The 56,648-nt window shown below is 53.1% G+C and carries 57 protein-coding genes, 1 other RNA gene and 2 pseudogenes (1 of these 60 running past the window's edge); 44 read left to right on the forward strand and 16 right to left on the reverse strand.

Going from position 1 to position 56,648, the window contains the following annotated elements; all coding sequences use genetic code 11:
• The 3 genes and pseudogenes from ACLJRH_RS22475 to ACLJRH_RS22485 all read left to right on the forward strand — a co-directional run.
• Positions 1-1,092, forward strand: a 1,092-nt coding sequence (locus ACLJRH_RS22475; protein ID WP_080187413.1) for a flagellin, incomplete at its 5' end; no start/stop codon positions are given.
• A gap of 67 nt (positions 1,093-1,159) precedes the next feature.
• Entirely contained in the window at positions 1,160-1,699 is a 540-nt protein-coding gene (gene fljA, locus ACLJRH_RS22480; protein WP_024147812.1) for a phase 1 flagellin gene repressor FljA, read from the forward strand.
• A 27-nt stretch (positions 1,700-1,726) separates the two neighbouring features.
• Positions 1,727-1,948, forward strand: a pseudogene (locus tag ACLJRH_RS22485) (helix-turn-helix domain-containing protein); the annotation flags it as partial.
• Positions 1,949-2,384: 436 nt separating this feature from the next.
• Here ACLJRH_RS22485 and ACLJRH_RS22490 read toward each other — a convergent pair.
• On the reverse strand, positions 2,385-3,410 hold the full coding sequence (locus ACLJRH_RS22490) for a site-specific integrase (protein ID WP_001536726.1): 1,026 nt from the start codon (positions 3,408-3,410) through the stop codon (positions 2,385-2,387).
• Positions 3,411-3,413: 3 nt separating this feature from the next.
• Positions 3,414-4,046, reverse strand: a complete 633-nt coding sequence (locus tag ACLJRH_RS22495) for a phage repressor protein CI (RefSeq protein ID WP_000616878.1) — start codon at positions 4,044-4,046, stop codon at positions 3,414-3,416.
• A 119-nt stretch (positions 4,047-4,165) separates the two neighbouring features.
• Between ACLJRH_RS22495 and ACLJRH_RS22500 the strand changes: the two genes are divergently transcribed.
• The 11 genes from ACLJRH_RS22500 (at position 4,166) to ACLJRH_RS22550 (ending at position 10,417) form a co-directional block, all read left to right on the forward strand.
• Positions 4,166-4,408, forward strand: a complete 243-nt coding sequence (locus ACLJRH_RS22500) for a Rha family transcriptional regulator (RefSeq protein ID WP_000102102.1) — start codon at positions 4,166-4,168, stop codon at positions 4,406-4,408.
• A gap of 32 nt (positions 4,409-4,440) precedes the next feature.
• Positions 4,441-4,950: a phage regulatory CII family protein gene (locus ACLJRH_RS22505; RefSeq protein ID WP_000460858.1), complete on the forward strand. Its 510-nt coding sequence runs from the start codon at positions 4,441-4,443 to the stop codon at positions 4,948-4,950.
• Between the two features lie 7 nt (positions 4,951-4,957).
• On the forward strand, positions 4,958-5,158 hold the full coding sequence (locus ACLJRH_RS22510) for a phage filamentation protein Fil family protein (protein WP_000956168.1): 201 nt from the start codon (positions 4,958-4,960) through the stop codon (positions 5,156-5,158).
• Positions 5,122-5,463 carry a DUF5347 family protein gene (locus ACLJRH_RS22515; RefSeq protein ID WP_000963480.1) on the forward strand — a complete coding sequence of 114 codons (342 nt, stop codon included), beginning with the start codon at positions 5,122-5,124 and terminating at the stop codon, positions 5,461-5,463. The genes ACLJRH_RS22510 and ACLJRH_RS22515 overlap by 37 nt, the downstream gene beginning before the upstream one ends.
• A 67-nt stretch (positions 5,464-5,530) precedes the next feature.
• Positions 5,531-5,764 (forward strand): DUF2732 family protein, encoded by a 234-nt coding sequence (locus tag ACLJRH_RS22520; protein ID WP_021293768.1) that lies wholly within the window; start codon positions 5,531-5,533, stop codon positions 5,762-5,764.
• Complete coding sequence (locus tag ACLJRH_RS22525; RefSeq protein WP_021293767.1) at positions 5,764-5,991, forward strand: TraR/DksA family transcriptional regulator; 228 nt, start codon at positions 5,764-5,766, stop codon at positions 5,989-5,991. The genes ACLJRH_RS22520 and ACLJRH_RS22525 overlap by 1 nt, the downstream gene beginning before the upstream one ends.
• Positions 5,988-6,572, forward strand: coding sequence for a 3'-5' exonuclease (locus ACLJRH_RS22530; RefSeq protein ID WP_023171084.1), 585 nt, complete (start codon positions 5,988-5,990; stop codon positions 6,570-6,572). Before ACLJRH_RS22525 ends, ACLJRH_RS22530 begins: the two co-directional genes overlap by 4 nt.
• Entirely contained in the window at positions 6,569-7,426 is an 858-nt protein-coding gene (locus ACLJRH_RS22535) for a DNA adenine methylase (protein ID WP_021293766.1), read from the forward strand. Before ACLJRH_RS22530 ends, ACLJRH_RS22535 begins: the two co-directional genes overlap by 4 nt.
• Complete coding sequence (locus tag ACLJRH_RS22540) at positions 7,417-9,828, forward strand: replication endonuclease (RefSeq protein WP_023171083.1); 2,412 nt, start codon at positions 7,417-7,419, stop codon at positions 9,826-9,828. The genes ACLJRH_RS22535 and ACLJRH_RS22540 overlap by 10 nt, the downstream gene beginning before the upstream one ends.
• A gap of 155 nt (positions 9,829-9,983) precedes the next feature.
• On the forward strand, positions 9,984-10,172 hold the full coding sequence (locus tag ACLJRH_RS22545; RefSeq protein ID WP_001154444.1) for a hypothetical protein: 189 nt from the start codon (positions 9,984-9,986) through the stop codon (positions 10,170-10,172).
• Between the two features lie 11 nt (positions 10,173-10,183).
• A complete protein-coding gene (locus tag ACLJRH_RS22550; protein WP_021293765.1) occupies positions 10,184-10,417 on the forward strand; it encodes a DinI-like family protein in 234 nt (77 codons plus the stop codon).
• A gap of 128 nt (positions 10,418-10,545) precedes the next feature.
• Here ACLJRH_RS22550 and ACLJRH_RS22555 read toward each other — a convergent pair whose 3' ends face one another.
• Positions 10,546-11,286 carry a DUF4145 domain-containing protein gene (locus ACLJRH_RS22555; RefSeq protein WP_021293764.1) on the reverse strand — a complete coding sequence of 247 codons (741 nt, stop codon included), beginning with the start codon at positions 11,284-11,286 and terminating at the stop codon, positions 10,546-10,548.
• Positions 11,287-11,684: 398 nt separating this feature from the next.
• On the opposite strand from ACLJRH_RS22555, the gene ACLJRH_RS22560 reads away from it, so the two are divergent.
• On the forward strand, positions 11,685-12,683 hold the full coding sequence (locus ACLJRH_RS22560; protein ID WP_234805472.1) for a hypothetical protein: 999 nt from the start codon (positions 11,685-11,687) through the stop codon (positions 12,681-12,683).
• 56 nt (positions 12,684-12,739) lie between these two features.
• On the opposite strand, the gene ACLJRH_RS22565 is transcribed toward ACLJRH_RS22560, so the two are convergent.
• The 3 genes from ACLJRH_RS22565 to ACLJRH_RS22575 form a co-directional block, all read right to left on the reverse strand.
• On the reverse strand, positions 12,740-13,699 hold the full coding sequence (locus tag ACLJRH_RS22565) for an HNH endonuclease (protein WP_023171081.1): 960 nt from the start codon (positions 13,697-13,699) through the stop codon (positions 12,740-12,742).
• Positions 13,700-13,770: 71 nt separating this feature from the next.
• Positions 13,771-14,805: a phage portal protein gene (locus ACLJRH_RS22570; protein ID WP_021293761.1), complete on the reverse strand. Its 1,035-nt coding sequence runs from the start codon at positions 14,803-14,805 to the stop codon at positions 13,771-13,773.
• Positions 14,805-16,571, reverse strand: a complete 1,767-nt coding sequence (locus ACLJRH_RS22575; protein ID WP_023171080.1) for a terminase ATPase subunit family protein — start codon at positions 16,569-16,571, stop codon at positions 14,805-14,807. The genes ACLJRH_RS22570 and ACLJRH_RS22575 overlap by 1 nt, the downstream gene beginning before the upstream one ends.
• A 142-nt stretch (positions 16,572-16,713) precedes the next feature.
• On the opposite strand from ACLJRH_RS22575, the gene ACLJRH_RS22580 reads away from it, so the two are divergent.
• The 12 genes from ACLJRH_RS22580 to ACLJRH_RS22635 all read left to right on the forward strand — a co-directional run bounded on the left by ACLJRH_RS22580 (position 16,714) and on the right by ACLJRH_RS22635 (position 22,528).
• Positions 16,714-17,547: a GPO family capsid scaffolding protein gene (locus ACLJRH_RS22580; RefSeq protein WP_023171079.1), complete on the forward strand. Its 834-nt coding sequence runs from the start codon at positions 16,714-16,716 to the stop codon at positions 17,545-17,547.
• A gap of 16 nt (positions 17,548-17,563) precedes the next feature.
• A complete protein-coding gene (locus ACLJRH_RS22585) occupies positions 17,564-18,628 on the forward strand; it encodes a phage major capsid protein, P2 family (protein WP_021293760.1) in 1,065 nt (354 codons plus the stop codon).
• Positions 18,629-18,631: 3 nt separating this feature from the next.
• Positions 18,632-19,282, forward strand: a complete 651-nt coding sequence (gpM, locus tag ACLJRH_RS22590; protein WP_000059172.1) for a phage terminase small subunit — start codon at positions 18,632-18,634, stop codon at positions 19,280-19,282.
• 93 nt (positions 19,283-19,375) lie between these two features.
• A complete protein-coding gene (locus ACLJRH_RS22595) occupies positions 19,376-19,840 on the forward strand; it encodes a head completion/stabilization protein (protein ID WP_021293758.1) in 465 nt (154 codons plus the stop codon).
• Positions 19,840-20,043 carry a tail protein X gene (locus ACLJRH_RS22600; protein ID WP_021293757.1) on the forward strand — a complete coding sequence of 68 codons (204 nt, stop codon included), beginning with the start codon at positions 19,840-19,842 and terminating at the stop codon, positions 20,041-20,043. Before ACLJRH_RS22595 ends, ACLJRH_RS22600 begins: the two co-directional genes overlap by 1 nt.
• A gap of 3 nt (positions 20,044-20,046) precedes the next feature.
• Positions 20,047-20,262: an HP1 family phage holin gene (locus tag ACLJRH_RS22605; RefSeq protein WP_000171565.1), complete on the forward strand. Its 216-nt coding sequence runs from the start codon at positions 20,047-20,049 to the stop codon at positions 20,260-20,262.
• Positions 20,243-20,752, forward strand: coding sequence for a lysozyme (locus ACLJRH_RS22610; protein WP_021293756.1), 510 nt, complete (start codon positions 20,243-20,245; stop codon positions 20,750-20,752). Before ACLJRH_RS22605 ends, ACLJRH_RS22610 begins: the two co-directional genes overlap by 20 nt.
• A gap of 4 nt (positions 20,753-20,756) precedes the next feature.
• Positions 20,757-21,134 carry a DNZ54_00345 family protein gene (locus tag ACLJRH_RS22615; protein WP_000731036.1) on the forward strand — a complete coding sequence of 126 codons (378 nt, stop codon included), beginning with the start codon at positions 20,757-20,759 and terminating at the stop codon, positions 21,132-21,134.
• Positions 21,131-21,559 carry an Rz-like lysis system protein LysB gene (lysB, locus tag ACLJRH_RS22620; protein ID WP_024143846.1) on the forward strand — a complete coding sequence of 143 codons (429 nt, stop codon included), beginning with the start codon at positions 21,131-21,133 and terminating at the stop codon, positions 21,557-21,559. The genes ACLJRH_RS22615 and lysB overlap by 4 nt, the downstream gene beginning before the upstream one ends.
• Entirely contained in the window at positions 21,444-21,692 is a 249-nt protein-coding gene (lysC, locus tag ACLJRH_RS22625; RefSeq protein ID WP_234300105.1) for an Rz1-like lysis system protein LysC, read from the forward strand. The genes lysB and lysC overlap by 116 nt, the downstream gene beginning before the upstream one ends.
• Positions 21,655-22,086, forward strand: a complete 432-nt coding sequence (locus tag ACLJRH_RS22630; protein WP_023171077.1) for a phage tail protein — start codon at positions 21,655-21,657, stop codon at positions 22,084-22,086. Before lysC ends, ACLJRH_RS22630 begins: the two co-directional genes overlap by 38 nt.
• Positions 22,079-22,528 carry a phage virion morphogenesis protein gene (locus ACLJRH_RS22635; protein WP_021293753.1) on the forward strand — a complete coding sequence of 150 codons (450 nt, stop codon included), beginning with the start codon at positions 22,079-22,081 and terminating at the stop codon, positions 22,526-22,528. The genes ACLJRH_RS22630 and ACLJRH_RS22635 overlap by 8 nt, the downstream gene beginning before the upstream one ends.
• A 14-nt stretch (positions 22,529-22,542) precedes the next feature.
• On the opposite strand, the gene ACLJRH_RS22640 is transcribed toward ACLJRH_RS22635, so the two are convergent.
• Positions 22,543-23,478 carry an FRG domain-containing protein gene (locus ACLJRH_RS22640; RefSeq protein ID WP_023171076.1) on the reverse strand — a complete coding sequence of 312 codons (936 nt, stop codon included), beginning with the start codon at positions 23,476-23,478 and terminating at the stop codon, positions 22,543-22,545.
• Positions 23,479-23,562: 84 nt separating this feature from the next.
• Here ACLJRH_RS22640 and ACLJRH_RS22645 point away from each other — a divergent pair, with 84 nt between their 5' ends.
• From ACLJRH_RS22645 to ACLJRH_RS22670, 6 genes are read left to right on the forward strand one after another with little or no spacing between them, the layout of a single operon-like run.
• Positions 23,563-24,141, forward strand: a complete 579-nt coding sequence (locus ACLJRH_RS22645; protein ID WP_021293752.1) for a phage baseplate assembly protein V — start codon at positions 23,563-23,565, stop codon at positions 24,139-24,141.
• On the forward strand, positions 24,138-24,497 hold the full coding sequence (locus ACLJRH_RS22650) for a GPW/gp25 family protein (protein WP_021293751.1): 360 nt from the start codon (positions 24,138-24,140) through the stop codon (positions 24,495-24,497). The genes ACLJRH_RS22645 and ACLJRH_RS22650 overlap by 4 nt, the downstream gene beginning before the upstream one ends.
• Complete coding sequence (locus tag ACLJRH_RS22655) at positions 24,484-25,392, forward strand: baseplate assembly protein (protein ID WP_023171075.1); 909 nt, start codon at positions 24,484-24,486, stop codon at positions 25,390-25,392. Before ACLJRH_RS22650 ends, ACLJRH_RS22655 begins: the two co-directional genes overlap by 14 nt.
• Complete coding sequence (locus tag ACLJRH_RS22660; RefSeq protein ID WP_021293749.1) at positions 25,385-25,990, forward strand: phage tail protein I; 606 nt, start codon at positions 25,385-25,387, stop codon at positions 25,988-25,990. The genes ACLJRH_RS22655 and ACLJRH_RS22660 overlap by 8 nt, the downstream gene beginning before the upstream one ends.
• The gene (locus ACLJRH_RS22665; RefSeq protein ID WP_031623795.1) at positions 25,987-27,642 is read left to right on the forward strand and encodes a phage tail protein; all 1,656 of its coding nucleotides are present in this window, start codon (positions 25,987-25,989) and stop codon (positions 27,640-27,642) included. Before ACLJRH_RS22660 ends, ACLJRH_RS22665 begins: the two co-directional genes overlap by 4 nt.
• A 2-nt stretch (positions 27,643-27,644) precedes the next feature.
• Positions 27,645-28,184 (forward strand): tail fiber assembly protein, encoded by a 540-nt coding sequence (locus ACLJRH_RS22670; RefSeq protein WP_023171104.1) that lies wholly within the window; start codon positions 27,645-27,647, stop codon positions 28,182-28,184.
• A 3-nt stretch (positions 28,185-28,187) separates the two neighbouring features.
• Here the strand turns inward: ACLJRH_RS22670 and ACLJRH_RS22675 are convergent, their stop codons facing one another.
• Both ACLJRH_RS22675 and ACLJRH_RS22680 read right to left on the reverse strand, forming a co-directional pair.
• Positions 28,188-28,805 (reverse strand): tail fiber assembly protein, encoded by a 618-nt coding sequence (locus tag ACLJRH_RS22675; protein ID WP_077915194.1) that lies wholly within the window; start codon positions 28,803-28,805, stop codon positions 28,188-28,190.
• Positions 28,775-29,728 (reverse strand): annotated as a pseudogene (locus tag ACLJRH_RS22680) (phage tail protein); the annotation flags it as partial. The pseudogene ACLJRH_RS22680 and the gene ACLJRH_RS22675, both read right to left, overlap by 31 nt.
• 65 nt (positions 29,729-29,793) lie before the next feature.
• Here ACLJRH_RS22680 and fin point away from each other — a divergent pair.
• The 9 genes from fin (at position 29,794) to ACLJRH_RS22725 (ending at position 37,308) form a co-directional block, all read left to right on the forward strand.
• Positions 29,794-30,351 carry a serine-type DNA invertase Fin gene (gene fin, locus ACLJRH_RS22685; RefSeq protein ID WP_021293543.1) on the forward strand — a complete coding sequence of 186 codons (558 nt, stop codon included), beginning with the start codon at positions 29,794-29,796 and terminating at the stop codon, positions 30,349-30,351.
• A 102-nt stretch (positions 30,352-30,453) separates the two neighbouring features.
• Positions 30,454-31,626: a phage tail sheath protein gene (locus tag ACLJRH_RS22690; protein ID WP_021293542.1), complete on the forward strand. Its 1,173-nt coding sequence runs from the start codon at positions 30,454-30,456 to the stop codon at positions 31,624-31,626.
• Positions 31,627-31,635: 9 nt separating this feature from the next.
• Positions 31,636-32,151 carry a phage major tail tube protein gene (locus ACLJRH_RS22695; RefSeq protein WP_001207647.1) on the forward strand — a complete coding sequence of 172 codons (516 nt, stop codon included), beginning with the start codon at positions 31,636-31,638 and terminating at the stop codon, positions 32,149-32,151.
• 54 nt (positions 32,152-32,205) lie between these two features.
• Positions 32,206-32,508 carry a phage tail assembly protein gene (locus ACLJRH_RS22700; protein ID WP_001280962.1) on the forward strand — a complete coding sequence of 101 codons (303 nt, stop codon included), beginning with the start codon at positions 32,206-32,208 and terminating at the stop codon, positions 32,506-32,508.
• 14 nt (positions 32,509-32,522) lie between these two features.
• Positions 32,523-32,642 (forward strand): GpE family phage tail protein, encoded by a 120-nt coding sequence (locus ACLJRH_RS22705; protein ID WP_000763316.1) that lies wholly within the window; start codon positions 32,523-32,525, stop codon positions 32,640-32,642.
• Positions 32,635-35,442, forward strand: a complete 2,808-nt coding sequence (locus ACLJRH_RS22710; protein ID WP_023223497.1) for a phage tail tape measure protein — start codon at positions 32,635-32,637, stop codon at positions 35,440-35,442. The genes ACLJRH_RS22705 and ACLJRH_RS22710 overlap by 8 nt, the downstream gene beginning before the upstream one ends.
• Entirely contained in the window at positions 35,439-35,924 is a 486-nt protein-coding gene (locus ACLJRH_RS22715; protein ID WP_023171106.1) for a phage tail protein, read from the forward strand. The genes ACLJRH_RS22710 and ACLJRH_RS22715 overlap by 4 nt, the downstream gene beginning before the upstream one ends.
• On the forward strand, positions 35,921-37,021 hold the full coding sequence (locus ACLJRH_RS22720) for a phage late control D family protein (protein ID WP_021293540.1): 1,101 nt from the start codon (positions 35,921-35,923) through the stop codon (positions 37,019-37,021). Before ACLJRH_RS22715 ends, ACLJRH_RS22720 begins: the two co-directional genes overlap by 4 nt.
• 68 nt (positions 37,022-37,089) lie before the next feature.
• Positions 37,090-37,308 carry an ogr/Delta-like zinc finger family protein gene (locus ACLJRH_RS22725; RefSeq protein WP_000980498.1) on the forward strand — a complete coding sequence of 73 codons (219 nt, stop codon included), beginning with the start codon at positions 37,090-37,092 and terminating at the stop codon, positions 37,306-37,308.
• 117 nt (positions 37,309-37,425) lie between these two features.
• On the opposite strand, the gene ssrA is transcribed toward ACLJRH_RS22725, so the two are convergent.
• From ssrA to smpB, 6 genes are all read right to left on the reverse strand, one after another.
• Positions 37,426-37,788: a transfer-messenger RNA gene (gene ssrA, locus ACLJRH_RS22730) on the reverse strand.
• A 71-nt stretch (positions 37,789-37,859) separates the two neighbouring features.
• Positions 37,860-39,023 (reverse strand): HlyD family type I secretion periplasmic adaptor subunit, encoded by a 1,164-nt coding sequence (locus tag ACLJRH_RS22735; protein WP_000342601.1) that lies wholly within the window; start codon positions 39,021-39,023, stop codon positions 37,860-37,862.
• Positions 39,024-39,030: 7 nt separating this feature from the next.
• On the reverse strand, positions 39,031-41,211 hold the full coding sequence (locus ACLJRH_RS22740; RefSeq protein WP_000196155.1) for a type I secretion system permease/ATPase: 2,181 nt from the start codon (positions 41,209-41,211) through the stop codon (positions 39,031-39,033).
• Positions 41,208-42,617, reverse strand: a complete 1,410-nt coding sequence (locus tag ACLJRH_RS22745; RefSeq protein ID WP_001528538.1) for a TolC family outer membrane protein — start codon at positions 42,615-42,617, stop codon at positions 41,208-41,210. The genes ACLJRH_RS22740 and ACLJRH_RS22745 overlap by 4 nt, the downstream gene beginning before the upstream one ends.
• Positions 42,618-42,681: 64 nt before the next feature.
• Positions 42,682-54,156: a biofilm-associated protein BapA gene (bapA, locus tag ACLJRH_RS22750; RefSeq protein ID WP_023136474.1), complete on the reverse strand. Its 11,475-nt coding sequence runs from the start codon at positions 54,154-54,156 to the stop codon at positions 42,682-42,684.
• A gap of 614 nt (positions 54,157-54,770) precedes the next feature.
• Positions 54,771-55,253 (reverse strand): SsrA-binding protein SmpB, encoded by a 483-nt coding sequence (gene smpB, locus ACLJRH_RS22755; protein WP_001518569.1) that lies wholly within the window; start codon positions 55,251-55,253, stop codon positions 54,771-54,773.
• 188 nt (positions 55,254-55,441) lie between these two features.
• On the opposite strand from smpB, the gene ACLJRH_RS22760 reads away from it, so the two are divergent.
• Complete coding sequence (locus ACLJRH_RS22760; protein WP_001543334.1) at positions 55,442-55,879, forward strand: type II toxin-antitoxin system RatA family toxin; 438 nt, start codon at positions 55,442-55,444, stop codon at positions 55,877-55,879.
• Entirely contained in the window at positions 55,869-56,159 is a 291-nt protein-coding gene (locus ACLJRH_RS22765; protein WP_001112990.1) for an RnfH family protein, read from the forward strand. The genes ACLJRH_RS22760 and ACLJRH_RS22765 overlap by 11 nt, the downstream gene beginning before the upstream one ends.
• A 160-nt stretch (positions 56,160-56,319) precedes the next feature.
• Here the strand turns inward: ACLJRH_RS22765 and bamE are convergent, their stop codons facing one another.
• Positions 56,320-56,648 carry the 3' portion of an outer membrane protein assembly factor BamE gene (bamE, locus tag ACLJRH_RS22770; RefSeq protein WP_001203445.1) on the reverse strand. 10 nt of this gene lie beyond the right edge of the window, so the window shows 329 of its 339 coding nt (coding positions 11-339); its start codon lies beyond the right edge, outside the window; its stop codon occupies positions 56,320-56,322.

The following is a 56,648-nucleotide window of genomic DNA, read 5'->3' on the forward strand; positions in this document are numbered from 1 at the left end:
CTGACCATCCAGGTTGGTGCCAACGACGGTGAAACTATCGATATCGATCTGAAGCAGATCAACTCTCAGACCCTGGGCCTGGATTCACTGAACGTGCAGAAAGCGTATGATGTGAAAGATACAGCAGTAACCACGAAAACTTATGCCAATAATGGTACTACACTGGATGTATCGGGTCTTGATGATGCAGCCATCAAAGCGGCCATAGGTGGTACGACTGGTACGCCTGCTGTAACGGGCGGTACAGTTAAATTTGACGCAGATAATAATAAGTATTTTGTTTCTATTGGTGGCTATACTGGTGCTGATGCATCCAAAAATGGCGATTATGAAGTTAACGTTGCTGCTGACGGTAAAGTTACACTTGCTACAGGTGCAACTAAAACCACAATACCGGCAGGTGCGACAACTAAAACAGAAGTACAGGAGTTAAAAGATACACCAACAGTTGTTTCAGCAGATGCGAAAAATGCCTTAATCGCTGGCGGCGTGGATGCTACCGATGCTAATGGCGCTGAGTTGGTCAAAATGTCTTATACCGATAAAAATGGTAAGACAATTGAAGGCGGTTATGCGCTTAAAGCTGGCGATAAGTATTACGCCGCAGATTACGATGAAGCGACAGGAGCAATTAAAGCTAAAACCACAAGTTATACCGCTGCTGACGGCGCTACCAAAACAGCGGCTAACCAACTGGGTGGCGTAGACGGTAAAACCGAAGTCGTTACTATCGACGGTAAAACCTACAATGCCAGCAAAGCCGCTGGTCATGATTTCAAAGCACAACCAGAGCTGGCTGAAGCAGCCGCTAAAACCACCGAAAACCCGCTGCAGAAAATTGATGCCGCGCTGGCGCAGGTGGATGCGCTGCGTTCTGACCTGGGTGCGGTACAGAACCGTTTTAACTCCGCTATCACCAACCTGGGCAATACCGTAAACAACCTGTCTGAAGCGCGTAGCCGTATCGAAGATTCTGACTATGCGACCGAAGTTTCCAACATGTCTCGCGCGCAGATCCTGCAGCAGGCCGGTACTTCCGTTCTGGCACAGGCTAACCAGGTCCCGCAGAACGTGCTGTCTCTGTTACGTTAATTTATTTCGTTTTATTCAGCCCCGTGAATTCGGGGCTTTTTCATTCAGCATAGATGAATATATCTTTATGGAATGTATAGCTGTAAATGATATTTCCTACGGGCGAGAGGCTGAAATATGGCCGCGGGATTATTCTATGCTTGCTCGTCGAGTTCAATTTCTACGTTTTAATGATATCCCTGTTCGATTGGTGAGTAATAATGCCCGGATAATCACAGGCTACATTGCGAAGTTTAATCCGAGGGAAAATTTGATTCTGGCTTCGGATAAACCTAAAGGAAATAAGCGCATTGAAGTTAAATTAGAGTCTCTGGCAATTCTTGAAGAATTATCAGGTAATGACGCTTTTAATCTTTCGCTGGTGCCGGCTGACGAATTTAATCTTCAGCAAGATACTCCATCAAGAAGAGATTATTTCTCGATTTGCAATAAGTGCTATAAACAGGGAGTCGGTATCAAAATCTATATGAAGTATGGACAGGTTTTGACTGGCAAAACGACAGGCGTAAATGCGTGTCAGGTTGGTGTGAGGATATCCAATGGCAATCATATGCAAGTTATGTTTGACTGGGTGAGCAGGATCACGTCTTCGGACTACGCTGAATAACGCATACGGTAATAAAAAATTCCGTGAGAAAATATTGATCCTGGAGGAACAGAGACCATTCGACAGCGCATAGATAGTTTCGCCGCTGCTCGTGCCACTACGGCCAGGACGCTTAAAGCAGCTGACAGAAAAGAATTGATCATTAAGCTTCGCAAAGAAGGTCTGCTGAATCTTCGTAAATCTATGGATACCGTAGCCCAACATCCTGGCGTCTCACGGGCAACTGCTTATCTTTATGCTCGACAGTCTGACTGCGAGCTTTGCCCCAGCCAGGCAGGACTCTCAGTGAATGTTCCATTTTCTTTGACTCTCGTATTCCAATTCTTTCGGGAGTTATTGGTGAGACATTTGGCGTTTTGCCCTGTCACCCATTGCGCAGCCGCTTTACCCACCGCGTCAGTTGACTCCAGTGCCCGTAAGGTTCTCTGCAATCCTCACCAGGCGGTAATAGATGTAAAAAAGCCCGCAGGGCTTGTGCCGTGCGGGCTTTCTGTACTTCACCGGACGTATCCGGATCATTATTTGGTGGAGCTGGCGGGAGTTGAACCCGCGTCCGAAATTCCTACATACCATTTTTAGTATAGTAAAAACAGTGTATTGCCTTTAAAAACAGCTGGTTAGTATTATTCGGTATTCGTCCGTTTTACGCGTTTTTAATGCCCTGCCGCCAAAATGCCGCCATAAATTAGCGTTTCCAATTGAGGTTGTGGAGCGGGTTTTTCGTCACTGCGTCTTCGAGGTGGTCAGGGGCAAAGTGAGCGTAAACCATCGTCATTTTTATATCTGCGTGGCCCAGAATATCGCGCAGTACCAGTATGTTTCCGCCGTTCATCATAAAGTGGCTGGCGAAGGTATGGCGCAGCACGTGGGTGCATTGGCCTTCTGGTAGCTCAATACCAGCTCTTTTTACTGCACGCTCAAAAGCTTTTCTGCATGGCGTGAATAGCTTCCCTCTGTTTTTGGGGAGTTCGTCATACAGATCCTGAGATATTGGCACGGTACGGTTTTTCTTGCCCTTCGTCTTGGTATAAGTGATGCGGTATTTTGATAGCTGATGGCCCTGCAGGTTTTCAGCTTCACTCCATCGGGCGCCAGTTGCCAGGCATACTTTTGCAATCATCAGCAAACTGGGACTCTGAGAATCAGCACAGGCATCCAGTAGACGTTTAATTTCTTCCGGTGCCAGGAACGCCAGTTCGCCCTCTGCGATTTTGAATGTTGGCAGCCCAGCGAGCGGGTTGGGGGCTGACCAGTGGCCCAGCTTTTTCAGTGTGCCAAAAACAGATGATAGGTTACGTTGTTCAAGGTTTACCGTACGGGGCTTAACTGGCGACATAAGCACGCCATCTTCATTTTTTACTTCACCTTTTAACCGTGCTTCCCTGTATTTCGTAAAATCGCCTGCGGTTAACTCTGAGGCAATGGGATCGCCCAAGCCATTACAAATAATGCTGAGTTTTGCCATCAGGCGTTTGGGGTCTGCCAGCGTCTGCCCATAAAGTGAATGCCACTGATCAATCACTTCTGACAAATGCCGCCGATCTTCCTTCTCCCCCAGCCACGGTTTTTTGTTCACCTCATCCATGGTGTGGTTTTCGAATGCTATGGCCTCGCCTTTAGTCGCAAATTGCTTGCGTACACGCTTGCCATCCCGTCCGTTCGGGTAGCATTCACACAACCATTTTCCGTTAGGCTGTTTTCTGATGCTCATAAGTTAGAGGCTCTTGATTATTTTTAAAGCGCGGCCCACTACCTCAATGTCGTCTAGGCTGCACTCAAAGGATGATTCGTCTTGATGCACCACCAATCTGTTTCCTGGTAGACGTGTTAACTTAACGATACTTTTTATTCCGTCGATATCTACCAACCATATGCCATTAACTGGTGGAGTCTGGCTGCGGTCTACTAAATAAGAATCTCCAGCAGTATTAACTAACAATAGGTCGCCTGAGTCTGAGGGAAGCAGGCTGGTATCAATGATTGCTTTTCCTGCCTCAACCAATAAACCACCGTTGAGAGTTGCCTTGTCAATTTCAGGGGAAACAAGTTCCGAAAGAGGTTTAACTTTGGCGGAGTTCACGAAATTGATATCTTTTTTATGGTCAATATTTGAACCTGGCTCTCCCTGTCCGGTAGTGAGCCACAGTAACGAAACTCCCGTTTCTAAAGCACACTGAATCACCCATTCCGCCGGAAAACTATCTCTTAAGTATCTGTTTGCCATGGTGCTTTTGGATGCACCCAGGTGATCACACAGTTGTTGTCTGGACTTAAAATCGTAGGCAGCCATTAACCTATGTATAGCCTCTCTTCCCCCGGTATTCTCGCCAGCTTTCACCTGTATCATTTTTCAATCCTATTGACGTATCAAAAATTGGATCGTAGTATCTCGATGTATCAATTATTGAATCAAATAAAACAAGATAAAACGACGTAAACCAAACCTTAACCGAGAGATATTGCACTATGAGCACTGATATTTCAATTCGTGTACCAAAAGAGATGGCAACGCCTGCTGAGTTCGCGGAGTGGGAAGGTATCTCCCGTGGCTCCGTGTATCAAAAAATTCACCATGGTAAGCTTGCTAAGTACATGGTGAAGAAAGAAAAAAATAAAGGACGTGTAAGCCTGCGATACCTGATGTACAAAACCGACCAGGTTCGTGAGTCTCTTGGTCATTCCAACTTCCGCGTCATTGTTGGTCAGTAAGTTCGATTATGAGAACTTTCTAAGGGGCTTGCATGTTTGATTATAAGATTTCCAAACATCCACACTTTGACGAAGCCTGCCGGGCTTTCGCGCTGCGTCACAATATGGCGAAGCTGGCAGAACGCGCAGGAATGAATGTCCAGACGCTGCGCAATAAGCTGAACCCGGAGCAACCGCATCAACTTACGCCGCCGGAGATCTGGCTGCTGACTGATATCACAGAAGACTCAACGCTGGTTGACGGTTTTCTGGCTCAAATCCATTGCCTGCCGTGCGTGCCATTGAATGAAGTGGCAAAAGAGAACCTGCCGCATTACGTCATGAGTGCAACTGCGGAGATTGGGCGTGTAGCTGCAGGCGCAGTATCTGGTGATGTGAAAACCAGTGCAGGCCGCCGCGATGTGATCAATAGCATCAACTCTGTTACGCGCCTTATGGCACTCACTGCAGTTTCATTGCATGCGCGTTTGCAGGCTAATCCGGCGATGGCAAGCGCAGTAGATACCGTGACGGGCCTCGGCGCTTCGTTCGGCCTGATCTGAGGTGGTTATGCTGACTAAAGAACCATCTTTTGCATCACTGCTCGTTAAGCAAAGTCCTGCAATGCACTGCGGTCATGGCTGGATTATGGGGAAGGATGGCAAGCGCTGGCATCCGTGCCGCTCTCAGGATGCGTTGCTGGCTGAGCTGTCCACTAAAAAGCAGGGGAAACCATGGCTATTGAAGGCGATGCTGCGACTGTTCCGCTAAGCGCTGGCCTCCGTCTTAATGGGTTAAACCACATCGCGGAATTAAGGGCGAAAGTGTTTGGCTTAAATATTGATTCAGAACTGGAGCGCTTTATTAGCGATATGCGGGACCAACGGGATATTAACCATGAGCAGAATAAACGCGCACTAGCCGCAATATTCTTTATGGCAAAGATTCCGGCGGAACGTCATAGCGTCAATGTTAGTGAGCTGACGACTGACGAAAAGCGGGAGCTGATTAAAGCAATGAACCATTTCCGTACAGTGGTGAGTTTATTTCCAAATCGGCTAGCCATGCCGAATTAATCCACAACAGAAATTAATGGCGTAAACCCGCCGGGCTTCTTATTGCCCAAATTCAGGAGAAACAACTATGCGAAATATTGAAACCCGTACCACTAAAACCGGACCAGATGATGCTGGCCTTAACCAGATGCTGACTGATGCACGCATGGAAGAACGCCGTGCACGTGCCGCGGCAATGGCAGCCCGTCTTGATAGCTTGGCTTGCCACATCACGTCACGCCAGCTTAACCACGTTGAAGCGGCGGAGCTGCTGCGTATTGCGGCTGAAAACATTCAGAACGAAGCGCAGGAGATCCACTGATGGCTGATTCAATGGACCTCGTACAGCAGCGCGTTGAAGAAGAACGCCAGCGCCACATCCACACCGCCCGCAATAAAACGCCGGGCGTTTCCCGTGTTCTCTGCATTGATTGCGATGCACCGATCCCGCCAGCACGCCGCCGAGCCATACCGGGCGTGCAGTGCTGCGTTACCTGTCAGGAAATCTTAGAACTGAAAAGTAAACATTATAACGGAAGTGCTTTATGAGCATTACCAATGCAACTATTAGCCAGCGTGCAAAAAAATGGCTTGAAGATGACCGTATATTTATTGACACCGAAACTACAGGTTTGGGTGATGATGCGGAAATAGTAGAAATCTGTTTAATAGATAGCGCTGGTTTTATCATGTTAAATACATTGGTTAAACCAACCAAACCAATTCCAGCAGAGGCTACGGCCATTCATGGAATAACTGATGAAATGGTTATGTATGCGCCAACGTGGAAAGATATTCACGGCGCAGTTGCTTCTTTATTCTTTGAGTATGGCTTTGTTATCTATAACGCCGATTACGACACAAGGCTTATATATCAAACTGCAAAATTATATGGGCTTGAGAATGACGGCTTTTGTTATTTTTTAAATGAGCGTTCGGCCTGCGCCATGATGCTATATGCGGAGTATCGCGGCGAGCCAGGGCGATTTAAGGGTTATAAATGGCACAAATTAGTTGATGCCGCTGCACATGAAGGGGTTAGCGTTGAAGGAAAGGCACACCGTGCATTAGCTGATTGCAAAATGACGCTAGGGCTTGTCCATGAACTGGCTAAAGGTGGTGCTAAATGACCACTATCCTGAAATGGGCGGGAAATAAAACCGCTATCATGCCGGAATTGATTAAGCACCTTCCTGCTGGCTCGCGACTGGTTGAACCTTTCGCGGGTTCCTGTGCTGTGATGATGGCGACAGACTATCCTCATTATCTTGTCGCAGATATTAATCATGATTTGATTAATCTTTATCTGATGATTCAGACTGACCATGAGGCTGTCATTCAGATAGCTAGGGAGTTATTTAAAGATTTTAATTCGGATGTTCAGTATTACCGTGTCCGCCAGCATTTCAATTACTCCATTTCTAATGAAGTAGAAAAAGCAGCATATTTCCTATATTTAAATCGCCATGGCTATCGTGGTCTTTGCCGTTATAACCAGAAGGGTGAATATAACAATCCATACGGACATTATAAAAAGCCGTACTTCCCTGAAAATGAAATACGCACATTTGCCGAGAAGGCTAAACGTGCAACGTTTATTTGTGCCAGCTATGACGAAACACTGGCGCTGCTGCAGGCTGGTGATGTTGTTTATTGTGATCCGCCATACGATGGCACATTTAGCGGTTATCACACTGCCGGTTTTACAGAGGACGATCAGTGTCATATGGCGTCTATTCTTGAGCGCCGGTCATCCGAAGGTCATCCGGTTATCGTGTCCAACAGCGACACGTCCCTGACCCGTTCGCTTTATCGTAATTTTACCCGCCATCGCATCACTGCAAAGCGCAGCATAGGTGTGGCTGCCGGTGAGAGTAAATCTGCAGCAGAAATCATCGCCACAAAATCAGCAGGCTGGTTTGGTGTCGATTTGGCGTCCGGTCCAGATATCTCGGTGGAAACTGAGGTGCGGGCGTGGCAGTGAGTAAACTCACATTACATAATGCACCAACCACCGGCGGCTCGAACGAGGCCGCCGTGGCCTTTTCATGGAATAACCCCAAAAAAGCGGTTAATCCATATCTGGACCCGGCGGAAGTTGCGCCGGAGTCTGCGCTTTCAAACCTGATCGCTCTTTACGCTGCGGATAACGAGCAGGAGCAGCTGCGCCGTGAGGCGCTGAGCGATGAGGTCTGGGAACGCTATTTTTTCAATGAATCCCGTGATCCTGTCCAGCGTGAAATGGAGCAGGACCGGCTGATTAGTCGTGCCAAAATGGCGCGCGAGCAGCAGCGTTTTAATCCCGATCTGGTCATTCTGGCTGACGTTAACGCCATGCCGTCCCATATCAGCAAGCCTCTGCTGGAGCGGATTAAATATTTCCATAGTCTGGGCAGAGCAAAAGCCTATTCCCGCTACCTGCGCGAAACAATCAGGCCGTGTCTTGAGCGGCTGGAGCGTGTGCGTGACAGTCAGGTATCTGCGTCTTTCCGGTTCATGGCGAGCCATGACGGGCTGGAGGGGCTGTTGGTACTGCCTGAAATGAATCAGGATCAGGTCAAGCGCCTTTCCACGCTGGTTGCGGCACATATGAGCATGTGTCTTGATTCGGCCTGCGGTGATCTGTTTGTCAGTGACGATGTTAAACCAGAAGAAATCCGCCAGGCATGGGAAAGGGTTGCAGCAGAAGCCATGCGCCTTGAGGTCATCCCGCCAGCGTTTGAACAGTTACGCCGCAAAAAGCGCCGCCGCAAGCCGGTGCCTTATGAACTGATCCCACCATCGCTGGCGCGTATGCTGTGCGCGGATTGGTGGTATCGCAAACTGTGGCAGATGCGCTGCGAGTGGCGGGAGGAGCAGCTGCGCGCCGTCTGCCTGGTCAACAAAAAAGCGTCCCCGTATGTCAGCTATGAAGCCGTGATCCACAAACGCGAGCAGCGCCGCAAATCGCTGGAGTTCTTCCGCTCGCATGAGCTGGTCAACGAAGACGGCGACACGCTGGACATGGAAGACGTGGTGAACGCCAGTAACAGCAACCCGGCACACCGCCGTAATGAAATGATGGCCTGTGTTAAGGGACTGGAGCTGATCGCGGAAATGCGCGGAGACTGTGCGGTGTTCTACACCATCACCTGCCCGTCACGCTTCCACGCAACCCTCAACAACGGCAGACCTAATCCTAAGTGGACCAGCGCCACCGTCCGTCAGAGCAGTGACTATCTGGTTGATACGTTCGCCGCTTTTCGCAAGGCAATGCACAAGGCCGGGCTGCGCTGGTACGGCGTCCGCGTTGCAGAGCCGCACCATGACGGCACCGTTCACTGGCATCTTCTGTGCTTCATGCGTAAAAAAGACCGCCGTTCCATCACCGCGCTGCTGCGTAAGTTTGCCATCCGTGAAGACCGCGAGGAGCTGGGCACCAATACAGGGCCGCGCTTCAAGTCCGAGCTTATCAACCCGCGTAAGGGCACGCCGACCAGCTATATCGCTAAATACATCAGCAAAAACATCGACGGGCGAGGGCTGGCTAAGGAAATCAGCAAAGAAACCGGCAGATCGCTGCGTGACAGCGCCGAGCATGTCAGCGCATGGGCGTCACTGCACCGTGTCCAGCAATTTCGTTTCTTTGGTATTCCGGGGCGTCAGGCATACCGCGAGCTGCGCTTGCTGGCTGGTCAGGCGGCGAGAGTGCAGGGCGAACGCAAAGCGGGTGCGCCGGTACTGGATAATCCGCGTCTGGATGCGGTACTGGCAGCTGCAGACGCGGGTTGCTTTGCCACCTACATCATGAAACAGGGCGGTGTACTGGTTCCCCGCAAACATCACCTGGTCAGAACGGCATACGAGCTTAACGATGAGCCGAGCGCCTACGGCGACCACGGTATTCGTATCTATGGCATCTGGTCCCCGATCATTGAGGGCCGGATCTGCACGCACGCAATCAAGTGGAAGATGGTCCGTAAGGCCGTTGACGTTCAGGAGGCGGCAGCCGACCAGGGCGCTTGCGCCCCTTGGACTCGTGGCAATAACTGTCCCCCTGTTGAAAATTTGAACCAGACAGGGGGGGATCTGCCCGATATTAAAACCATGAATGAGAAGGAACTGCAGGATTATCTCCACAATATGGGCCAGAAGGAACGGCGGGAGCTTACCGCCAGGTTGAGACTGGTAAAACCGAAGCGGAAAACAGCATACAAACAGAATATTTCGGAGCAGCAGCGCCTGCAGCTTAAGGCAGAACTGAGTTCCAGAGGCTTTGAAGGTAGTACATCGGAGATTGATTTGCTTCTGCGTGGCGGCAGTATTCCATCCGGGGCTGGGTTGCGTATTTTTTACCGTAACCAGCGGTTGCAGGAAGATGATAGATGGCGGCAATGGTACGTCTGACGCGGGTTAATAATTTATGCTGTTATTGAACGGTGTCAGGGCTATCTAATTGACAGATAAAAAGAGTTTTACATTTCTAGCTTCCTAATATACTGTAATTATAAACAGTAGTTATATATACAGCATTGTGTTCCGTAGCAGTGAAAGGAGGGAAGATGCAGGACTATCTTTTGGAGTCGTTGAAGCTCCAGCGCATTGATTTTTTTATCAAGCTTGTGGCGGCTAGTGAGTGCAGCGACGAAGAGAAGCGGCTGGCTATCCAGTGGGTGTCCGAACTGACAGACGAACTGATGGCAAAAATTCGCAGCCATGAATACAGCAGGTCTATGGACGTGACCAGTTAAAAGGAATCTGTATGCGTATTGAAATAATGATCGATAAAGAGCAGAAGATTAGCCAGTCCACACTGGACGTCCTTGAAACCGAGCTTTACCGTAATTTGCGCCCTCTGTACCCAAAAACAGCAATTCGCATCCGTAAGGGCAGCGCCAATGGTGTTGAACTAAGCGGGCTAAAACAGGATGAAGACAAAAAGCGAGTGATGGAAATTATGCAGCAGGTCTGGCAGGACGACTGCTGGTTACATTAAGGAACATTGCGGGCGATAAAACTGGTTTTTACCGTCCGCAAGGTTGAACAAAGAGTGTAGCGAGGCGTTAGGTGGTTCAAAGGAGAAGCGGTTATTTTGCCTGTAAAAGTGAACCTCCTGTATCTCGATCAGTTTTCTTTGAATTTTTCACTCAATCTTTTCGTCAATACCTCGATAGATTCTTTACGACCGGAGAACAAGTCATTGACGACGTACTCCATAATCTCAAAAGCATCCTCAATGTCTTTGATTTTTACTTCATCGTAGGTATGGCTTCCGGCATTTCCTAAAAATTTAATTGCCATAAGAGGCTTTGAAAACGATTCGTATAATTTAGGCAGCATCCCTAAACGGTGGTGTAGGGTTATGCGTTTGCCATTATCACTACGTTCAGTTACATCCATAGCGGTCAGCATTCTTTCAACTGAAATTCGGATTAGGTTTGCTGCTGCTCCAGGCTGTATTAGGAAAATGGAAAATGAGGCTTCAAGTGGTTCGGTAATTTCTTTTGGGCATTTTTCAGGTATTTCGAAAGGATGCAGGGATGGGAAAAAGGTGAAAGGTCTGTGCCATTGATAGTACTCCATATCATTTCTTTCTTCATCCCAACCTTGTTCCCATCCACTCTGACCAGAACAGGCTACAACTTCGCCACATTGCCTTCTTGAGCAGCGGGCCATGCAACTGAAAACAGATGAATCCATTTCTGGTTCAAACCAATCTTCACTTCGGTATTTTTGGGTGTCATGTGTGTCATTCAAGACGAAACTTTCTTTAATGATCTGTAGGGTTTTCTGATGGCATTTAGGGCAGGGCCACTCAACCTGCATATCGTGGAAAAACGCACCAGAGAGCTTGTGCACAGCCATTCTTTGTGTTCCTCATTTTTATGATTGGTAGGGATTGTATCTTCATATACGATTACAGTTGCATTAAAGATAAGCCATAGCAAGCTACTGGAAAAGGGTCGAAGCAGTTGGAGCATATCAGATGTTTTTTCTTAAGGTGAATTGTTGTGCATGACTATGCTGCATGAAATCGCATGATCGTTTGAGGATCGTTTTTGCTGAGGCTCGCCAGAACTGGCGGGCTTTTGTTGATGCCATGCAGGTGCATGAAAACCACTACAGAAAGCGGGCAGGCGTGGCGGGGATACGAGCGCGCGCAGCATGCCTGAAATGGCTAAAATAGTAACTGTCACTGGAACAATATAGTGTAGTATCGTCCCTATAAACAAATGAAATATAATCGGCTCTCATTAGAGGTGATGATGAACGGAATCTGGTACGAAAACACTCATACACGCATTCCTAATTTTGAAACAACAACACATCAAAAGCAAAAACTCGGTTACGCTTACGAAACAACAAGTCATTTTGTACATCTGTATGGGCGTGACGTGGGATTTAATGTAATATCAGTTGGGTTAACTGTTATTGAGCAACGAAGCGGAACTCTTAATGACTGGGTTCAGAGAGTATTTGGGGCGCAGAACATATCCCCTTTAGATAATGAGGTTGGACATGTCACTAGGGGAGTGTGGCGGCCATCTTTATATTATGTCAATGATACGGAAACCGCATTAGGTATCGATAAGTTTGAAAAAAGAGCAACAGAGCAAGCCCTGAGAGTTTTGATAGAAAAGCTCGATGATATATTTCTATATGTTGAACCAAGTACCCATGGTTTGATTTCTTACAGTCATAAATGTAGAGAGTTATTAATTCTTGCTTGTACTGAAGTTGAAAATCAATGGGTGTCAATCATTAGTGATACAAATTTATCTCGTTCAAGCGGTCGGTATTCCACAAATGATTATGTAAAATTACTTGATAAGTGTTTTTTGTCTGAATATAAAATTCAATATCTGAATTATGACGGATTAAGAAATTTCAAACCCTTTGATGGTTGGAATGCAAATAATCCCACAAATTCCTTGCCATGGTATGAAGCATATAATAAAACTAAACATGATAGATCAGGGGCATTCCATTTTTCAACTTTAGAAAACGTAATGGACGCAGTTGCTGCTTGTGTTGTAATGTATTGTGTAAAGTATGGTCCATTTAGTTTATTGGAAGCTAATACATCTCTTTCAACGATCGTTAATCAAAACTTTTTAATATCATTAGATAATAGCAATCCAGCAAGCTATTACATCCCTGAAATTGAACTCCCAACGAATACGAGATCGGATTTATTTCTCTATGATTGTTATCGTGCAAGCCATAATAAAAAATGGATCACTGATTCCCTAGTGCTATAGTGCTATGCTAAAGGGTGCCTTTGATGCTAAAGGCTCCCTTAGGTTGTCGCTAGGTATTATATATCAACAGATTTTTTAATCTTAAATAACTGCCACCTAGTTAATAGTGGTTTTATTGCGATGTTGTGTTTAATGCTTATTTTTAAACCTTCAAATTTCGAATACCCATTTTTCAAAGCCTCCGCTGAAAAATGAATGGTTTTTGTGTTCGGATCTATAGCGCAAAGATTTAGGTCATATAAAGTATGAATGTCACTTCTGAGCAATAATCCATTACTAATATGATTGTGACTATCGTTTCGATATGCATCAATGTGAGCAGCCTCAAGAATATCTACAAGCTTACATCCCGTAATGGCACAAGTAGGATTTGATTTTAATAGCTGGTCGCGAAATGTTTTTTGCCCACGTCGTTGTTTTATTTGCCGTTCTACAATTTGCCGTTGATCTTCATCCATTAAAGTGGGAGTGTCTTTATCAGCTTCGCTGGCGTTTAGATCCAGAATCATAGTAGGTTGGGAAGTAAGCAAAGCAACAGCCCATTGATGGTTAACTTCTTGGATGGACATTTGCCCATTGTAGCGTGGAGTTTCATCTATAAGTTGCGACATTGTAATATTGGATAATTTACGGTACTGGTTGCCGTAGTATGCTATAAATTCTTTAGCTGGCTCAAAAACCACTCTTGGTTCATCAAATTCATGGCCATTATCACAACGCCACTCTGGTTTTATAGTTTTCCTTGGAAGGATTTTTTTTGCTTTGCAGCCCAGGTGAATACATTTGTTACGCTTCTTATTAATGATCTGCGTTTCTAATTTTTCAATAACAGATATACCTAAAACATTTTCTCTGTTGGTAATAATAACAATATCACCGTTTTTTACATTTTTGTGGTTCGCTACAAAACTGTCATAGCGATAGAAAACTGATGAGTCATCGTGATAACCATCATTTCCCCAGTATCTAAGATCGTCTTTCTCAATTGCCTTAAAGGACCATGCTTGCTGTACCACGAACTTTTCCCACTAATCAAATTTTTGGTTTGTTCTATCGAACAGCAAAGCATGTTCATTTACAAGAGAAATCAGCCCAAAGAATATGACTCAAATCGCAAAATTTCTTGCCCTAACCAGTCATTTACTTCACGCATCCTTTTTTGCAACGGTAATAATTCATTTCGCACAAACACATTTGCCGCCTTTTCCACATCCCCAAATCCCCCAACATTACTCGGCATAATCCCCATCATCTGAGGCGGCACGCGGTGCGCAGCCATCATGTCATCACGGCTCACATTTTTGATATTCAGAAATTCATCCTTTGCCGCGACCTCTGACAGCGGGATGATCTGAATCCCGTCCTTTTTGCCGTTGGGTGAGTACATAAACAGGTTGCGGAAGTTACCCGGACCTTTGGCGCTTTTCATGGCCTGGCGGATGTTGTTCACGTCCTCCTGGTTCTGCGCGGCGTCAGTCATGTACATGATGAAGCCTGCGTGGCTACCGTTAATGTAGTACTTCCGGCGGAACAGTGTTGCGGACTCATTCAGCAGTGCGGAAGGGATAGCTGACAGATATTCCGGCAGACCGTAAATCTCCTGGTTTAAATCCGGCTCCATCAGGTGAAAGATACTGCCTTTGGTGAACTCGTAGGGCTGCGTGGTTAGGCCGTATTGCACAAACCAGTAGGTGTCTAAATCGATCCCGCGGCGGGTGTATTTCGCCAGTGATGGCTCCAGCGACAGAATGCCGCCGAGTCGGTTGGTGCGCTTCTCCAGATAGGCGTTACCGAATACCAGATAGTCCTGCACAAACCGGCTGAACGCCTGCTGGCTAAGAAGTGGATGCGGGATAAAGGTGCTGGTCAGAATGTTGCGTTTTACCGCAATGGGAGAGCTGTGATGCACTGCGGCACGGTAGGTTCGCGCCAGCCCGTCAAAGCTGACCGGCGGCTCATACCAGCGGTCCATCTGCACGCATTCCACATAGTCCAGCAGCTCGCGGCGGTCCAGCACCGGGATTGGATCACCAAAGCTGAAAGCCTCGGCAGTTACGTCTGCGTTTTTAGGCGCCATATCTTCTGTTGGCGTTGTGCTGGTTAAGGCTTCGAGCTCACTCATCAAAAAATCTCCACAATGTTGCTGGTATTGGCGGATTCGCCCTGCAGCGGTTCGTTAAACAGTGCGTGCATCGTTGCCCAGGCCAAATCTGCGTGGCTGGCCTCTTCGCTGCGGCTGGCTTCATAGGTTGGACGGTTGCCGCTGGCGGTGGTGGCGCGGCGGATAGCCATAAAGGACTGCGCAATGTCGGTGTGCCCGGCGTCAAACTCCAGACGGCGGTGGCTGATAATGTCGTACGCCTTGAGCACCAGGGCATTTTTGACGTTAGGGTTGTAGACAAACTCCCGCACGGCAGGAAAGAACGCTTTCACATTCTCGTAAACCCCGTGACCAACGCCGGTCGAGTCGATACCTATGTATGTCACGTTGTACTGTTCAGTCAGTTTTTTGATGGCGTCAGCCTGGGCGCGGAAGTCCATCCCGCGCCACTGGTGACGCTCAAGAATGCGAAACTTACCGCCTGGCACGGCTGGCGGTGCCACCACCACGCATCCGGCGCTGTCGCCGTTCTGCGTACCTTTTGCTGGGTCATAACCGATCCACACTTCGCGCCAGCCAAACGGGCGCAGGGCCAGAGCATGAAAGTCGGTCCAGACTTCCCAGCTGTCCACCATGCACGCCTGCAGCTCGCTGAGCGGAAACACGGACGCGAGATCGTCCACAAACTCGCACATCAGCAGGTTCTGGTATTCGTCCGGGCTGTACTCCATGCGCAACTGGTCAAGGTCGAACAGGTTACAGCCGCCGCGCACCGCATCTTCCACGGTGACTATCTGGCGGTATTGCCCGTCTGCGCACAGCAGGCCGGGGGCCAGATTGCTGTGGGACAGGTCGATGTCCACCTTGTCGGCTTTGCTGCGCCCACGGTTGAACAGCGCACCGGACCAGAACGGATAAGCACTGTGCGTCAGGCTGGATGGCGTGGAAAAATAGGTTTGTCGCCATTTTTTGTGAATAGCCATACCGGAAGCCACTTTGCGCAGCTCCTGGAATTTCGGTATCCAGAAATATTCATCCAGATACAGGTTGCCGTGGTAACTCTGGGCTGTGCGGGCATTGGTGCCGAGGAAGTAAAGCGTGGCCCCGTTAGGAAGCACCATCGGATCGCCTTTCAGCTCCACCTCGACTTCTTTGGCGAAGTCGATGATGTACTGCTTAAAGACGTGAGCCTGTGCCTTACTGGCGGAAAGGAAAATCTGGTTACGTCCGGTAAGCAGGGCGTCAATCAGGGCTTCACGGGCAAAGTAAAAGGTCGCGCCGATCTGGCGTGACTTCAGCAGGTTACGGATGCGGTTGATTTTTCCGGCTTCCCACCAGTGGCGCTGGTAGTTGAACATGGAGGAATGGAAGATTTCTTCCAGCTTCTCAATTTGTTCATCGGTGAAGACATTCTTTTCCGGCTGACGGCGCGGGCCTTTGTTGCGGTTGGCGACGTTTGGGTTTAAGTCGGCTTCGTTGCCGCCATTGTTAAACTTGCCGATCCGCGCGTGGCGTTCAGACTGGCGCGCCAGCAGGTCAATCTCTTTGAAATCTTTCCCTTCTTTGTGCTCCTTCATAATGAGCTGGCAGTAACGCGCGGCGGTGGTGAGCTGCATCTGATCCAGCGGCCCATAGTCACCCCACTTGTCGCGTTTCTTCCAGCTGTGAACGGTTGCAACTTTCTCGCCCAGCATTTCAGCAATGCGGGCGACGCGGTATCCCTGAAAGTACAGCAGCATGGCCTGCCGACGGGGATCGAGATCTGCGGGGGTCAGTGTCGTGTTCATGGCCCAAACATACGGCCTTGCCTGACGGCTTTCCCCGGCTGGGGTTTGTGTGGTCTACCGTACAAGCGACGCGCGTTGTTTCACGCCCCCCATCACCGCAAACATAAGGCTCCAGTAAGTTTTTTCTAACGGAGCACGGCTCATGACAGTGAAAGCAAAGCGTTTCCGCATCGGTGTGGAGGGTGCCACCACCGACGGGCGCGAAATCCAGCGTGAATGGCTGGAACAGATGGCAGCCAGCTACAACCCGGCGGTGTATACCGCGCTGATTAACCTTGAGCACATCAAGTCTTATCTGCCGGACAGCACCTTTAACCGCTACGGCAAGGTGACGGCGCTGTTTGCTGAAGAAATCACGGAAGGTCCACTGGCAGGCAAGATGGCGCTGTATGCCGACGTTGAGCCAACGGAGTCCTTGGTGGAACTGGTGAAAAAAGGCCAGAAATTATTCACATCTATGGAAGTCAGCCCTAAGTTTGCCGACACCGGCAAAGCCTACCTGGTCGGCCTGGCTGCCACTGATGATCCCGCCAGTCTGGGCACTGAAATGCTGACATTCAGCGCCAGCGCCGAGCATAACCCGCTGGCGAACCGTAAGCAGAATCCCGAAAACCTGTTTTCGGAAGCTGTCGAAACGCTGATCGAACTGGAAGAGGTCCAGGACGAAAAGCCGTCCCTCTTTGCCCGCGTCACCGCGCTGTTCACCAAAAAAGAGCAGACCGACGATGCGAGATTTTCTGATGTGCATAAAGCCGTGGAGCTGGTCGCTACTGAGCAGCAGATCCTGAGCGAGCGCACTGATAAATCCCTGTCCGAACAGGACAAGCGCCTTTCTGAGCTGGAGTCCTCCCTGCAAGAACAGCTGGCCGCCTTTGCCGAGCTTGAGCAGAAGCTTAGCAGCGAAGACAGCCGTAAAGACTACCGCCAGCGCGCGCCGGGCGGTGACGCACCGACAGGCACCCTGACCAATTGCTGATGGAGCATAAAACCCGATGAAAAAGAAAACCCGCTTTGCCTTTAACGCTTATCTGCAGCAGTTGGCGCGCCTGAACAGTGTGGAGGTTGAAGAACTGTCCAGCAAGTTTACCGTGGAGCCGTCCGTGCAGCAGACGTTGGAAGACCAGATCCAGCAGTCCGCCGCTTTCCTGACGCTGATTAACATCACGCCGGTCACTGAGCAGTCAGGGCAGTTGCTGGGGCTGGGCGTTGGCAGCACCATTGCCGGAACCACCGATACCACCACCAAAGAGCGCGAGCCTACCGATCCGACGCTGATGGAAGACGTGGAATACAAATGCGAGCAGACCAACTTTGATACGGTGCTGACCTACGCAAAACTGGACCTGTGGGCGAAATTCCAGGACTTCCAGGTGCGTATCCGCAACGCTATCGTCAAACGTCAGGCGCTGGACCGCATCATGATTGGCTTTAACGGCGTGAAGCGCGCCAAAAGCTCCAATCGTGCTGAAAACCCGCTGCTGCAGGACGTCAATAAAGGCTGGCTGCAGAAAATCCGCGAAGACGCGCCGGATCACGTCATGGGCAGCAAAACCACAGAAGACGGCACCACTACTGCGGAACCGGTAAAAGTAGGTCCGGGTGGTAAGTATGTAAATCTTGACGCGGTGGTGATGGATACCGTCAACGAGCTGATCGATGTGGAGTATCAGGATGATGACGAACTGGTTGTTGTCTGTGGTCGTGAATTGCTTTCTGACAAGTATTTCCCGCTGGTCAACAAAGAGCAGGACAACAGCGAGAAAATCGCCGCCGATCTGATCATCAGCCAGAAACGCATGGGCGGCCTGCAGGCTGTGCGCGCGCCTTTCTTCCCGGCAAATGCCCTGCTGATCACCCGTCTGGATAACCTGTCCATCTACTGGCAGGAAGACACCCGCCGTCGTTCTGTTATCGACAACCCGAAACGTGACCGGATTGAAAACTTTGAATCCGTCAACGAGGCGTATGTGGTCGAGGACTACCGCTGCGCGGCGCTGGTAGAAAACATCGAAATCGGTGATTTCAGCGCGCCTGCCGCACCGGAAGGTGGGGAATAACGCATGAGCCTGAGTCCCGCACGGCAGCACCGCCTGCGCATTCAGGCCGAACAGGCCGCCCGTGAGGGCGGCAGTGTTCGCCATGCGTCGGGCTATGACCTGATGCTGCTGCAGCTGGCAGAAGACCGCCGCCGCCTCAAGGGCGTCCAGTCCACGGTGAAAAAGGCGGAAATCAAGGTGGAGCTGCTGCCGAAATATTCCGCCTGGGCGGAGGGCGTGCTGGCTGCCGGAGGTGCGCAGCAGGATGACGTGCTGATGTACGTGATGCTGTGGCGTATCGATGCCGGTGATTATGCCGGTGCGCTGGAAATCGGGCGTCATGCGCTGCGCCATGGCTGGGTGATGCCGCTGGGCAACCGTAACGTGCAGACCGTGCTGGCAGAAGAAATGGCAGACGCGGCGCAAGGCGCTCTGCTAGCCGCAGCCGGTTTTGATGCCGATCTGCTTTTGCAGACACTGGACCTGACAACCGATCTGGATATGCCGGACCAGTCGCGGGCGCGTCTGCATAAAGCCATCGGCGCTGTACTGAGCGAAAGCAACCCGGCATCTGCCCTGAATCACCTTACCCATGCGCTGCAGCTCGATCCCCGCTGCGGTGTGAAAAAAGAAAAGCAGCAGCTGGAGCGCAGACTGCGCAATGACAGCCGCTAACGAACGTGCCCCGCGCACGGGCGGCACGGGATGGCGAAAGGCACTGCCACATCAAAATTCCGTCCACCGCCCACTTATTCAGGAGAAAGCCGCATGAAGTTTGTTGCGCCCGAACAGGCACCGGAACAGGCGGAGGTCATCAAAAATACGCCGTTCTGGCCTGATGTGGACCTGTCGAAATTTCGCAGTGTGATGCGCACTGACGGCACGGTGACGCAGCCGCGTTTAAAGCAGGTCGTGTTGACGGCGATCTCTGAGGTTAACGCTGAGCTGTACGACTTCCGCAACCGTCAGCAGATGCTGGGCTGGCGGACACTTGCTGAGGTTCCGGCGGACATGCTGGACGGTAAAAGCGAGCGTATCCGGCACTACCACAACGCTGTTTTTTGCTGGGCGCGCGCTGTGCTTAATGAGCGTTATCAGGACTATGACGCCACGGCGTCAGGTGTGAAGCGAGGGGAGGAGCTGGCGGAGGCCAGCGGCGATCTGTGGCGTGATGCCCGCTGGGCCATCAGCCGGGTGCAGGATGCACCGCACTGTACGGTGGAGCTTATCTGATGAAAGTGCGTGCGCATCAGTATGACACGGTGGACGCGCTTTGCTGGCGTCATTACGGGCGCACGCAGGGTGTCACTGAGCAGGTTCTGCAGGCAAATCCGGGGCTGGCTGAGTACGGCCCATTTTTACCGCACGGGCTGCAGGTGGATCTGCCGGACATTACGGCGTCAACCACGGCGCAGACCGTCCAGCTATGGGACTGAATTATGACGCTTGAACGAATCAGCGCCTTTATCACTTACTGCATTGCCGTGCTGCTGGCATGGCTGGGCGATCTGTCGCTCAAGGATGCGTCAACGGTTGGCGGCGTACTGATTGGTGTGCTGATGCTGGCTATCAACTGGTACTACAAACACCAGTCTTTCAAATTGTTACGTGGCGGCAAGATTTCGCGGGGGGAATATGAATCCTTCAATCGTTAAGCGCTGCCTTGTCGGGGCGGTGCTGGCTATCGCAGCCACGCTGCCCGGATTTCAGTCGCTTCATACCTCCATTGAGGGGCTGAAACTGATCGCCGATTACGAGGGATGCCGCCTGCAGCCTTATCAGTGCAGCGCGGGCGTCTGGACTGACGGGATCGGCAATACGTCCGGTGTGGTGCCTGGAAAAACCATCACGGAACGGCAGGCGGCGCAGGGACTTATCACCAACGTGCTGCGCGTGGAGCGAGCACTGGATAAATGTGTGGTGCAGCCGATGCCGCAAAAGGTCTATGACGCGGTGGTGTCGTTTGCTTTCAACGTGGGCACCGGCAACGCCTGCAGCTCCACGCTGGTTAAGTTGCTGAACCAGCGGCGCTGGGCGGATGCCTGCCATCAGCTGTCGCGCTGGGTATATGTCAAAGGTGTGTTTAATCAGGGGCTGGACAACCGCCGCGCACGGGAAATGGCCTGGTGCTTAAAAGGAGCATAACGGAATGAAAAAGAAAGTCATGAGCGTTTTTTTCCAGCTGGCATGGGCTGCGCTGTTGGTAATCAGCCTGCTGTATCCGCGCAGCGGTGCGCCGGTTCTGGTTGGTGCGTCTGTCTGGGTGTCATGCTTCCTCGCCTGGCTGCTTGCTGCGCTGTGCGCTGTCGGGTGGTTCGCCGGAGATCGGGCGCGCGATGAGGTCAGGGCGGCATTAATCAAATTCAGGGCGCACCCCGTAAAACCCGTGCGTACATGGGCTATCAGGCTGCTTATTGTTCTGTGCCTGGCGTTTTCGGGATGGGTGATCACCCTGGTGTTTTACCTGCTGACGCTGGTTTTGTATCAGATTGCCCGCTCGCAGCTTCATGAGCCGATGGCGGCCTGATGCGTGCGCTGGCGGTAGTGCTGGCGCTGGCACTTGCGGCGCTGGGCTGGCAGTCGTGGCGGTTAAACAATGCCAGCCACACCATCGAAACGCAGGGCGCGGCGCTGAAAAGCAAAACGCAGGAGCTGACGAAGAAAAACAGCCAGCTGATCGGCCTGTCCATTCTGACCGAAACCAACAGCCGGGAGCAGACGCGGCTTTATGCGGCAGCGGAACAGACCACCGCACTGCTGCGAAGCCGTCAGCGCCGGATCGAGGAACTGAAACGTGAAAACGAGGATTTGCGCCGCTGGGCTGACACTCCTTTGCCTGCTGACATTATCCGGCTGCGGGAGCGTCCGGCCCTCGCCGGAGGTGCAGCTTACCGTGAGTGGCTGTCCCAGATTGACGCAGTGCCGCCTGGAAAGGTCAGCGCCGCGCAGTAACGGCGATCTGAATGCGGTGCTGGATGAAACCGAGGCCGCCTGGGCGGTCTGTGCTGACAAAGTGGACACAATTATTGCGTGTCAGGAGCGAGACAGTGAACAAACCGCAGTCCTTACGCAGCGCCCTGAATAAAGCGGTTGCCTATGTCCGGGACAACCCGGACAAGCTGCACCTTTTCGTTGATAACGGCTCACTGGTGGCAACAGGAGCCAGTTCCATGTCATGGGAATACCGCTACACCCTGAACGTGGTGATCGAGGATTTCAGCGGCGACCAGAATCTGCTGATGGCCCCAGTCCTGCTGTGGCTCAGTACCAGCCAGCCGGACGCCATCAACAACCCGGATCTGCGCGAAAAACTGTTCACCTTTGAAGTGGATATTCTGCGAAACGATGTGTGCGATATCAGCATGAACCTGCAACTGACTGAGCGTGTGCTGGTCAGCACTGACGGCCGCGTATCAAGCGTTGAAGCGGTGCCGGAGCCGGACGAACCCGAAGAAATGTGGACGGTGAAACGTGGATGAGCTGCAGAAGGTGGATGACTGGCTGACGGCGCTGCTGGCGAATCTGGAGCCTGCCGCACGCAACCGTATGATGCGGCAACTGGCGCAACAGTTGCGCCGGACGCAGCAGCAGAACATCAGGCTGCAGCGTAATCCTGACGGCAGCGGCTATGAGCCGCGCAGGGTGACAGCCCGCAGCAAGAAGGGACGTATCAAACGCCAGATGTTTGCAAAGCTTCGCACCACAAAATACCTGAAAACCGCCGCCAGAGCGGACTCCGCCAGCGTGCAGTTTGATGGCAAGGTGCAGCGCATTGCCCGTGTTCACCATTACGGCCTGCGTGATCGCGTCAGCCGTAAGGGACCGGAAGTGCGTTATGCAGAACGCCGTCTGTTGGGGGTAAACTCAACGACGAGAGAAATATCAAATAACCTTATCGTTGAATGGTTGACGAAAACATAAATGATAATCGTAAGTTATATTATCTTTCTCTCAAAAAATGACAATTTCAAACCTTTTTCTTTAAAGTGGCATAATGCGGCTTGAATATTTCTATCATCATTGACTGCCTTGCCAGCACCATCGGCAGAAGGGTAAATGTCTGCTGCGCTAAATCCAGAATGATTGCAAAGCAATAGCAATCTGCCTGCTTCAAAAGATGGGAGTGTTAATTTAAATATATTAGGAGTTTCTTTTGGAATGCTAAGTTCTTCTAGACCAAAAATCTGATACGGTTTGCGATAGGCTCCGTTATGAGGGTGAACTGTAAATGAGCCATATTGTGCGGCTAAGTGTGGGCTTATAGAACCGGGTGCTTTGAATACATAATATAAATCCTCAGCCACAATGGCATTTTTATTAATTACCCAAATAGCTAATTGCGAATTTTCATCCCATTCTTGATAATTAGATACAGCTGAGCTGGCTGCGAAGTAACATGCAGTATATGGTAGAGATGTCCAGTCAAGGAGTCGTGTAGGGACTCCATGATGTTGTGCCAACGCCATCAATTCAAGATAATCTCGGTTTGGCCAAGATGACGGGTTTGTTATAAAATTATTGTTCACCGGTGAGTGTAAGTTCATTAAGTCTTCACGAAATGCTTTTGTATCATTAGGGATTTTAATCCCTGTTCTGTCGCAATGTTTAACGAACTGAATAAGGCTGAATAACTCATCCCTGACTAGCCCATTTGCTTGCTTATGTTCATTATTATATTGACGAACAACACTTTTATTTATGTGATTATCTCTTAGTGCATATGGTATTAACTTCCAGTCAGAATTTCCTTGCCCTCTGTAAATTAAATTGTAGGGTTTCTGTAAATCTAAGTTTCTCGTAGGGGATAGTGATTCCCAAAGATCATCTGCGGTTTGAAAATCTATTTGTTTGAAGGATGCTAAGCTAGTCATTGCTTAATAATTCTCATTTTGTATCACGAACCAAACAACGTGGTATTGATGTGTTATTGATTTGATTATGAAACCATAATATTCATGAACGCACAACTAACAGAAATTATGCGCCTTATCACCAACCTGATCCGCACCGGCACCGTGACCGAGGTGGACCGGGAGAACTGGCTGTGCCGGGTGAAAGTGGGCGAGCTTGAAACTAACTGGATTAACTGGCTGACGCTGCGTGCCGGTGGTGCCCGTACATGGTGGTGCCCGTCGCCGGATGAGCAGGTGGTGGTGCTGAGCATGGGCGGCAATCTGGAAACCGCTTTTGTGCTGCCCGCCATCTACTCCAATCAGTTTGCGCCGCCGTCGGATTCTGTGGACGGCTGCGTGACGGAGTACCCGGACGGGGGCTGGTTTGAGTACGAACCTGCCACCGGGCGGTGGCATGTCCGGGGTATCAAATCCATGGTGATCGAGGCGGCGGACAATATCACCCTCAAAACCGGTGAGTTTGTGGTGGAGGCTGACACAACACGCATTAACAGCGAGATGGTGATCAACGGCGGCGTCACCCAGGGCGGCGGCGCAATGAGTTCTAACGGGATCGTAGTTGATGACCATGAGCATACTGGTGTTCTGAAAGGCGGCGCTAACACGGGAGGTCCGGTATGACGTTGTATATCGGTATGAGCAGGAATGACGGGCAGGCCATTGCAGATACAGACCATCTGCGCCAGTCGGTACGGGATATTCTGCTGACGCCGCAGGGCAGCCGTCTTGCCCGCAGAGAATATGGCTCCCTGCTGTCTGCACTGATTGACCAGCCGCAGAACCCGGCGCTGCGCCTGCAGATTATGTCTGCGGTCTATGTGGCGCTGAACCGCTGGGAGCCGCGCCTCACGCTGGACTCTATCACCATCAGCAGCAATTTTGATGGCTCCATGGTGGTTGAGCTTACCGGGCAGCGCAACAACGGAGCGCCGGTTTCCCTTTCCGTATCAACAGGAGCAGACAATGGCAGTGATTGACCTTTCCCAGTTGCCTGCGCCGCAGATAGTGGACGTGCCGGATTTTGAGACGCTGCTGGCTGAGCGCAAGGCCGCTTTTGTGGCTCTTTATCCTGTGGATGAACAGGACGCGGTGCGGCGCACGCTGGCGCTGGAATCTGAACCCGTCACCAAGCTGCTGCAGGAAAGCACATACCGCGAAATCCTGCTGCGCCAGCGTATTAACGAGGCTGCGCAGGCGGTGATGGTGGCCTATTCGATGGGAAATGATCTTGAGCAGCTGGCAGCCAACTGCAACGTGAAACGTCTGACGGTAGTGCCTGCTGATAATGATGCAGTACCGCCGGTCGCCGCAGTGATGGAAGATGATGAGGCGCTGCGCCAGCGCATCCCTGCAGCATTTGAGGGACTGTCTGTTGCTGGCCCTACGGGAGCCTATGAATTTCACGCCAGAAGTGCGGACGGACGTGTGGCAGATGCCAGCGCAACCAGTCCGGCCCCTGCAGAGGTGGTACTTACCGTGCTGAGCCGTGAGGGTGACGGTACAGCAGTAAAAGACCTGCTGGATGTGGTTGAAAAAGCCCTGAACAGTGAGAGTGTACGCCCGGTGGCTGACCGTCTGACGGTTCGTAGTGCGGAGATCATACCGTACCGGGTGGAGGCTACCATTTTTCTTTATCCGGGGCCGGAAGCGGAGCCTGTTATGGTGGCGGCAAAAGCCAGCCTGCAGAGGTACATCGCCAGTCAGACGCGGCTGGGACGTGATATCCGCCGCAGCGCCATTTATGCCGCGTTGCACGTGGAGGGCGTCCAGCGTGTGGAGCTGACGTCCCCTCTGGAGGATGTGGTGCTGGATAAGACACAGGCGGCATCCTGTACCGAATGGAGCGTTACCAACGGGGGCACGGATGAATAGTCTGTTGCCGCCGGGTTCGTCGCCGCTTGAGCGCCGACTGGCGCAGACCTGCAGCGGGATTTCCGATCTGCAGGTATCGCTGCGTGATTTGTGGAACCCGGCAACCTGCCCGATCAGATTCCTGCCTTATCTGGCCTGGGCGTTTTCCGTTGACCGCTGGGATGAAAGCTGGACAGAAAATGTCAAACGCCGTGTGGTGCAGGATGCTTTCTATATCCATCAGCATAAAGGAACAACCAGCGCCGTGCGGCGTGTGGTGGAGCCGTTCGGCTTCCTGATCCGCATCATTGAGTGGTGGCAGACCGGCGAAACGCCGGGGACGTTCCGTCTGGATATTGGCGTACAGGATCATGGTATCACCGAAGACACCTATCTGGAGCTTGAGCGCCTGATAAGCGATGCCAAACCATGCAGCCGCCACATGACAGGTATGTCCATTAATATGCAGACCAGCGGCCCTTACTGGGTTGGCGCAGCCAGCTACCTTGGCGAAGAAATCACGGTGTATCCGTATATCAACGAAACCATCATTTCCGGCGGCACCGCATATGAAGGCGGGGCAGTCCATGTTATTGACACAATGAGAGTGAACCCATGAGCGCAAAATTTTATACCCTGCTGACGGACATCGGCGCGGCGAAACTGGCAAGCGCCGCCGCGCTCGGTATCCCGCTGAAAATTACCCATATGGCGGTGGGAGACGGTGGCGGTGTGCTGCCCACACCCAGCGCACAACAGACCGCGTTAGTTGCTGAGAGGCGCCGCGCAGCGCTGAATATGTTGTATATCGACCCGCAGAACAACAGCCAGATTATTGCTGAGCAGGTAATCCCGGAAACTGAGGGCGGGTGGTGGATTCGTGAGGTCGGCCTGTTTGATGAAACCGGTGCGCTGATCGCTGTGGGCAACTGCCCTGAGAGCTACAAGCCGCAGCTGACAGAAGGGAGCGGACGTACGCAGACTGTGCGCATGGTACTGATTACCAGCAGCACCGATAACATCACCCTGAAAATTGACCCTGCAGTAGTGCTGGCAACCCGTAAATATGTAGATGATAAGGCGCTGGAGCTGAAGGTATATGTAGACGACCTGATGGCAAAGCATCTTGCTGCACCGGACCCGCATTCACAGTATGCGCAGAAGGACAGCCCGACACTCACAGGGATTCCAAAGGTACCGACGCCAGCGGCGGGTAACAGCACTAAACAGATTGCAAACACGGAATTTGTGGCATCGTCTATCGCGGCAATGGTGGATTCTGCGCCTGCAGCACTGGATACGCTGAACGAGCTGGCAGCGGCTCTGGGGAATGACCCGAACTTTGCCACGACGATGATAAACGCTCTGGCTGGAAAGCAACCGCTGGACAATACGCTGACGAATTTAAGCGGAAAAGATGTCGCCGCGCTTCTCCAATACCTCGGTTTAGGCGAAACGATAAATCTGGCAAAAAATGCCGTCCCGGCGACACGGCGGGTTAACAGTAAACCACTGACCGGTGATATCACTTTGTCAGCTGCTGATGTGAATGCATTCGCGCTGGGGATGACGGGAGACTACACACTGGAAAATGACAAATCAGTCGGCTGGAACTGGAAAAGCGGGGTTTACAACGTTCCTACTGGAGGTGCATCCAAGCTGATTTTGCATTTTAATATGAATATCGGCAGTTGTCCGGCAGTGCAGTTTTGTGTGAATTACAAGAATGGCGGTATTTCCTACCGTTCGGCACGCGACGATTTTGGCTTTGAACTTGACTGGACTGAATTTTATACCACAACACGAAAACCATCCGCAGGTGATGTCGGTGCATTACCTGTTAGTGGTGGCGTAATTAACGGTAATCTCGGTATCGGTACACCTAATATATTGGGAGGTAGTTCTATTGTATTAGGCGATAACGATACCGGCTTAAAACAAAACGGCGATGGCCTACTGGATATTTATGCTAATGGTGTTCAGGTATTCCGCTTTCAGAACGACACACTGGAGAGTAAAAAATCCATCAATGTTACCGGACGATTAACGCCAACAGACTACGGTAATTTCGACAGCCGATACGTACAGGATTTCCGTCTGGGTAGTTATGAATCTGGACAGGCATGGATGGGCCCGGGATTCAGTGATACACCTGGTTATGTACTGACAGCGGCAACTAACGGCAATGGTGATGAGCTTATTGACGGTCTCGGAAGACGTCCAATGCAAAAATTGATTGGCAACCAGTGGTATAACGTGACGAGTGTTTAATTATGATGCATCTAAAAAATATCGTAGCCGGTAATCCAAAAACGCCTGACCAGTATCAACTCACTAAAAAATTTGGTGTGGTTTGGCTGTATGATGAAAAAGGTAAGAACTGGTATGAGGAACAGAAAAATTTTGCAGCAGACACGCTAAAAGTTGCCTACGACAAAAGTAATATAATTGTGGCAATCAATAAAGATGCGTCGAAAATAAATCCTGAAGGGCGCAGCGTTGTTGAATTACCGGATATCACAGCTAATCGCCGGGCAGATGTGTCAGGACGCTGGATATATGATGGCGAACGTGAGCAGATAATTAGGCGGGTTTATACACCGGAAGAACTGCGCCAGCAAGTAGAAGCGAAAAAGGTAAAACTGCTCGAAGAGGCCGAGACCGTTATTACGCCGCTGGCGCGGGCAGTAAAGCTGGGTATCGTCACCGATGAGGAGCAGCAGCGACTGGTGGCATGGGAACAATACAGCGTTCTGGTCAGTCGGGTGGATACATCTGCCCCTGACTGGCCGGAGAAACCGGCCAGTCATTAATTATTATTGTGGTAATACAGGCCACTGTATTTTATTAAAGGTGGCCTCGTCTGAAATGCCTGTTAAAACCAGTGATTTAAGCTCCCTGATATACGCCATCCATTTAGTCAGGCTGGCCTTATCGTCGTCACTGATTTCACCCAACGCCAGTTCGGTTCGCCAGTCGGCAATGACGCTGTTAGCGGCATCCAGTAGTTTCTGTCGGGTGGTTTCGGCCTTAGCCTGATAATCCACCGGAACGGGTAAAACCTTACCATCTCTGTACAACCATGAGCCATCACCACGGCAATCATCAGGACAGTCAGCAGCATCTATTTCCGCAACAGACATATTAACCGGCCACAGCATTGATACAGCATATGTGTTTCCACGTTGCGGGACTGGCTTATTAATAACACCCCAGATAACCCCCTCATGGTCGTACATGATTTTTGCGGTATCATCAGAAAATAATGACTGACATTCATACCAGTCCTGCCCGTCTTCTGACTCCAGAAAATATGCACCTATATTTATTTCGGACTGCGTTTTACCCCTGTTTACGGGCGCGTCAATAAGTCTGAAATTTTTAATGTCCTGATATTTTTTCATTATGCCGTCCCCCCTTGTACGGTATACCACTGAATACCTAATCTTTTTTGCAAAGGCGCATAAGCAATGCCATCAATATTTTCGCCTTGATTATCTTTCCAGACGGAGGTAACTACATATCCGGGGGTGTTAGGCCAGGAACCTGCATTGTTCCAGGTAGCCACTGATGTGCCAGCCCCTAATTGAATATCTGCGACGAGATTATTATTCAGATGTGTACTTAGCCAGCCGTTCCAGACATTACCAAAAATATCCCCGTTACCAGCCATGCGTGACGTGCCATTTCCTGCCTGTACTTCGCCTGTAGCTACAGCGTTTCCGTTTACTTTCAGGGAAACCATGCTCTCCACAAGATTACCGATGAAACGTAATACATGTGTGTAGTTCGAGTAAACATCAAGCACGCCATCGCCGTTCTGTTTAAAACCAGTGTCATTATCACCAAGAACGATCGAATTGCCGCCCAGCGCATTATCAGTACCAATGCTTAGCGGACCGTTAAGACGCCCTCCGGCAATGGGCAGCGCCTGAACGTCATTTGCTGTGGGTTTATTAGCTGTGTTGTAGTCAACAATCCACGGGCGGCTGGTATTCGGTACAGTTCCCCAGTCCTGACGCTTTGCGTTAGCGCCCATATGCGCGTAATAGTGCTGAAACCAGACTTCACCGATTTTCTCAACAAACAGATATCCGTAGCTGTACAGCTTGCTGCCATCCGGATAGGTGGGAAAATCCGCAACTGAGTCAGAGTTGGACACTGACACCCGCCACCATCCCGGTGTATTAGCTGATGCCATCGTGCCGTTATCGGTAATTTCTCCGACAGCATCGGCGGAAATGGCCCCAACATCTGACGCCCATAAAGTGATATCACCGGTCAGTGGTTTACTGTTAACCCGCCGTGTCGCCGGGACGGCATTTTTTGCCAGATTTATCGTTTCGCCTAAACCGAGATTTATGAAAATGCAGAAAACGGTCGTAAATGGCATGATCCCAGCCTTTTGCGAGGGGGCCTGTTGTGCAAATTGGCTATGTACGGGTGTCAACAAATGACCAGAACACCGATTTACAGCGAAACGCGCTGAATTGCGCAGGATGTGAACTGATTTTTGAAGACAAAATAAGCGGGACCAAAGCAGAAAGACCCGGATTAAAAAAGTTACTCAGGACGTTATCAGAAGGGGACACGCTGGTTGTATGGAAGTTAGATCGCCTGGGTCGCAGTATGCGTCATCTGGTCGTTCTGGTAGAGGAGCTACGGGAGCGTGGCATTAATTTCCGCAGTCTTACGGATAGCATAGATACTTCCACACCAATGGGACGTTTCTTTTTCCATATCATGGGCGCACTCGCTGAAATGGAACGTGAATTAATTGTGGAAAGAACCCGCGCTGGGCTGGCAGCAGCAAGGGAGCAGGGGCGAATTGGTGGCAGGCGTCCAAAGCTCACTCCGGAGCAATGGGAGCAGGCCGGACGGTTGCTTGCCGCCGGTGAAACTCGTCATCGTGTTGGATTACTTTTTGATGTTAGCATTTCCACTCTTTACAAGAAATTCCCTGTAAATCAGTCGCGTTGAAAGTGGCGATATTGTACCAGTACTGACACATCGTGAAATACGTGCGCCGCACGCCTGGCAACCAGAACATAAGGTATCCCTGTCAACCGGAGAGACTGCCTTATGGCTCAGGATTACCACCACGGGGTGCGCGTTGTTGAAATCAACGAGGGCACCCGACCTATTACCACGGTGAGCACTGCCATCGTGGGCATGGTCTGCACCGGCGATGATGCTGATGCGTCCGTGTTCCCCCTCAATAAGCCGGTCCTGCTGACTGATGTGCTCACCGCCAGCGGTAAAGCGGGGGAGTCTGGCACGCTGGCCCGCTCGCTGGACGCGATTGCAGATCAGGCAAAACCCGTGACTGTCGTTGTGCGTGTGGCGCAGGGAGAAACCGAAGCGGAAACCACCTCCAATATTATCGGCGGCGTAACTTCCGACGGTAAGAAAACGGGCATGAAAGCGCTACTGTCGGCGCAGTCGCAGCTCGGTGTCAAGCCGCGCATTCTTGGGGTGCCGGGACATGACACTCAGGCCGTTGCTACTGAACTGCTGGGCGTGGCGCAAAGCTTGCGCGGGTTTGCCTACCTTGCTGCTAATGGCTGCAAAACGATGGAGGAAGCTATTGCCTATCGCGAGAATTTCAGTCAGCGCGAGGGAATGCTGATCTGGCCTGATTTCATCAACTTTGACACCGTACTGAAAGCAGACGCGACGGCTTACGCCTCCGCCCGTGCGCTCGGCCTGCGTGCCAAAATCGACGAGCAGATCGGCTGGCATAAAACCCTGTCCAATGTGGGTGTGAACGGTGTCACCGGCATTTCCGCTGATGTGTTCTGGGATCTGCAGGACCCGGCAACCGATGCGGGACTGCTGAACAAAAATGACGTCACCACATTGATCCGCAAAGACGGCTTCCGCTTCTGGGGTTCCCGTTGTCTCAGTGACGATCCGCTGTTTGCCTTTGAGAACTACACCCGCACGGCGCAGGTGCTGGCTGACACTATGGCGGAGGCGCACATGTGGGCGGTGGATGGCGTGCTTAATCCGTCGCTGGCCCGCGACATTATTGAAGGACTACGCGCCAAGATGCGCAGTCTGGTCAACCAGGGATACCTGATTGGTGGTGACTGCTGGCTGGATGAGTCTGTTAACGATAAAGACACCCTTAAAGCCGGGAAACTGACCATCGATTATGACTACACGCCGGTGCCTCCGCTTGAAAACCTGATGCTGCGCCAGCGCATCACCGATCGTTACCTGGTCGATTTTGCCAGCCGTGTCGCTGCATAAGGGGGAATCATGGCTTTACCACGCAAGTTAAAACACCTGAACCTGTTCAACGACGGGAACAACTGGCAGGGGATCGTTGAGTCTCTGACCCTGCCGAAATTTACCCGCAAGTTTGAGAAGTATCGCGGCGGCGGTATGCCGGGCGCAGTGGATGTGGACATGGGGCTGGATGACGGTGCACTGGACACGGAATTTTCAATCGGCGGTACCGAGCTGCTGTTATTTAAGCAGATGGGCAAGGCAACCGTTGACGGTATCCAGCTGCGTTTCACCGGTTCCATTCAGCGTGACGATACCGGCGAAGTGCAGGCCCTTGAGCTGGTTGTGCGCGGGCGCCATAAAGAAGTGGATTCCGGCGAGTGGAAAACCGGCGAGAGCAGCACCACCAAAGTCAGCAGTACCAACAGCTACGCGAAGCTGACCATTAATGGTGAGGTGCTCTATGAGGTCGATCTGGTCAACATGGTAGAAATCGTTGGCGGCGTGGACCTGATGGAAGCACACCGTAATGCCCTCGGCCTCTGATTAACCTTAACGGCGCGGGCAGCCGCGCCAGTATTTCATTAACAGGATACGAACATGAGCGACAAGCTGACTGAAAAGACCGTAAAACTGGATACCCCCATCATGCGCGGTAAAGCTGAAATTACCGAAATTGTGCTGCGCAAGCCTCAGTCCGGCGCACTGCGTGGCACCCGTCTGCAGGCCATTATGGATATGGACGTGGGCGCAATGATGACTGTGATCCCACGAATCTCCACCCCGACGCTGACCGCGCAGGAAATGGCAGAGCTGGACCCCGCCGATCTCACCGCGCTGTCGGTAGAGGTGGTGACTTTTTTGTTGAAGAAGTCGGTGCTTGCCGGTTTACCGACAGCCTGACGATTGATGATCTTGTGGCGGACATCGCCACCATCTTTCACTGGTCGCCATCCATCACTGACGTTATGCCGCTGACTGAGGTGCTGGCGTGGCGGCATAAGGCAATTCAGCGAAGCGGGGCCAGCGATGAGTGACAATAACCTGCGTCTGCAGGTGATTCTTAATGCGGTTGACAAGCTCACCCGCCCATTTCGATCCGCGCAGGCCAGCTCAAAAGAGCTGGCTACAGCGATTCAGCAAAGCCGCGCCCGTTTAAAAGAATTAGATGCTCAGGCGGGCCGCATTGACGGTTTCCGCAAGGCCAGCGCGCAGCTGGCAGTCACCGGTAACAGCCTGAAAGCCGCACGCGAAGAAGCTGCAAAACTTGCCACGCAATTCTCTGCCACCAACCGCCCGACGGCGGCGCAGGCACGGTTGCTTGAGCAGGCAAAAAACCGCGTTACGGAGTTACAGAGCAAATATAACGGTCTACGTCAGTCGGTGCAGCGCCAGCGTCTTGCGCTCAATGAAGCCGGGCTGGACACGAAAAAGCTCAGTAGTGCGCAGCGGGAACTGCGGCAGAATGCCGACGAAACCCGGCAGGCCCTGGACCGGCAGCAGAAATCCCTTAAACGCCTGGGCGAACAGCAGGCGCGAATGAACACCGTCCGCGATCAGTATTCACGCCGTCTTGAGGTGCGGGATCGCATCGCCGGGGCAGGGGCTACCACTACGGCTGCGGGGGTGGCAATGGGCGCACCTGTTGTGGCGGCAGTTAAGAGCTACGCCAGCATGGAAGATGCCATGAAAGGCGTGGCAAAGCAGGTAAACGGGCTGCGGGACGATAATGGCAACCGTACAAAACAGTTTTATGACATGCAGGATGCCATCAAGGCCGCCAGCGAACAGCTGCCGATGGAGAACGGCGCTATAGACTATGCCGCGCTGGTTGAAGGTGGTGCTCGCATGGGGGTGACCAATCAGGACGATCCTTACGAAGAGCAGAAACGTGACCTGCTGGCTTTTGCATCCACGGCGGCAAAAGCGGCAACGGCCTTTGAGCTGCCCGCAGATGAACTGGCAGAAGGGCTGGGGAAAATCGCGCAGCTCTATAAAGTTCCGACGCGCAATATTGAACAACTGGGCGATGCGCTGAACTACCTGGACGATAACGCCATGTCAAAGGGTGGGGACATTATCAACGTCCTGCAGCGTATGGGAGGCGTGGCTGACCGCCTTGACTTCCGAAAGGCCGCGGCGCTGGGTTCAACATTCCTTTCTCTTGGGGCTGCCCCGGAAATCGCCGCCAGCGCCTCTAATGCCATGGTGCGTGAACTGTCCATTGCCACCATGCAAAGTAAACGATTTTTTGAAGGCATGAATCTGTTGCAACTCAATCCGGCGGAGATTGAAAAGCAGATGACCACCGATGCCATGGGCACAATTCAGCGGGTTCTGGAGAAGGTCAACAATCTGCCGCAGGATAAACGTCTGTCAGCCATGACAATGATTTTTGGCAAAGAGTTTGGCGATGATGCGGCAAAGCTGGCTAACAACCTGCCGGAGCTGCAACGCCAGCTGAAACTCACATCAGGTAGTGGTGCTAATGGCTCCATGCAGAAAGAATCCGACATTAACAAGGATTCATTGTCTGCGCAGTGGTTGCTGGTTAAGACGGGCGCGCAGAACGCTTTCAGCAGCCTGGGGGAAACGCTGCGCCAGCCGCTGATGGATATTATGGGCATGGTTAAGCGCGTGACCGGGGCGTTGCGTCGCTGGGTTGAGCAGAATCCCGTGCTGGCTGGCACGCTGATGAAAGTGGCGGCAGCTACGGCAGCCATTACTGTTGGGTTGGGGGCGCTGGCAGTGGCGGTGGCTGCTGTGCTGGGACCGCTGGCGGTTATCCGGTTTGGCCTGTCCATGCTGTCAGTTAAAGCGTTACCTTCTGCAGCCGCCGCTGCCACACGTACAGGTAGCGTGCTGCGTTTGTTGATCTCTGGTCCGCTGGCTTTGCTGCGCGTGGCATTATTTGCTGTTGGTAGCCTGCTGGGTGCGTTGCTCAGTCCTGTAGGGCTGGTTGTGGCTGCACTGGCAGGCGTGGCGCTGGTTATCTGGAAATACTGGCAGCCCATCAGTGCATTTCTGGGGGGCGTGGTGGAAGGGTTCAAAGCCGCTGCTGCGCCCATCAGCGCCGCCTTTGAGCCGCTCAGACCCGTGTTTCAGTGGATTGGTGACAGGGTGCAGGCCTTGTGGGGCTGGTTCAATGATTTACTTACCCCGGTTAAATCCACTTCCGAAGAACTGAACAGTGCAGCTGCAATGGGGCGTCGGTTTGGTGAGGCGCTGGCGGAAGGTCTGAATAGGGTGATGCACCCACTTGAGTCACTTAAATCCGGTGTGTCATGGCTGCTGGAAAAGCTCGGTATTGTCAGTAAGGAGGCGGCAAAGGCGAAACTACCTGCGCAGGTTATGCAGCAGCAGTCCGCCACAGTGAACAGTGACGGCAAAGTGGTGCTGCCGCCAGGCGGGTTCCCGGCTTACGCGGGGATGTACGACACGGGCGGGATCATTCCACGCGGGCAGTTTGGCATTGTCGGAGAAAATGGCCCTGAAATTGTGAACGGACCGGCAAATGTTACCAGCAGGCGGCGTACTGCTGCGCTGGCCTCTGTCGTTGCTGGCGTGATGGGGGTAGCTGCGACACCTGCAGAAGCGGCTCCGCTTCATCCGTTCAGTCTGCCTGCGAGGACATACCAGACGCAGCCAGTTAAGGCTGACAGCCCGCCGTCAGTTATTCGTTATGAGATAAATGCGCCCATTCATATCGTCGCGCAGCCGGGACAGAGTGCGCAGGATATTGCCCGTGAAGTGGCACGCCAGCTTGACGAGCGGGAGCGCAGGGCCAGGGCAAAAGCACGCAGCAATTTCAGCGATCAGGGGGGGTATGAATCATGATGATGGTGCTGGGTTTATATGTATTTATGCTGCGCACTGTCCCTTATCAGGAACTGCAGTATCAGCGCAGCTGGCGACACACCGCCAACAGCCGGGTGAACCGCCGCCCGTCAACGCAGTTTCTTGGCCCGGATAATGATTCACTGACACTGTCCGGGGTTCTGCTGCCGGAAGTGACCGGAGGCAGGCTGTCATTACTGGCGCTTGAACAAATGGCTGAACTGGGCAAGGCATGGCCTTTGATTGAAGGCTGTGGAACCATTTACGGCATGTTTGTTATTGAGAGTCTGAGCCAGACAAAGACGGAGTTTTTTGCCCGCGGAATGCCCAGGCGCATTGAGTTTACGATCACCCTCAAACGGGTTGATGAGTCGCTCTCTGACATGTTCGGGAGCCTGAGTGACCAGCTCAGCAACCTGCAGGACTCCGCAGCATCTGCTATTGGGGGGATTAAAAACACGGTTGGAGGATTGCTGCAGTGAACGTTAATTCTGATCTCCTGAATCTGAACAGCAAAAGCCCGGCTTTCAGTATCACCATCGAAGGCAAAGACGTGACGACGGTGATGGACGCGCGCCTGATGAGTTTGACACTGACGGATAACCGGGGCTTTGAAGCGGACCAGCTTGATCTGGAGCTGGACGACGCCGACGGGCTGATCGCCCTGCCGCGACGTGGGGCTGTGATTCAGCTGGCGCTGGGATGGAAAGGACAGCCGCTTTTCCCTAAAGGGGCTTTTACCGTAGATGAAATTGAACACAGCGGAGCCCCTGACCGGCTGACCATCAGGGCGCGTAGCGCAGATTTCCGTGAAACCCTCAATACACGGCGCGAAAAATCATGGCATCAGACAACGGTGGGGGAGGTGGTAAAGGAAATCGCCGCCCGGCATAACCTCAAAGTGGCGCTGGGTAAAGACCTGACGGATAAGGCGCTGGATCATATGGACCAGACCAATGAAAGCGATGCAAGTTTTCTGATGAAACTGGCGAGACAGTATGGGGCGATTGCTTCCGTTAAAGACGGGAACCTGCTGTTTATCCGGCAGGGACAGGGAAGAACGGCAAGCGGCAAGCCGCTGCCGGTTATCACCATCACGCGCAAAGCCGGTGACGGTCATCGGTTCACCCTTGCTGATCGTGGTGCCTATACCGGTGTTATTGCCAGCTGGTTGCATACGCGTGAACCCAGGAAAAAAGAGACAACCCGTGTTAAGCGTCGCCGAAAGAAAACCACCACACTCAAAGAGCCGGAAGCAAAACAGGGAGATTATCTGGTGGGAACGGATGAAAACGTGTTGGTTCTTAATCGTACCTACGCCAACCGGAGCAATGCAGGGCGCGCAGCAAAAATGCAGTGGGAACGTCTGCAGCGCGGGGTTGCTTCATTTTCCCTGCAGCTCGCTGAGGGGCGGGCTGATCTCTATACGGAAATGCCGGTGAAGGTGACGGGATTTAAGCAGCCGATTGATGATGCAGAATGGACCATTACCACCCTGACGCATTCTGTCAGCCCGGATAATGGATTTACGACCAGCATGGAGCTTGAAGTAAAGATTGATGATCTTGAAATTGAATAATTTGTTCTCAATATTGAATTATGATGTATCATTATTGCGATTTCGGCAAAAGTGGTGGGATAACAGCAATGATGAACTGTCCAGAGTGCGGTCATGCAGCACATACCAGAAGCAGCTTTCAGGTATCAGCTACGACAAAAGAACGTTACAACCAGTGCCAAAATATAAATTGTGGCTGTACGTTCGTTACTCATGAAACGTTTGTACGGCACATTATAAAACCGAATCTAATTTCTTCTGCGCCACCACATCCGGGAAAAGGTGGTCAAGGCCACATGAGTTTCTGAACAGAACCCGCTTTAATGGCGGGTTTTTTGTTGTCGCCAGTCCGACACGCTGTCGCCATTTTGCCGCCACCACCAAAGAAAAAGGGGCTACGTTTTCACGTAACCCCTTGTTTTATTTGGTGGAGCTGGCGGGAGTTGAACCCGCGTCCGAAATTCCTACATCCTCGGTACTACATGCTTAGTCAGTCTTTACATTCGCCTGGCACCTGCGGACGGACACGCCACTACCAGACTAGCCTGATTCGTTTTAACGCTTCAACCCCAGGCAGGGCATCCGCGCGATCTCTTTTGGGTTTGACCTCTCTTGATCCCCGTCCTAAGAGCGGAGGCTAGGGAGAGAGGGCTCTAAGCAGGTTATTAAGCTGCTAAAGCGTAGTTTTCGTCGTTTGCGACTATTTTTTTGCGGCTTTTTACGAGGCCAACCGCCCCTCGGCATGCACCTTGGGTTTCGCAAATCCCGTCGAATCCAGAATCAGCCCCAATGTGTAAGGTAAGTATAACAGACTTGTGACATGCGTGACCAGCCCCCGTATCTTCTTATCTTCAACGATTTACCGCTCGCGCAGCGCTTCTTTCGCGCGATTAAACGGTTTGATTAAATAGTCGACAATGGTTTTTTCACCGGTTTTGATATCCACCGTGGCGATCATGCCTGGAACAATCGAAAAACGGCGTCCTGATTTATTTTGTAGATAGTCCTGGTGGGTGCGGATAAACACGCGATAGTAGAAAATTTCCGGTTTCACTTTATCCTGAATGGTGTCCGGTGAAATGGTCTCCACCACGCCGTCAAGCCCGCCGTAAATGGCGTAATCGTAAGCAGTAATTTTAACCAATGCGCGTTGGCCGGGATGAATAAAGGCGATATCACGCGGCGAAAGGCGGGTTTCAATCAGCAGACGATCGTCTACCGGCACTATCTCCATCATCTCGCCGTTAGGCGGGATCACGCCGCCAATCGTCGTGACCTGGATATTTTTAACAATGCCGCGTACCGGCGAACGCACGGTAAGGCGGGTGACGGAATCCTCGCGTCCTTTTAAAATGGCGGAGAGCATATCGACCTCAGCGTTCGCTTTCGATAACGCTTCGCGTGCCTGCACATAATATTGTGAGCGCAGATCGGTAATTTTTAAGCCTAAATCGCTTTTTTGTCGTTGCAGGCGTAGCACTTCAACATGACTGGCCGCGCCGCTTTTCTCCAGCCGCTGGGTAATGGTCAGCTCTTTATTAACCGACGCCAGCGCATCCCGTAGCTCGGCTTCGGTATCGGCCAGCTGTGCGCGGCGGCTTTTATAGAGACGCGTCTCTGCGGCAATCAGATCCGGCCAGCCGTTCAGCTCAGCGGGGAAGGCGAGAGGTAAGTCGCTGACTTCCGCAGTTAACCGTGCGCTGGAGGCGAGTGAAGCTCGATATTTTGCCGCACTTTCACCCACATTGGACGCCAGACGCGTCGGATCAAGCCGGGCGACAATCTGATTAGCCTGAACTCTGTCGCCTTCCCGCACCGTCAACTGCGCCAGAATGCCGCCATCCAGCGACTGCAGAACCTGTTCGCGTGAACTGGGGATCACTTTCCCGTTGCCGGTGGAAACCTCATCCAGTCGGCCAAACCACGCCCAGATGCCGAGAATGAGAAATAACAGTGAGCAGATCAGAACAATACGACCCGCGCCGGAAAACGCCCGTTCACGCTGAATATCGGGATCGTCCATCGCGGCATCATGCTGACTGATTTTCATTTTTCCACTCCCGACGGTGACTTTGCATCCGATCCGCGTTAAGCGCCTGCGCTTTTGGCGCATCCATCACCAGTTGTCCTTCTTTCAGGACAATGACACGCTCAACCAGCTCCAGTATTGGTACCCGGTGCGTCGCAACGACCAGGGTACGATTGCCAAGCCACTGATGTAACCGCTGAATAAACTCTCGCTCCGTATGCTCGTCCAGCGAGGCGCTGGGTTCGTCAAGTAGCACAATATTGGGGGAGCGCAGCAGCATTCTCGCCAGCAACAGGGACTGACGCTGCCCGCCGGACAGGCCGTTACCACCCTCCATAATGGGATGATCCAACCCTTTTGCCAGCCGCCTGACGAAGACGGCGCCGCCGCTGACTTCGAGCGCGTCAAAAATCTGTTCATCGTTGGCGTGCGGCGCGCCGAGCGTCAGGTTCTCTCGTAGGGTGCCGAAGAAAAGCCGCGCGTTCTGGCTAAGAAAGCCGATGTTGCGGCGTAAATCCGCCATATCGATGTGCGACAAGCTGAGATTATCAAGCCGGGCATCTCCCTGAATCATCTCCAGGCCGCCCGCCATCGCCTGTAAAAGTGTGGATTTACCCGCACCGTTACGCCCCAGTATCGCAATCCGCTCGCCTGGCATGATCTCCAGACGCACGAGGCGCAACGGTATGCGTTGATCGTCGTTATGGTAACGAAACTGAGCGTTTTCAAAGAGGTAATGCCCGTGGAGGATGTCGCGGTGTATCAGGCTATCGTCATGCTGTGTCTCGGTGGGCAGTTGCATAATGTTGTCGAGACCCATCTTCGCCGCTTTCACCTGCTGCCAGCGCGCCAGCACGCCGCACAGGTTAGCCATTGGCGCGATCATCCGCGAGCCGAGCATCGACGCGGCGACCACGGCGCCGGTAGTCATACTGCCTTCAATGACCATCGGCGCGCCGAACATAATCACTGCGGCATACACCAGACTTTGTACCGACATCCCCCAACTGATAAGCCCTTGCGTGAGTTTGCGGGTGCGTAGACCCGACTCGCCGGTGATACGGATATAGCTATTCCACTGCTGAAGAAAGCGGTTCTCCGCCTGCATCAGTTTAATATCTTCCAGTCCCTGAACGCTTTCGACCAAGACTGCATTGCGTAGCGTCGCTTCGTGGGCGGCCTGGTTGGCGAGGACAGCCAGTTTTTTTTGCAGTGCGACGCCCGGCAGGATCATCAGCAGAGCCGCCACGGGCGCTATCCATGCCAGCGGTGGGGCAATAATCGCCAGGACTACCATAAACAGGAAAAAGAAAGGCAGATCGACAATGGTCGCCAGCGTTGAAGAGGTAATCATCTCGCGGATCTGCTCCAGTTCGCGTAACTGCGAGATAAAACTGCCAGTGGAACGGGGGATAGCGCTGTTGCGCAGCCTTAACGCATGACCGAATACCCGATCGGAAATGCGCATATCGGCGCGTTTACCGAGCACGTCCATAATGTGCGTACGCGCTTCACGCAGCAGAAAACCGAACAGCACCGCTACCAGCACGCCGAAGGAGAGCACGTACAGGGTAGGATATGACTGAGCGGGGATCACTCGATCGTAAACCTGCATAGAGAACACAATCCCGGCCAGCGACAGCACGTTAATCAGAAAGGCGGCGACCATTACCGGTAAATAAGGGCGAATATCCTGCAGAACCAGCTCGCGCATCCAGTCGGGTTTAAAGCGGGAGATATAGCGGTCGACGCGGCTATCCTTGAGCGCCGATAGCGGGCGTAGCGCGGCAACATAGAGGATCTCCGGCAATAACTCGCTGAGCGTCATGCGGTTACGCTGGCCCTCTTCTTCAATCACAAAAACGTCTACCGCATCTTCGCCATTAACATGTTCGATGACCAATAACTGCCCGTCCCGGAGCTCGACAACCAACGGCAATCGCCACTGACTAAATGCCGTTTTGTCTATGTCCGGCGCATGAAAGGATAAACCCGCCTGCCGCGCGAGCTGCGTTAAGGCGGTCGTTCTGCTTTTACCCCTAAACCACGGGGCGTTGGCCTGAATTGAACCGGGAGAACAGGCAACGCGATAATGACCGGCGACATAGCTGATGGCCTGCGCCCATTGGCTTAGCGCGCGCTCACTGAGTACCTCTTCTACATCGGGGGCGGCGCGGGTCATGGCTGGATCTCCACGGATTGAATGCTGCGATGATTTAACGCGAACGCCTGACGAAGCGCGCCGGTGTTATACAGACAGTTCAGTTGCAACTGATGCAACTGGCTTTCCGTTTGCAGTTCGGCAAAACGCGCCTGGTAAACCTCTTGCTCCGCATTAAGCACGTCGAGCAGCGGGCGGGAACCGAGGTCAAGGTATTGCTGCTGATACAGTTCGCGCGTGCGTTCGCTAAGCTGCTGTTGCCGACGAAGGATTTGTAACGCGCTGGCAAGACTCATTGCCTGGCTGCGTGCCTCCATTAGTTTCTGGCGGACATCAAGCCGGGTGCGCTGAATGGTCGACTGAGCCGCGTCTACCGCATGGCTGGCGGCGTTGCGTCGGGCAGTCAGCCCTCCGCCCTGGTAAAGCGGCATCTCAACTTTTACCCAGGTGGAATACTGGGTTTTATCCAGTACTTCATGACTGGGATATTTATCATTAAGATAATGTTGTACGGAAGGTTCGAGCGAAATCGTCGGCGTCATTTGCGCGCTGGCATAGTCCAGATTCGCCCGCGCAACGTTGGCCTGCGCCCAGGCGGCCAGTACCGCGGGCACCAGTCGATCGTCGGGAGTCGCCGTCTCACAGCTGCGAGCAAGTTTCGCCGGGAAGTCATTATTGATGCCGTTAAGCGAATTCCAGCCCAGCCAGCTCATCAGTGAGGCTTTCGCACTGTCGAGATTGGCCTGATACTGCGCCAGTTGCGAGCGGGCGGATTCGATTCTGGCTTCGGTTTGCACTACGTCAGATAGCGACGTAGCGCCTTCATCGCTGCGCTGCCGGATAAGTTTACCGATGCTGTCCAGCGCGACGAGCTGTTCTTCCGCCGCTTCTACCATTTGCTGCCAGCTCTGCGTTTGTACAATGGCGTTGGCGGTTTCGTGCGCGACGGTATCAATACTGAGCAACACATTGGCCTGTTGCTGTGCTGCGCCTGCGGTTTCGGCGCGAACCTGGCTTGCCACTTTGCCGAAGTCATAAAGCATTTGCGATACCGACAGCACCAGCGAGGGGCTATACCCGTGATCGGTGTAGGTATTGCTGTACCCATTGTTCACGCCAGCGCTGACTTGCGGATAATATTTCGATTTGGCGACCTCTATTTGTTCATTCTGTGCGAGCAGTTTGCCGACGGCTTCGCGAATAGAAGGATGCCAGTTAACGGCGCGATTGACCGCGTCATTGAGCGTCAGGTTGCCCGGCGCGGCGGCGCTGAGCGGCAACTCAGCGGCGGAGCCATCCAGCGAAGGAAGCATCTGGTCCGTTGCTAATCCTTCGGATGTAATAATTGGCGGCGCTTCTGCGCCCCGGGGCTGGTGATGAAACAAAGCAAATGCCAGTACGATGGCGACAGGCGCGACTCTTCCCATAGTTTATCCCTTTTAAATATCACCGCTTGTTGCCCCGAACGTCGTGGCGTTCGGGGCTTTTTTATCAACCGCCGGTTATCAGGTGGTTGTTTTGCAAAAGATCATTTAGCGTGAGCTGCACATTCTCCAGAGTGACAAGGTCAGTGGATTTAAACGCGCTGCCGACGCCGTCGCGATCGACGGATATCACCGTATTGGCGCCGCTGGTATGAACCTGAACAAAGTTACCCAGCGTCGCCGCCTGATGATCCCAGCCGGTCAGCAGTTCGTGGATATCGATCTTGTCGCCCTGCGCGGTGGAGAAGTTTTGCCAGCGATCGGCGCCATTGCCGCCGGTCGCGTCCGCGCCGTTTAACAGGTGGTAAATCAGCGTATCGCCATAGGCGGAGCCGATGAGAACATCGTTTTGGTTGGTACTGACGATTTGCGGCGCCATATCAATGGTCAATGTGGCGCTATCCGTATGACCCATCTTGTCATCCAGTTGATAGGTAAAGACCTCTTTACTGGTGATGGACGACATCGCGACGCCATTATTCAGGGTGTAGGTGTAAGCGCCATCGAGGTTAATTTGCAATGTGCCGTAATGTCCCTGAATCGTGGCGCTGGTGGTATTCGCCGCGGCGTCCAGCGTGGCGGCGCTGCCGTTATACCCGCTAATGCTCAGGCGGGTATTCACCGTATTAAGCTGATCCATCGCCCCCGCCGCATCGCTGCCGTCAAAAATATTGCCGAGAACGGTATGCGTTCCGGACGTTTCAAAATTATCCAGATCGACGGTGGTGCCGATGACGCGTGGCGTGATCGTCGCCGCCCCGGCCAGGGTATTGGTGCCGGTAAAGTTAAGCGTGTACGTTCCGGCATCCAGCTCCAGGCCGCTCAGGTTGACGGTCACCGTCGCGCTGCCCAGCGTGATATTCGCCACCGGAACGGTTCCGTTGCGTATGACGGTCCCGTTCTCCTGAATGGCCCAGCTAATATTCAGATTGCCCAGCGTAATGAGCGTGGAGACATCAAAGACCAGTGACGCGCCTTTAAGTACGGTGCCCGTTGCAACGTCAAAGGTGCCGCTCCCGCTGCCCGATTTGCCGAGTAGCCCCCAACTGGCGCTGCCGACGCTGGAGTCCAGCCAGGCAGCGGTATCCTGAAGCGTGGCGACGCTAAGGGTATCGCTGACATCATTAATCGCATCCAGCGCCCTGGCGGTTGGCGTGATATTGAGCGAGGCCGTATCGGTATCGCCGTTTGGCGCTTTGACCGTATAGATAAAGCTGTCCGGCGTTTTAATGCTGTCGGCACCGACGCCATTCTTCAGCGTGTAGGTATAGTTGCCTCTTGCGTCAATGATGAGCGAGCCATACAACCCGTTTACCTCCGTCGTGCCGGTCGCCGCAATCGCCACGCCGTTTACTTCAGTGAGGAGGGCGTCCGTAGGGGCGACATCATTGGTCAGTACGTTGCCGGTGGTGTTGGCGGTGATACTGTCAACGGCATAGGTGTGGTCCTGGGAAATCGCCAGCGTATAGCCAGTGAGGACGCTAATGCCGCTGGCGGTATTCAGCACGAACAAGTATTCGCCGCCAGGCAACGTCAGGGTCAGCGGCTGGGACTGTCCGGCTAACAGCAGGGTGTTAATCCAGCCCTTTTGCACCCGGAACTGCTCATATTGTTGAATGGCATCGTTGAAGCGATAAACGTACAGATCGAACGTGGAAACCAGTGAGACGCCGCCGACGGTTCCCTGTAACGTCATGGTTCGCGTAGCGCCTTCTTCAACGTTAAAGATGATCGGATTAGTCATATCATCAAGCAGATTCGCGTTCAGTACATTACCAAGTCCGACGCTTAATACCGTGACGCCGCTTTGTGTCGAGGGACCGTTGTTGACGTAGCTAACGTGAGTATCAAAGACCAGTGAGGCGTTATTGTCTGTCGCTATCACGCTGCCCGGTACAGGCGCGGGACCCAGATTGATAACCAGTTGCGCGGCGCTGCTACCGACGCCATTCTGGGTAATGGTGTAGGTGAAGCTCTCTTTATGTCCGTATCCCGCCGTGGGCTTAGTCAGCGTGTAGGTGTAACTGCCATCCTGATTAATGTGCAGCGTGCCGTATTGCCCCTGGATATCCACGCCGCCCGCGCCGACCGGTGTACTGACACCGTTGGCGTTGGTGATGGCGGTGACCGTGGTGCCCGTCGGCGCGGTATCATCAGCCATGACGTTGCCGGTACTGATGGTTGGCCCGCTAATAATACCTGCGCTGGTCTGGTGTACATCGACATCCAGGCTGGTATATGACCCGGTGGCGAGCAGACTGGTGTTATAAGTGAGTACCCGGTACTGGCCTTCGCCCAGGCCGCTCAGGTTCAGAGTAACGCCGCTCCCGGTCAGGGTAAGCAAATTCGCGAAGTCGCCAACGGCGGTGTTGACGATCGTCGTCCAGGCGCCGAGGCTGGTGTCGTAGCGCTGTACCACAATCTCCTGAGTACTGAGCAGCGAAAGCACGATTCCCGTTGCGGCGGCATCAATGGTGACGTCGCCCGTACCACCTTCAGCAATGGTGAACTCAACCTGAGCGGTATCGTTACCCAAAACCGAGGCGACATTGCCAAGCGCGCCAACCAGCAGCAGGCCGTAATCCGAATAGTTTTGCGTGCTGGTGACGGCGGTAGAGGTCAGATCAAGACTGGTGATGTTATCCCTTGCCGCCAGCGGCAGAATCGGCGCGGTAATGCCTAACGTGCCGGAGGCGTTACCCGCAGCGTCAGTGGCCGTCACGTTAATGAGTTGACCTTCAATTTGTTTTGTCGGCAAGGTGAGAGACCATGCGCCGTTGCTGCCGGCGGTGGTGGTGAGCGTCACGCCGCCCGCCAGCGTGACGGTTACGGTGCTGTTTGCCTCTGCCTGTCCGGAAAGTGAACCGCCATCGGCGCTGAGCGTACCTGACGGCGTACCGGGCGCCAGCGTATCGACAATCACCGTCGCGGCGGTGGAGACGCTGCCTGTACCGTTGGCGTTAGTCGCGGTGGCGGTGAAGGCGTGACTGCCTTCGGTCAAATTGCCTGTCGGGGTAAAGCTCCAGTTTCCGCTGGCGTTCGCCGTGGTGGTACCGAGCAGCGCCCCGTTGTTATAAATGCTCACCGTGGCGCCCGCCTGAGCGGTACCATTCAATGTGGGTTGTGCGTCATTAGTGACCTGACCGTTGGCGATAGCGCCGGTATAAATACCCACATCATCTACTACGTTGGTGATGATCGGTGCTTCCGGCACGCGCGTATCGGGCGCGGTAAATCCGGCGGCAATGCCGGTGTTGCCTGCTTTATCCTGGGCAAATGCCAGTAGCGGCTGACCATTGGTCTGCGCGGGCGTGAGTGTGGCGGTGAAGCTGCCTGTACCGTCGGCGGTGGCGGTTCCCAGTACCACACCAGTCTCAGAGGTAATCGTCACTGTACTGCCTGCTTCCGCGGTGCCCGTCACCCGATTACCGGTAGCATTGATGACCAGGTTGCCGGGCGCGCCGGGCGCAATGGTATCCACGATAATCGTTGTCGATGGCGAAGCGGCGCTAACGTTGCCAGCCGCATCGGCGGCGCTAACGCTATAGGCGTGACTTCCCTGGCCGAGCGCGGCGGTTGGCGTCCAGCTCCAGTTGCCGCTGGCATTGGCGTTCACGGTCGCAACCAGCGCGCCATTATCGAAGATGCTTACCGCGCTGTTGGCTTCCGCGGTACCGTTGAGCGTCGGCTGTGTGTCGTTGGTCGATTGTCCATTGCCAATGGCGCCGGTATTGTTCGGGACATCATCAACGATGCTGGTTATAAGCGGAACCGTTGGCGCAAGGGTATCGACCACGATAGTAAAACCGCTGGTGGCCGGGCTAACGTTGCCTGCCGGGTCGGTGGCGGTCACTGTTAATGTGCGCGTGCCGTCGTTTAACCCTGTCGTCGGCGTGAAGCTCCACGCGCCGCCCGCGTTAGCCGAGGTGACGCCAAGCAGAGTGTTGCCATCATAGATACTGACCACGCTGCCCGCTTCGGCAGTGCCGTTCAGCGTGGGGCGGTTATCATTGGTTATCTGACCATTAGCGAGATTTCCTGTGACCCCGCCCGCGACGTCATCCACCACGGACGTCAGGATTGGCGTTTGCGGCGCGGTGGTATCGACCGTCAGGGTGAAAGCCGTACTGTTCGGGCTGCTGTTTCCTGCGGCATCGGTGGCGACGGCGGTGATGACGTGCGTTCCGCTTGCCAGCATTGAGGTGGAGACGCTCCACGCGCCGTCAGATTGAGCCGTTGTTGTGCCAATGACCGTACCATTTTCATAGAGCGTGATCGTGGCGCCGGCTTCTGCGGTGCCGCTGAAGGTTGGCGTAGGATCGTTGGTATTTTGGCCGTTCGCGATCGTGCCGAGGCCTGGCGCCTGATCGTCACTGACTGATGTGATTACCGGCGTCAGCGGCGGCGTGGTATCGACGACGAAATTAACGCTGTCTGAAACGGGACTGGCGTTGCCTGCGGCATCAACGGCAATGACGGTAATTACATGGTTGCCCGTCGCCAGAGAGGCATCGGGCGTGTAGCGCCAGCTACTGCTATTGTCGGCGGGAATTTCAGCCAGCAGCGTGCCGTTATCGTAGAGACGAATAGTTGTGTTGGCTTCACGGGTGCCGCTAATGACAGGGCGCGCCTCGTCTGTGATCTGTCCTGAACTCAGATTGCCGGTAATGGGGCCCGTACCGTCGTAGACCGTATCAATAACAGGCGCGGCGGGAGCCGTGGTATCAATAGTAAACGAGCGTATTTCGGACGCGGCGCTGGTATTGCCTGCCGCATCGGTTGCTGTCGCCGTCAGGTTCCAGACGCCCGCGCCCAGCGAGGTAGACGGCGTAAAGCTCCAGCTACCGTTGGCCTGAACTTGCGCCGTGCCGACCAGCGCGCTGCCATTATAAATCGAGATGGTTGTACCCGCCTCACCGGTACCCGAAAGTGTTGGTCGGGTTTCGTTCGTCGAGCCGCCGTTGGGGACGATGCCCGTCACCGGCGCCGTATTGTCTGCCACGCTGGCGATAACCGGCGCGGCGGGCGGTGTGGCGTCAATCGTCAGCACAAATCCGCTGGACACCGCGCTGCTATTACCCGCCGGATCGGTGGCGCTAAGGGTGAACGTGTGGCTACCGTTTGCAAGCGGCGTCTGTGGCGTAAAACTCCATGTGCCGTCGCTATTCACCGTCGTGGTACCGATGGACGCGGAATTACCGTCAAGATAGACATTAATCGTCGCGCCAGCCTCTCCGCGCCCGTTCAGGGTGGGCGTCGCATCGTTCGTTAGCTGCCCGCTTACCAGGTTGCCGGTAATACCGGGTTGGTCATCTACGACGGAGGTAAGAACCGGGATCGCCGGAGGCGTAATATCGACCACGATCGTCCACGGCGCGGAGACCGCGCTGGTATTGCCCGCCGGATCGGTAGCGCTAACCGTCAGATTATGGCTTCCCTCTGATAAATTGCGGGGCACCGGGAAGATCCAGCTACCGTTTTCGCCTACCTGAGCCGTGCCAAGCGGCGTACCGTTATCAAAAATGGTGATTGTCGCGCCAGGTTCGCCAGTTCCGTTCAGTATTGGCTGCCGATCGTCGGTGGATTGCCCCGGTAACACCGGGACGGTCGGTTGATTGTTATCGTCAATCACGGACGTGATAACCGGCACATCTGGCGCTTGCGCGTCAATGTTCAGCGTAAAACCGTCCGAAGGCTGGCCGCTATTGCCGGCGGGATCGGTCGCTACGGCGGTAAAGATGTGCGCGTTGCTCTCCAGCGGCGCGTTCGGGGTGAAGCGCCAGTTGCCGCTTTGATCTACCGTAGCGGAACCGATTTCTACGCCGTTATCCAGAATGCGGATGGTGGCGCCTGCTTCTCCCGTTCCGTTGAGCGTCGGGCGTGAATCATTGGTGAGCGCGCCGTTATCCAGCGTACCGGTCATGCCGGGGACATCATCCGTTGCGCTGGTAATAATCGGTTGCGCCGGCGCGCTAAGATCGACAGTGATCCCGACCGGTGCGGACAGGCCGCCCGGGCCATTCGCATTGGTTGCCTGGACGGTGAAGTAATGTGTGCTTTCGCTTAATGGCGTCGCAATCTCAAAGATCCAGTTCCCGCTGGCGTCAACGGTGGCAAAGCCTGCCGAATCGCCATCAATGAAAATTTCAACGGTAGAGCCGATATCCGTAGTGCCGCGCAGCGTCGGCGTGGTGTCGTCCGTGGCGCCGCCCGCCGCAATATTCCCCTGTACGCTCCCGACATCATCTTCAATCGCCGTGATGGCCGGGACGGCGGGCAGACCGCTGTCGGAAGCGGGAAAATTCGTAGCCGGGCCGTTATTCCCCGCGCGATCGATAGCAATTGCCGTCAGCGTACCGCCATCGGTTTGCGCCGGACTGAGCGTAACGACGAATTCACCGGTGCCATTAGCGACAGCGCTGCCGACCAGGGTGCCATCGGCATGATGAATTTCAACGGTAGCGTAAGGATCGGCAAGTCCGGCGACGCGCGTGCCATCGTCGTCCACCGTCTGGATCGTTGGCGCGGGCGGGGCGGTGATATCCACAGTAATGGTGATCGGTTGGGTTTGCGCCGTGGTATTTCCAGCATCGTCAGTCGCGCTGAAGGTTAGCGCATGGCTGGCTTCTGACAATTCGGGCGTATTGAATGTCCAGCCCCCGTCGGTGACGAGCGCCGTACCGATTGCCACGCCATTGTCGTAAATCGTGACGGTGCTGCCGTTTTCGCCGCTGCCGTTGATAGTCAGCGTCCGATCGTTAGTAAAGGCGCCATCGGTTAATGGCCCGGTCACTGGCGCAACATCGTCGAGGATTTCATTGACGACGGGCGGCTGCAACGGAACGGTATCGACGGTGAAGGTAAAGCTGTTCGATACGCCGCTGCTGTTTCCGGCGGCGTCGGCGGCAATGGCGGTCAGGGTGTAGATGCCATCCGGCAACGCGCTGGTCACCGGCAGCGTCCAAGTGCCGGTCTCATCGACGGTGACTACGCCCACGACACTACTGCCGTTATAGAGCGTGATCACGCTGCCGATGTCGCCAGTGCCGTGAATGACCGGTGTATTGTCGTCAGTGGTTGCGCCGCTGACAATAGTATCCTGGACTTCGCCGACGTTATCTTCGGCAAAAGTGATAACTGGATTGGCGGGCGCAGTGGTGTCTAGCGTAAAAGTGACTGAGGCGGAAGGTGGACTGATATTGCCCGCTATATCGGTTTCCGTGACGGTAATGGTATAGGTTTCTGGCGTCAGTGCCGCAGGCGTAAAGCTCCAGCTTCCGTTATCGCCTACCGTTGTGCGACCAATTTCACTGCCATTATTGTAGAGAATTATCGTGCTGCCGATCTCTCCCGTGCCGCTGAAGGTCGGCGTGGTATCGTTCGTTGCGCCATTATTGCCGATGTTGCCGATAATCGGCGCGACGTTATCGCTGATTAGCGGCGCGTCAGGCTGCGCTGGAGGCTGGGTATCAAGGGTAACGGAGAAAACGCTGGAGGTGGGGCTACTATTGCCTGCGGCATCCGTGGCGGTGGCCGTCAGGATGTTTAACCCTTCGCTCAGATTACGGGTTAGCGGATAGGTCCAGCTACCCTGTGGATTGACCTGGACGGTAGCCAGTTCTACGCCGTTATTGTACAGGGTGATGATGGCGCCGGGTTCGCCGGTGCCGCTGAGGGTCGGCATACGCTGATTGGTAATACTGCCGTTTGCCAGTAGCACCTCGCCTTCTCCGCCTGTGATGGCGGCTGACACGATCTGCGGCGCATCCGGCGCCTGGGTATCGACGCGCAGGGTAAAGCTGAGGGATTCGGGACTTTCGTTCCCCGCCGGATCGTTGGCGCGAGCGGTCAGAAGGTGGTCGCCGTCGCCCAGCGCGGCAGGCGGCGTAAACTGCCAGCGCCCGTCCGTGCCGACCAGCGCCTGACCTATGGCATTGCCGTTATCGTAAAGGATGATTGTGTCGCCTGCGGTGCCGCTACCGCTCAACCGGGGCTGGGATTCCTGGGTAATCTGATTGGTATCAATCGTATTTCCGTCGCCGTCAGTTACGCCGATAACGCCGGGGGCGGCAGGGGCCTGGGTATCAATGGTAATCGTAAAATCGGTCGAAAAAGGCGTGGTGTTGCCGTTACTGTCGCTGGCCGTCACGGTAAAGGTGTAGGTGTCGTCCGCCAGTGGCGAGGCCGTGGTGTAGGCGTAGCTCCAGACGCCGGAATTACCGACGATAATATCCGCTATCCGTGCGCCATTCTGATACAGGTGTACTGTGGAACCCGGTTCACCTGTACCGTTAATCGTTGGCGTGCTGTCGTTAGTGAGCCCCAGATGCGCGACGCTACCGAGAATACCCGGCGCATCATCTGTAATGAAGGTGATTACCGGTTGCTGCGGCGATTGCGTATCGACCACCAGGTCGAATGACGCGGCCGGACTGGCATTGCCTTTAGCGTCGGTTGCGATTACGGTCAGTCGATGCGCGCCTTCACCTAAATTTTGCGACGGCGTAAACGTCCAGGTGCCGTTGGGCTGTAGCGTGGCGAGTCCCAGCGAAACACCGTTATCAAAAATTTCGACACGCGCGCCAGCCTCCGCCGTACCGCTAAGGGTGGGGCGGTTGTCATTGGTGGTTTGTCCGTTAACCAGCGGCCCGGTGAAGCTTTCAACATCGTCCAGCACCTGAGTGATAATGGGCTTATCCGGGGCGGTGATATCGGGCGCTTGCGCTGTGGTTGGCGGGCTAACGTTGTTGGCGCTGTCGGTGGCGGTGACGGTAACCTGTTCGCCGTTGGTCTGTGCGGGGACGAGGGGAAGGGTAAAATGACCTTCGCCATCTGCTTTGCCGCTGCCAAGCGGCGTGCCGTCCGGCGTGGCGATCGTAATGGCGCTACCCGGTTCGGCGGTGCCGCTAATACTGGTGCCATCCTCACTAATTACCACGTTTTTCGGCATTTCCGGCGCGGTACTGTCCGGCGCGATAACCGTCGCGGCGGCGCTTTCGTTTTTCGCAACATCGGTGGCGGTAGCGATAAGCGCCTGGCCGTTAGTCTGCGCCGTATTCAGCGGAACGATAAATTGTCCGTTGCCGTTAGCGACGGCGCTGCCAAGTACGGTGTTGCTACTGTCACGGATAGTGACCGTTGCCCCGGCTTCCGCCTGACCGCTTACGGACAGACCGTCGGTCGCCACGATAAGACCGTTCGGTGCCGCAGGCGCAGTTTTATCCGGCGCGTTCAGCGTTTCTACCGGACCGCTATTCGCGGCTTTATCGGTAACGCTAATGCTTAATGTTTCGCCGTTAATTTTCGCCGGGCTAATACCTATTGAGAAGGTACCGTCGTCGCCTGCCGTTCCACTACCGAGCGTATTTCCCAGGCTGTCTTTGATAACCACAGTACTGCCAGCTTCCGTAGTGCCGGTGAGTCTGTCGCCGACGTCGCTAACCGCCAGGCCTTCCAGCACCGGCGGCTGCGTGTCGATATCAATGGTAAAGGAGACGGACTGCCCGCTGGTGCCGCGATCGTTGGTCGCGGTAGCGGTAAAGACATGGTCGCCATCGGCAAGTGCCAACGAGGGGGTAAAGCTCCATTTGCCGTCAGCGTCAGCGACAATGGGCGGAAAGGTCGGTACAGGAAAGCCGTTATCGTTAATCGATATCGTACTGCCTGGTTCGGCAATACCGCTGAGGGTTGGGCGGTTATCATCTGTGGCATCGCCATTTTTCAGCAGCCCGGTAACGGCGCCAGCGTCATCCGTCACGGTAAGGATAGTCGGCTGGGCAGGATACTGTGAGTCAGAAGCGGTAAACTCCGTGGCAGGGCCGATGTTACCGACGGCGTCCTGAATACGCGCTTCCAGACGCTCGCCGTGGGTCTGGGCCGGATTCAGCGTGATGCTGAAGTGGTTATTTTCTCCGGTAATCGTGGAGCCCAGGTAATTTCCCGCCGGGTCATAGATCGACACGGTACTGCCAGCTTCAGCGGTGCCGCTAACGGTTGTGCCGTCTTTCGCGACATTATCAATGATAGCGGCGTCAGGCGGCGTGGTGTCCACAATGATAGTAGGCGTTGTCGTCACGCGGCTCGTGTTTCCGGCTTTGTCGCTTTGTTCGACGGTAAAGGTATGTTCGCCATCGCTTAACGGTGTAGTCGGGGTAAAGGTCCAGCGTCCATTTTCGTCTACGGTAGCGCTGCCGATAACGGTTGAACCCTCTTTAATCGTGATGGTATTGCCTGCCTCTCCCTGCCCGGAAAATAGCGGTTTTGCCTCGTCAGTCCGGTCATTATTCTGTAGCGGCCCGGTGAGCAAACCGGTGTTATCGGCAATCACTTCAACGCGTGGGGCATCGGGGCTGAGTGTGTCGATAGTCAGCGAAAAGCGGGCTGATTCGCTACTTTCGCCTTTAACGTTAGTCGCAATGGCGGTGAAATGATTTTCCCCATCCGCTAGCGCGCTGGTAATGGCAAAATGCCAGTTTCCGCGGCTATCAACCGTTGTTGAGCCTATTTCCTGACCATTGGCGTAAATATGGATGACTGTGCCTGCGCTGCCGGTTCCCTCCAGAGTGGGGGTATTGTCGTTCGTAAACTGGTTATTGCTCAGCGTGCCGGTGAGGGGAGCGGCATCATCGATAGCGGCGGTGATAATCGGTGTATCGGGGAGAGGAATGTTGGGCGCATCAATGGTTGCGGATGGGCCGGTATTGCCGGCATCGTCAGTCGCGGTCACGGTAAGTTGTTCGCCGCTAATCTGTGGCGCTGTTAGATCAATACTAAATTTACCGTCGCTATCCGCTTTGCCCTCGCCAACGACGTTACCTGAAGGATCTTTGATGGTAATGGTACTGCCCGCTTCGGCCTCGCCGCTCACCGTTTTTCCGTCCGCTGAAATCAGCAACTTGCCGGGAGCGAGAGGCGGGGTAGTATCTACAGGATTACTGCTACCTGGAGTATTGCCGTTAGGGTTACTGCCGCCGGGATTGCTGTTATCAGGGGGATTACCGTCAGGATTGGTGTTATCGGGGGGCGGATTATCGCCATCCGAATGATGGTGGGAATCGCCGCCGCCGGAAGACGCGATAGCGGCAATGCCGCCAGCCGCCACCGCGCCAGCCAGTACCCACGGCCAAACGGCGCCGCCTGCTTCATGGGAAGTGCCGGAAGTGACCAGCAGCTCATTAATATCAGCGATTTGTTCAAAATGTAGCCCGGCTTGCGGATTTTCTACCCACCATAACGTGCCATCATTTTCCGCCAGTACCAGCTGGCTTGCGCCCAGATCGTTGGTAACGTAAAAGTTTTTAATCGTGATCGTTTCGCCGGAATGGAGCGTCACCACCAGATCCTGATTAATGCGCGTAAGTTGACTAATTTCTTCCCGGGCCACTGATAATTTAACAATTGACGGGGCGTTAAGAGTGACCGCTGAGGATTCCACAGTGGTGGAGACGCCAGTCAATTTCGAAACCACGGCGAGTAGACGCATAAATTAGCTCCTGATGGATTTGCTCTGTGTATTAATTAACGGGCACGACGTTCAGGGCAAAATGCGTAGACGAGCCTTCCCATTCATCGTGAGAGATGAATTTCCGTAGCCATATTCTTTTTTATGAGCGTAGGTGAAGGTCTGGTTTTCTCGCCGAATAACCCTTTGTTTTTTGTGCCTGACTAGTGCTTTCGTATTAGATGATATAGTCAGAAAAAAATCTTTCTGCAAATTAAGATCTATTGATAAAGGTGTTAGTGCGTCTGAAATATAACGGAGTTTGTGTTAAGGAGAGGTGGGGTGGGCTAACAACGCATGATGATTTTTTATTTATCTTTATGTTTTATAATGAATTTTAATTTCTTCTTCTTTTTCTTTTTTAACATGAAAACAATACTTTTTGTGAAGGTATTCAGCAATATTAAATTTTATAAAAATCATTTGAAGTATTGTGGTATTAGGCTATAAAAATTTTTTAAACAAAGAATATATTCTTGTTGTCGTGTTTATTGCTATTGATAAGCGTCAGACACAGAGAATATATTTTCGAGGCATGAATGAGATATGAATATTGACCAGCTTCATACTGAGAAGCTGGTCACAAAAAATGTCTATTATCGGCCTGCATTTTTCATAATGCGTGCTTTATCCAGTTGCCACTCACGTTCTTTAAGATCGGAACGTTTATCATGTTGTTTTTTACCTTTCGCCACGCCGATCTTCACTTTGCACCAGGCATTTTTCCAGTACAGAGAAAGCGCGACGACAGTATAACCTTCACGATTAATACGGCCATACAGCGAATCAAGCTCACGCTGATTTAACAACAGTTTGCGGGTTCGGGTTGGGTCGCATACGACATGTGTCGAGGCGACCGCCATCGGCGTAAAGTTTGCGCCAAACAGCCAGGCCTCGCCATCTTTGAGGATAACGTAACTGTCGCCGATATTGGCTTTTCCTGCGCGCAGAGATTTTACTTCCCAGCCTTGCAGGGCGAGACCAGCCTCGAACTCTTCTTCGATAAAGTATTCGTGCCGGGCGCGCTTATTCAGCGCGATGGTGGCTGAGCCCGGTTTATGTGCTTTTTTCTTCGTCATAAGTGTCGTGAATTCATAGGTAATCTGATATCGAAAACACCCCATTACGTCCTGATGAGGTGCAAAAATCTATCTTAGCATGAGTTGGGCTATGCACGCACAATTAAGGCATGACGGTTGGGGACAGCATTTTTTTTACTCGCTGATAAGTGGTATTATTTACACGATTTATGTTGATGGGAATTGCTATGCCTCAGATTAGTCGGACTGCTTTAGTCCCCTACAGTGCGGAACAGATGTATCAGTTAGTGAATGACGTGCAATCGTATCCCCAGTTTTTGCCTGGGTGTGTTGGTAGTCGCGTCCTGGAGTCATCGCCAGCACAGATGACGGCGGCTGTTGACGTGTCGAAGGCGGGTATCAGCAAGACGTTTACGACGCGTAATCAGCTAACGCGTAACCAGAGCATTCTGATGCATCTGGTGGATGGCCCCTTTAAAAAGCTGATCGGCGGCTGGAAATTTACCCCGCTCAGCCCCGAGGCGTGCCGTATTGAGTTTCAGCTTGATTTTGAGTTTACCAATAAACTCATTGAGCTGGCGTTTGGTCGTGTATTCAAAGAGTTAGCGTCCAACATGGTGCAGGCGTTTACGGTTCGCGCCAAAGAGGTTTACCGTGCCGGATAAACTTGTGGTTGAAGTGGCTTATGCGCTGCCGGAAAAGCAGTATTTGCAGCGCGTAACGCTGGAGGAGGGCGCGACGGTCGAAGAGGCGATTCGCGCTTCCGGCTTGCTGGAATTGCGCACGGATATCGATCTGGCGAAAAATAAAGTGGGCATCTATAGTCGTCCGGTAAAACTCACCGATACGGTGCAGGATGGCGATCGGGTTGAAATTTACCGTCCCTTAATCGCCGATCCAAAAGCATTACGCCGCCAGCGCGCCGAAAAATCGGCTGGCAGATAATTAACCTTGCCGGATAACGGTGTGAAAGCCGTACCACACCTGAAGCACAGGTGTGCCTGTAAGCCAGATGAACGTAGCGCCATCAGGCAAATTCGTACCAAATGGCGGGGAGAGGTTTGCAGGCCTGATGAACGTAACCTCATCAGGCGGTATCACAAAATTACTTCGTCAACGCCGGTTTGTTATCAATATTGGTTAACACGCCGCTGCTGTTAAAGGTGAGCGTCAGAGTCTGCTGCGTCACGTTCTCATGTCCTGGCTGCTGGCGGAAGACATAAAACCAGGTGTTCGTACCAAAAGGATCGGTCATCATCGGCGTGCCTAAAGCATACGCAACCTGTTGTTGCGTCATACCAACACGCACTTTGGCGACATCCGTAGGTGTAAGATAGTTCCCCTGATTGATGTCAGGTCGGTAAACCACTCGCTCCAGAGTGGAACAGCCTGCGGTCAACATCAGGAGTACTGCTGCGGCAGCAGTCAGCGTTT

This window comes from Salmonella sp. SAL04162 (assembly GCF_046551535.1).
In the GTDB taxonomy this organism is placed as follows: domain Bacteria; phylum Pseudomonadota; class Gammaproteobacteria; order Enterobacterales; family Enterobacteriaceae; genus Salmonella; species Salmonella enterica.

Excerpts from the sequence above, each read along its gene's own strand:
- ACLJRH_RS22600 (WP_021293757.1), top strand. The coding sequence starts at position 19,840 with ATGAAAGTGCGTGCGCATCAGTATGACACGGTGGACGCGCTTTGCTGG.
- ACLJRH_RS22510 (WP_000956168.1), top strand. The coding sequence starts at position 4,958 with ATGCTGACTAAAGAACCATCTTTTGCATCACTGCTCGTTAAGCAAAGT.
- ACLJRH_RS22595 (WP_021293758.1), top strand. The coding sequence starts at position 19,376 with ATGAAGTTTGTTGCGCCCGAACAGGCACCGGAACAGGCGGAGGTCATC.
- ACLJRH_RS22570 (WP_021293761.1), bottom strand. The coding sequence starts at position 14,805 with ATGAGTGAGCTCGAAGCCTTAACCAGCACAACGCCAACAGAAGATATG.
- ACLJRH_RS22760 (WP_001543334.1), top strand. The coding sequence starts at position 55,442 with ATGCCTCAGATTAGTCGGACTGCTTTAGTCCCCTACAGTGCGGAACAG.
- ACLJRH_RS22530 (WP_023171084.1), top strand. The coding sequence starts at position 5,988 with ATGAGCATTACCAATGCAACTATTAGCCAGCGTGCAAAAAAATGGCTT.
- ACLJRH_RS22715 (WP_023171106.1), top strand. The coding sequence starts at position 35,439 with ATGATGATGGTGCTGGGTTTATATGTATTTATGCTGCGCACTGTCCCT.
- ACLJRH_RS22575 (WP_023171080.1), bottom strand. The coding sequence starts at position 16,571 with ATGAACACGACACTGACCCCCGCAGATCTCGATCCCCGTCGGCAGGCC.
- ACLJRH_RS22700 (WP_001280962.1), top strand. The coding sequence starts at position 32,206 with ATGAGCGACAAGCTGACTGAAAAGACCGTAAAACTGGATACCCCCATC.
- gpM (WP_000059172.1), top strand. The coding sequence starts at position 18,632 with ATGAGCCTGAGTCCCGCACGGCAGCACCGCCTGCGCATTCAGGCCGAA.
- ACLJRH_RS22515 (WP_000963480.1), top strand. The coding sequence starts at position 5,122 with ATGGCTATTGAAGGCGATGCTGCGACTGTTCCGCTAAGCGCTGGCCTC.
- ACLJRH_RS22745 (WP_001528538.1), bottom strand. The coding sequence starts at position 42,617 with ATGGGAAGAGTCGCGCCTGTCGCCATCGTACTGGCATTTGCTTTGTTT.
- ACLJRH_RS22645 (WP_021293752.1), top strand. The coding sequence starts at position 23,563 with ATGAACGCACAACTAACAGAAATTATGCGCCTTATCACCAACCTGATC.
- ACLJRH_RS22665 (WP_031623795.1), top strand. The coding sequence starts at position 25,987 with ATGAGCGCAAAATTTTATACCCTGCTGACGGACATCGGCGCGGCGAAA.
- ACLJRH_RS22505 (WP_000460858.1), top strand. The coding sequence starts at position 4,441 with ATGTTTGATTATAAGATTTCCAAACATCCACACTTTGACGAAGCCTGC.
- ACLJRH_RS22695 (WP_001207647.1), top strand. The coding sequence starts at position 31,636 with ATGGCTTTACCACGCAAGTTAAAACACCTGAACCTGTTCAACGACGGG.
- ACLJRH_RS22650 (WP_021293751.1), top strand. The coding sequence starts at position 24,138 with ATGACGTTGTATATCGGTATGAGCAGGAATGACGGGCAGGCCATTGCA.
- ACLJRH_RS22535 (WP_021293766.1), top strand. The coding sequence starts at position 6,569 with ATGACCACTATCCTGAAATGGGCGGGAAATAAAACCGCTATCATGCCG.
- ACLJRH_RS22690 (WP_021293542.1), top strand. The coding sequence starts at position 30,454 with ATGGCTCAGGATTACCACCACGGGGTGCGCGTTGTTGAAATCAACGAG.
- ACLJRH_RS22710 (WP_023223497.1), top strand. The coding sequence starts at position 32,635 with ATGAGTGACAATAACCTGCGTCTGCAGGTGATTCTTAATGCGGTTGAC.
- ACLJRH_RS22610 (WP_021293756.1), top strand. The coding sequence starts at position 20,243 with ATGAATCCTTCAATCGTTAAGCGCTGCCTTGTCGGGGCGGTGCTGGCT.
- ACLJRH_RS22735 (WP_000342601.1), bottom strand. The coding sequence starts at position 39,023 with ATGGACGATCCCGATATTCAGCGTGAACGGGCGTTTTCCGGCGCGGGT.
- ACLJRH_RS22560 (WP_234805472.1), top strand. The coding sequence starts at position 11,685 with ATGATGAACGGAATCTGGTACGAAAACACTCATACACGCATTCCTAAT.
- ACLJRH_RS22490 (WP_001536726.1), bottom strand. The coding sequence starts at position 3,410 with ATGAGCATCAGAAAACAGCCTAACGGAAAATGGTTGTGTGAATGCTAC.
- ACLJRH_RS22500 (WP_000102102.1), top strand. The coding sequence starts at position 4,166 with ATGAGCACTGATATTTCAATTCGTGTACCAAAAGAGATGGCAACGCCT.
- ACLJRH_RS22605 (WP_000171565.1), top strand. The coding sequence starts at position 20,047 with ATGACGCTTGAACGAATCAGCGCCTTTATCACTTACTGCATTGCCGTG.
- ACLJRH_RS22640 (WP_023171076.1), bottom strand. The coding sequence starts at position 23,478 with ATGACTAGCTTAGCATCCTTCAAACAAATAGATTTTCAAACCGCAGAT.
- ACLJRH_RS22585 (WP_021293760.1), top strand. The coding sequence starts at position 17,564 with ATGAAAAAGAAAACCCGCTTTGCCTTTAACGCTTATCTGCAGCAGTTG.
- ACLJRH_RS22525 (WP_021293767.1), top strand. The coding sequence starts at position 5,764 with ATGGCTGATTCAATGGACCTCGTACAGCAGCGCGTTGAAGAAGAACGC.
- ACLJRH_RS22520 (WP_021293768.1), top strand. The coding sequence starts at position 5,531 with ATGCGAAATATTGAAACCCGTACCACTAAAACCGGACCAGATGATGCT.
- ACLJRH_RS22655 (WP_023171075.1), top strand. The coding sequence starts at position 24,484 with ATGGCAGTGATTGACCTTTCCCAGTTGCCTGCGCCGCAGATAGTGGAC.
- smpB (WP_001518569.1), bottom strand. The coding sequence starts at position 55,253 with ATGACGAAGAAAAAAGCACATAAACCGGGCTCAGCCACCATCGCGCTG.
- ACLJRH_RS22580 (WP_023171079.1), top strand. The coding sequence starts at position 16,714 with ATGACAGTGAAAGCAAAGCGTTTCCGCATCGGTGTGGAGGGTGCCACC.
- ACLJRH_RS22545 (WP_001154444.1), top strand. The coding sequence starts at position 9,984 with ATGCAGGACTATCTTTTGGAGTCGTTGAAGCTCCAGCGCATTGATTTT.
- ACLJRH_RS22495 (WP_000616878.1), bottom strand. The coding sequence starts at position 4,046 with ATGATACAGGTGAAAGCTGGCGAGAATACCGGGGGAAGAGAGGCTATA.
- ACLJRH_RS22670 (WP_023171104.1), top strand. The coding sequence starts at position 27,645 with ATGATGCATCTAAAAAATATCGTAGCCGGTAATCCAAAAACGCCTGAC.
- ACLJRH_RS22740 (WP_000196155.1), bottom strand. The coding sequence starts at position 41,211 with ATGACCCGCGCCGCCCCCGATGTAGAAGAGGTACTCAGTGAGCGCGCG.
- bapA (WP_023136474.1), bottom strand. The coding sequence starts at position 54,156 with ATGCGTCTACTCGCCGTGGTTTCGAAATTGACTGGCGTCTCCACCACT.
- ACLJRH_RS22725 (WP_000980498.1), top strand. The coding sequence starts at position 37,090 with ATGATGAACTGTCCAGAGTGCGGTCATGCAGCACATACCAGAAGCAGC.
- ACLJRH_RS22555 (WP_021293764.1), bottom strand. The coding sequence starts at position 11,286 with ATGGCTGTGCACAAGCTCTCTGGTGCGTTTTTCCACGATATGCAGGTT.
- ACLJRH_RS22615 (WP_000731036.1), top strand. The coding sequence starts at position 20,757 with ATGAAAAAGAAAGTCATGAGCGTTTTTTTCCAGCTGGCATGGGCTGCG.
- fljA (WP_024147812.1), top strand. The coding sequence starts at position 1,160 with ATGGAATGTATAGCTGTAAATGATATTTCCTACGGGCGAGAGGCTGAA.
- ACLJRH_RS22660 (WP_021293749.1), top strand. The coding sequence starts at position 25,385 with ATGAATAGTCTGTTGCCGCCGGGTTCGTCGCCGCTTGAGCGCCGACTG.
- ACLJRH_RS22550 (WP_021293765.1), top strand. The coding sequence starts at position 10,184 with ATGCGTATTGAAATAATGATCGATAAAGAGCAGAAGATTAGCCAGTCC.